This is a genomic window from Sporosarcina sp. E16_3 (assembly GCF_017347125.1).
GTDB lineage: Bacteria > Bacillota > Bacilli > Bacillales_A > Planococcaceae > Sporosarcina.
Genome location: NZ_JADPRX010000028.1, coordinates 1 through 54,583 on the forward strand (window position 1 = coordinate 1; position 54,583 = coordinate 54,583).

General features: G+C 41.7%; 47 protein-coding genes. 35 read left to right on the forward strand and 12 right to left on the reverse strand.

What is annotated here, in order from left to right; all coding sequences use genetic code 11:
• Positions 1–145: 145 nt before the first annotated feature.
• From I2483_RS14725 to I2483_RS14735, 3 genes are read right to left on the reverse strand one after another with little or no spacing between them, the layout of a single operon-like run.
• Positions 146–1,312, reverse strand: coding sequence for an acetoin utilization protein AcuC (locus I2483_RS14725; protein ID WP_207277880.1), 1,167 nt, complete (start codon positions 1,310–1,312; stop codon positions 146–148).
• Entirely contained in the window at positions 1,309–1,956 is a 648-nt protein-coding gene (locus I2483_RS14730; protein WP_207277881.1) for an acetoin utilization AcuB family protein, read from the reverse strand. Before I2483_RS14730 ends, I2483_RS14725 begins: the two co-directional genes overlap by 4 nt.
• A 16-nt stretch (positions 1,957–1,972) precedes the next feature.
• Positions 1,973–2,605, reverse strand: a complete 633-nt coding sequence (locus I2483_RS14735; protein WP_207277882.1) for a GNAT family N-acetyltransferase — start codon at positions 2,603–2,605, stop codon at positions 1,973–1,975.
• Between the two features lie 184 nt (positions 2,606–2,789).
• Here I2483_RS14735 and acsA point away from each other — a divergent pair, with 184 nt between their 5' ends.
• Positions 2,790–4,502, forward strand: a complete 1,713-nt coding sequence (acsA, locus tag I2483_RS14740) for an acetate--CoA ligase (RefSeq protein WP_207277915.1) — start codon at positions 2,790–2,792, stop codon at positions 4,500–4,502.
• Positions 4,503–4,613: 111 nt separating this feature from the next.
• Here acsA and I2483_RS14745 read toward each other — a convergent pair whose 3' ends face one another.
• On the reverse strand, positions 4,614–7,499 hold the full coding sequence (locus I2483_RS14745) for a transglycosylase domain-containing protein (RefSeq protein WP_481886351.1): 2,886 nt from the start codon (positions 7,497–7,499) through the stop codon (positions 4,614–4,616).
• Positions 7,500–7,912: 413 nt separating this feature from the next.
• Between I2483_RS14745 and tyrS the strand changes: the two genes are divergently transcribed.
• Together tyrS and I2483_RS14755 are read left to right on the forward strand one after the other, a co-directional pair.
• Positions 7,913–9,178 (forward strand): tyrosine--tRNA ligase, encoded by a 1,266-nt coding sequence (gene tyrS / locus I2483_RS14750; protein ID WP_207277883.1) that lies wholly within the window; start codon positions 7,913–7,915, stop codon positions 9,176–9,178.
• A gap of 56 nt (positions 9,179–9,234) precedes the next feature.
• Entirely contained in the window at positions 9,235–9,546 is a 312-nt protein-coding gene (locus tag I2483_RS14755) for a nuclear transport factor 2 family protein (RefSeq protein ID WP_207277884.1), read from the forward strand.
• A 179-nt stretch (positions 9,547–9,725) separates the two neighbouring features.
• Here I2483_RS14755 and I2483_RS14760 read toward each other — a convergent pair whose 3' ends face one another.
• Together I2483_RS14760 and rpsD are read right to left on the reverse strand one after the other, a co-directional pair.
• A complete protein-coding gene (locus I2483_RS14760) occupies positions 9,726–10,538 on the reverse strand; it encodes a cobalamin-binding protein (RefSeq protein WP_207277885.1) in 813 nt (270 codons plus the stop codon).
• Between the two features lie 82 nt (positions 10,539–10,620).
• A complete protein-coding gene (rpsD, locus tag I2483_RS14765; RefSeq protein ID WP_207277886.1) occupies positions 10,621–11,223 on the reverse strand; it encodes a 30S ribosomal protein S4 in 603 nt (200 codons plus the stop codon).
• 348 nt (positions 11,224–11,571) lie between these two features.
• Here rpsD and I2483_RS19695 point away from each other — a divergent pair, with 348 nt between their 5' ends.
• Positions 11,572–13,440 carry a diguanylate cyclase domain-containing protein gene (locus I2483_RS19695; protein ID WP_207277887.1) on the forward strand — a complete coding sequence of 623 codons (1,869 nt, stop codon included), beginning with the start codon at positions 11,572–11,574 and terminating at the stop codon, positions 13,438–13,440.
• A gap of 69 nt (positions 13,441–13,509) precedes the next feature.
• Positions 13,510–14,721: a methionine gamma-lyase gene (gene megL, locus I2483_RS14775; protein WP_207277888.1), complete on the forward strand. Its 1,212-nt coding sequence runs from the start codon at positions 13,510–13,512 to the stop codon at positions 14,719–14,721.
• 56 nt (positions 14,722–14,777) lie between these two features.
• Here megL and I2483_RS14780 read toward each other — a convergent pair whose 3' ends face one another.
• Positions 14,778–15,257 (reverse strand): GAF domain-containing protein, encoded by a 480-nt coding sequence (locus I2483_RS14780; protein WP_275956148.1) that lies wholly within the window; start codon positions 15,255–15,257, stop codon positions 14,778–14,780.
• A gap of 195 nt (positions 15,258–15,452) precedes the next feature.
• Here I2483_RS14780 and ezrA point away from each other — a divergent pair, with 195 nt between their 5' ends.
• From ezrA to rarD, 8 genes are all read left to right on the forward strand, one after another.
• Complete coding sequence (gene ezrA / locus I2483_RS14785) at positions 15,453–17,144, forward strand: septation ring formation regulator EzrA (RefSeq protein ID WP_207277889.1); 1,692 nt, start codon at positions 15,453–15,455, stop codon at positions 17,142–17,144.
• 156 nt (positions 17,145–17,300) lie between these two features.
• Entirely contained in the window at positions 17,301–18,434 is a 1,134-nt protein-coding gene (locus I2483_RS14790) for a cysteine desulfurase family protein (RefSeq protein WP_207277890.1), read from the forward strand.
• Entirely contained in the window at positions 18,434–19,636 is a 1,203-nt protein-coding gene (gene thiI / locus I2483_RS14795; RefSeq protein ID WP_207277891.1) for a tRNA uracil 4-sulfurtransferase ThiI, read from the forward strand. Before I2483_RS14790 ends, thiI begins: the two co-directional genes overlap by 1 nt.
• A 297-nt stretch (positions 19,637–19,933) precedes the next feature.
• Complete coding sequence (locus I2483_RS14800; RefSeq protein ID WP_067207561.1) at positions 19,934–20,140, forward strand: alpha/beta-type small acid-soluble spore protein; 207 nt, start codon at positions 19,934–19,936, stop codon at positions 20,138–20,140.
• Positions 20,141–20,309: 169 nt separating this feature from the next.
• A complete protein-coding gene (locus tag I2483_RS14805) occupies positions 20,310–20,519 on the forward strand; it encodes an alpha/beta-type small acid-soluble spore protein (RefSeq protein ID WP_186670028.1) in 210 nt (69 codons plus the stop codon).
• 175 nt (positions 20,520–20,694) lie between these two features.
• Positions 20,695–20,898 (forward strand): alpha/beta-type small acid-soluble spore protein, encoded by a 204-nt coding sequence (locus I2483_RS14810; RefSeq protein ID WP_186670030.1) that lies wholly within the window; start codon positions 20,695–20,697, stop codon positions 20,896–20,898.
• A 179-nt stretch (positions 20,899–21,077) separates the two neighbouring features.
• Positions 21,078–22,649: an acyl-CoA synthetase MbcS gene (gene mbcS / locus I2483_RS14815; RefSeq protein WP_207277892.1), complete on the forward strand. Its 1,572-nt coding sequence runs from the start codon at positions 21,078–21,080 to the stop codon at positions 22,647–22,649.
• 175 nt (positions 22,650–22,824) lie between these two features.
• Entirely contained in the window at positions 22,825–23,736 is a 912-nt protein-coding gene (gene rarD, locus I2483_RS14820; RefSeq protein WP_207277893.1) for an EamA family transporter RarD, read from the forward strand.
• 381 nt (positions 23,737–24,117) lie between these two features.
• Here the strand turns inward: rarD and I2483_RS14825 are convergent, their stop codons facing one another.
• Positions 24,118–24,918, reverse strand: a complete 801-nt coding sequence (locus I2483_RS14825; RefSeq protein WP_207277894.1) for an NAD kinase — start codon at positions 24,916–24,918, stop codon at positions 24,118–24,120.
• 107 nt (positions 24,919–25,025) lie between these two features.
• On the opposite strand from I2483_RS14825, the gene sppA reads away from it, so the two are divergent.
• The 5 genes from sppA to I2483_RS14850 all read left to right on the forward strand — a co-directional run bounded on the left by sppA (position 25,026) and on the right by I2483_RS14850 (position 29,542).
• Complete coding sequence (gene sppA, locus I2483_RS14830; protein WP_207277895.1) at positions 25,026–26,039, forward strand: signal peptide peptidase SppA; 1,014 nt, start codon at positions 25,026–25,028, stop codon at positions 26,037–26,039.
• Between the two features lie 13 nt (positions 26,040–26,052).
• Positions 26,053–26,643 (forward strand): RDD family protein, encoded by a 591-nt coding sequence (locus I2483_RS14835; RefSeq protein ID WP_207277896.1) that lies wholly within the window; start codon positions 26,053–26,055, stop codon positions 26,641–26,643.
• Between the two features lie 30 nt (positions 26,644–26,673).
• Positions 26,674–27,180, forward strand: coding sequence for a thiol peroxidase (gene tpx / locus I2483_RS14840; protein WP_207277897.1), 507 nt, complete (start codon positions 26,674–26,676; stop codon positions 27,178–27,180).
• A 64-nt stretch (positions 27,181–27,244) separates the two neighbouring features.
• Entirely contained in the window at positions 27,245–28,156 is a 912-nt protein-coding gene (locus I2483_RS14845; RefSeq protein ID WP_207277898.1) for a class I SAM-dependent methyltransferase, read from the forward strand.
• A gap of 195 nt (positions 28,157–28,351) precedes the next feature.
• A complete protein-coding gene (locus I2483_RS14850; RefSeq protein WP_207277899.1) occupies positions 28,352–29,542 on the forward strand; it encodes an acetate kinase in 1,191 nt (396 codons plus the stop codon).
• Between the two features lie 221 nt (positions 29,543–29,763).
• Here the strand turns inward: I2483_RS14850 and I2483_RS14855 are convergent, their stop codons facing one another.
• Entirely contained in the window at positions 29,764–30,213 is a 450-nt protein-coding gene (locus I2483_RS14855; protein ID WP_186670050.1) for a universal stress protein, read from the reverse strand.
• 297 nt (positions 30,214–30,510) lie between these two features.
• On the opposite strand from I2483_RS14855, the gene ald reads away from it, so the two are divergent.
• Entirely contained in the window at positions 30,511–31,629 is a 1,119-nt protein-coding gene (gene ald, locus I2483_RS14860; RefSeq protein WP_186670052.1) for an alanine dehydrogenase, read from the forward strand.
• A gap of 104 nt (positions 31,630–31,733) precedes the next feature.
• Here the strand turns inward: ald and I2483_RS14865 are convergent, their stop codons facing one another.
• Positions 31,734–32,831, reverse strand: a complete 1,098-nt coding sequence (locus I2483_RS14865) for a M24 family metallopeptidase (RefSeq protein ID WP_207277900.1) — start codon at positions 32,829–32,831, stop codon at positions 31,734–31,736.
• 107 nt (positions 32,832–32,938) lie between these two features.
• On the opposite strand from I2483_RS14865, the gene I2483_RS14870 reads away from it, so the two are divergent.
• Together I2483_RS14870 and I2483_RS14875 are read left to right on the forward strand one after the other, a co-directional pair.
• Complete coding sequence (locus I2483_RS14870; protein ID WP_207277901.1) at positions 32,939–33,619, forward strand: metal-dependent hydrolase; 681 nt, start codon at positions 32,939–32,941, stop codon at positions 33,617–33,619.
• Positions 33,620–33,742: 123 nt separating this feature from the next.
• A complete protein-coding gene (locus tag I2483_RS14875) occupies positions 33,743–35,050 on the forward strand; it encodes a DRTGG domain-containing protein (RefSeq protein ID WP_207277902.1) in 1,308 nt (435 codons plus the stop codon).
• 74 nt (positions 35,051–35,124) lie between these two features.
• On the opposite strand, the gene I2483_RS14880 is transcribed toward I2483_RS14875, so the two are convergent.
• Positions 35,125–35,445, reverse strand: coding sequence for a YtpI family protein (locus I2483_RS14880; protein ID WP_207277903.1), 321 nt, complete (start codon positions 35,443–35,445; stop codon positions 35,125–35,127).
• A 92-nt stretch (positions 35,446–35,537) separates the two neighbouring features.
• On the opposite strand from I2483_RS14880, the gene I2483_RS14885 reads away from it, so the two are divergent.
• The 8 genes from I2483_RS14885 (at position 35,538) to I2483_RS14920 (ending at position 46,554) form a co-directional block, all read left to right on the forward strand.
• Positions 35,538–36,473: a DHH family phosphoesterase gene (locus I2483_RS14885; RefSeq protein WP_207277904.1), complete on the forward strand. Its 936-nt coding sequence runs from the start codon at positions 35,538–35,540 to the stop codon at positions 36,471–36,473.
• A gap of 21 nt (positions 36,474–36,494) precedes the next feature.
• Entirely contained in the window at positions 36,495–39,578 is a 3,084-nt protein-coding gene (gene dnaE, locus I2483_RS14890) for a DNA polymerase III subunit alpha (protein WP_207277905.1), read from the forward strand.
• An 867-nt stretch (positions 39,579–40,445) separates the two neighbouring features.
• Complete coding sequence (locus I2483_RS14895) at positions 40,446–41,105, forward strand: FadR/GntR family transcriptional regulator (protein WP_207277906.1); 660 nt, start codon at positions 40,446–40,448, stop codon at positions 41,103–41,105.
• Positions 41,102–41,962: an acetyl-CoA carboxylase, carboxyltransferase subunit beta gene (accD, locus tag I2483_RS14900; RefSeq protein ID WP_207277907.1), complete on the forward strand. Its 861-nt coding sequence runs from the start codon at positions 41,102–41,104 to the stop codon at positions 41,960–41,962. Before I2483_RS14895 ends, accD begins: the two co-directional genes overlap by 4 nt.
• A gap of 1 nt (position 41,963) precedes the next feature.
• Positions 41,964–42,917: an acetyl-CoA carboxylase carboxyltransferase subunit alpha gene (locus tag I2483_RS14905; RefSeq protein ID WP_207277908.1), complete on the forward strand. Its 954-nt coding sequence runs from the start codon at positions 41,964–41,966 to the stop codon at positions 42,915–42,917.
• A gap of 69 nt (positions 42,918–42,986) precedes the next feature.
• Positions 42,987–43,946, forward strand: coding sequence for a 6-phosphofructokinase (gene pfkA / locus I2483_RS14910; protein WP_207277909.1), 960 nt, complete (start codon positions 42,987–42,989; stop codon positions 43,944–43,946).
• Positions 43,947–44,109: 163 nt separating this feature from the next.
• The gene (gene pyk / locus I2483_RS14915; RefSeq protein WP_207277910.1) at positions 44,110–45,870 is read left to right on the forward strand and encodes a pyruvate kinase; all 1,761 of its coding nucleotides are present in this window, start codon (positions 44,110–44,112) and stop codon (positions 45,868–45,870) included.
• Positions 45,871–46,170: 300 nt separating this feature from the next.
• Complete coding sequence (locus tag I2483_RS14920) at positions 46,171–46,554, forward strand: FxsA family protein (protein WP_207277911.1); 384 nt, start codon at positions 46,171–46,173, stop codon at positions 46,552–46,554.
• On the opposite strand, the gene I2483_RS14925 is transcribed toward I2483_RS14920, so the two are convergent.
• Positions 46,544–47,518: an AI-2E family transporter gene (locus I2483_RS14925; RefSeq protein WP_186670086.1), complete on the reverse strand. Its 975-nt coding sequence runs from the start codon at positions 47,516–47,518 to the stop codon at positions 46,544–46,546. The two genes, I2483_RS14920 and I2483_RS14925, sit on opposite strands and share 11 nt — an antisense overlap.
• Positions 47,519–47,701: 183 nt before the next feature.
• Between I2483_RS14925 and citZ the strand changes: the two genes are divergently transcribed.
• From citZ to pnpS, 6 genes are all read left to right on the forward strand, one after another.
• Positions 47,702–48,817 carry a citrate synthase gene (gene citZ / locus I2483_RS14930; RefSeq protein ID WP_186670088.1) on the forward strand — a complete coding sequence of 372 codons (1,116 nt, stop codon included), beginning with the start codon at positions 47,702–47,704 and terminating at the stop codon, positions 48,815–48,817.
• A 79-nt stretch (positions 48,818–48,896) separates the two neighbouring features.
• Positions 48,897–50,165, forward strand: a complete 1,269-nt coding sequence (gene icd / locus I2483_RS14935) for an NADP-dependent isocitrate dehydrogenase (RefSeq protein ID WP_186670090.1) — start codon at positions 48,897–48,899, stop codon at positions 50,163–50,165.
• A 163-nt stretch (positions 50,166–50,328) separates the two neighbouring features.
• Positions 50,329–51,267 (forward strand): malate dehydrogenase, encoded by a 939-nt coding sequence (gene mdh / locus I2483_RS14940; RefSeq protein ID WP_207277912.1) that lies wholly within the window; start codon positions 50,329–50,331, stop codon positions 51,265–51,267.
• 92 nt (positions 51,268–51,359) lie between these two features.
• On the forward strand, positions 51,360–51,836 hold the full coding sequence (locus tag I2483_RS14945) for a MaoC/PaaZ C-terminal domain-containing protein (protein WP_207277913.1): 477 nt from the start codon (positions 51,360–51,362) through the stop codon (positions 51,834–51,836).
• Between the two features lie 17 nt (positions 51,837–51,853).
• The gene (locus tag I2483_RS14950; RefSeq protein WP_207277914.1) at positions 51,854–52,564 is read left to right on the forward strand and encodes a response regulator transcription factor; all 711 of its coding nucleotides are present in this window, start codon (positions 51,854–51,856) and stop codon (positions 52,562–52,564) included.
• On the forward strand, positions 52,564–53,979 hold the full coding sequence (pnpS, locus tag I2483_RS14955) for a two-component system histidine kinase PnpS (protein ID WP_207277918.1): 1,416 nt from the start codon (positions 52,564–52,566) through the stop codon (positions 53,977–53,979). The genes I2483_RS14950 and pnpS overlap by 1 nt, the downstream gene beginning before the upstream one ends.
• Positions 53,980–54,583 lie beyond the last annotated feature (604 nt).

The window sequence follows — 54,583 nt, forward strand, 5'->3', positions numbered from 1 at the left end:
ACTTCTAGCCACACTAGGCCACCTCAGTAAATCTGTCATAAATAGTTAGCCGTAAGCGGGCCGAAAATAGTCCAGTGAAAATGAAGGATATCAAGCCCTTCTCACCGGTATTTTATGCAAACAAATGGTTAATCAGAAGACGTGGTTATTTGTCAATTTTCTCGTTTCGGATCATATGTAAGGCCCGACTAAGCATTTGCGCATTTTTCTCGGTAATTTCATCTTTTCGTGGAATAGGTTCATAGAGTGGTGCAGGATCTTCCCAAGTAGGTATGAGTGTAACGGGAGACTGCTCCTGCCACGTCGATAGCCAGTCCGCGGGTAGAGGACCGGTAGGTGGAGGGACATTTTTCATCGCAAGCCAAATGTGAGCCCAAGCCCTTGGGACAACGCGCCAGATATCATATCCGCCACCACCGACGGCTATCCAGCGTCCTTCGCAATATTCTTCTGCAATTTCGCGTGCAACACGAGGAATTTCTTTATAAATATCCATTGTTCCATAAAGATGGGTCAAGGGATCGAAATAATGTGCATCTGCCCCATTTTGTGTTAAGATGACGTCCGGTTTGAAAAATTCAGTCACTTCTTTCATTGCTGTTTTATAAATTGAAAGGAATGACTCATCCTCTGTGAAAGCATCTATAGGGAAATTAAAGGAAGTCCCATAGCCTGCACCATTGCCGCGTTCGGTTATACCTCCGGTTCCAGGAAACAGGTAGCGACCAGTTTCATGGATGGATAGTGTACAGACTGTTGGATCATCATAGAAGCTCCATTGAACACCATCTCCGTGATGGGCGTCTGTATCGATATAAAGAACGCGTGCTCCGTATTTTTCCTGTAAGTATTTTATGGCAACTGAGCTGTCATTATAGACGCAAAAACCGGAAGCACGTCCATGGAATCCGTGATGCAGACCCCCACCCAGGTTTAATGCATACCTAGATCGTCCTTGCATCACTTCATCTACCGCAGTCAATGTACCGCCGACTAGCATGGCACTGGCTTCATGCATATTTGGGAAAATTGGCGTATCCTCTGTGCCAATACCGTAAATACTGCCAACATCCTCAGTTAGTTCACCTTTACCAGCCTTTTTTACGATATCAATAAAATTTTTGTCATGGGCAAGAAGTAATTCTTCGTCTGTTGCCATACGAGGTGCGATGATATCGCTGTCTTGAATGGCTCCAGATTTCTTTAAAAGGTCGAGAGTTAAGAGAATTCTTTTTTGGTTGAATGGATGCGAATCTGAAAAAGAGTAGCCAAGTTGCTCTTCTGAAAAGATGAAAACGGCATCTTTTTTCATACGTCAATTCCTGGAACATTTGGCCATAGGACCTCAAATCCGCTACCCTTCAGTCCCTCAATAATTTTGAGAGGATTCATTGAATTAATCCGGATGACTAGAATCTTATTTGCTTCGTTCTCTTTATCGGGATAGACGAGCACGCTCAAAACATTTAATTTCTGCTCGTGAAATACTTTGGATACTTCGAAAAGGATTCCGGGTGTATTCGGAACCCGCACTTCTATTTGTGAACCAGGTTGATGTGCGCCAGTCAATTCAATATACTTGTAAAGTAAATCTGTTTCGGTGATAATACCAACTAGTTTTTTGTTGGATACAATTGGCAGTGAACCTATTTTATTATCATAAAATAGTACCGCCGCTTCTTCAACAAAGTCCATTGGATGTCCAAGAATCGGGTTTTTCGTCATCACATCGGAAAGTAAAGTATCATACGGACTGTTGTCTTTTATTTCGGAAACGGAAGAGGGAACAACTTCTTTCAAGTCTCGATCCGTCACGATGCCGACTACCGTGCCATCCACAGACAGAATTGGCAAGTGGCGAACTTTTTTATCCCGCATGGCATCTAGTGCATCTTTTACCGTGTTTTCTGGTGAGAGAGTTAGGACATCTTTTATCATTATTTCTTCAATTAGCATTTGATTTATCCTCCCTTCAATACATGAATCGGTTCATGAACCGTAGATTGTCAAATTGCTGGATAGTTTCTTGATTAATCCTTTTGCCAATCCGTGCCATTAGGCAATTGGCTGGATGAGAACTTATTTCAGGATCGTCAGTTGCGTAGTATTCCAAACCACCAGCATTCATCATCTTCTCCATAACTTTTCTGTACTCCCAAACGTTAAGCTTTGTACCCTTCAAATCCCAGTGCCAGTAATATTCAGTCGTAAGAATAATATAATCTTCCATTGCATCGTCCATCATGGAAACGCGTAAAAGTGATTTACCAACTCCGCCGCCCCTGAACTTTGGAATAACTTCAATTGCACCGAGTTCGATTAATTTTTCTATATTTCCTTGCGACCATCGCTCCAGGGGATCGGGATACAAATAAGTTACGTAGCCCACAATTTCATTCGAATCGCGAACGATTAAAATACGACCTTCTGGGAGCCCTGCAATTTCAATGAGTGCCTTGTGTTGTTGTGCAGGAGGTCTGAATGCAACAAGATCCTCGTGAAAGTCAAGGCTAGCAAGGTAATCTGCAGTAATGGGCCCCTCGATAACAATGTCTCCATTCTTATGTTTTATCTCCATCGCGTTATATGTTTTTATATGTTCCAATATGATCACCTCCGTATTTGATATAAACCTACTATCTAGTATACAACAATATCGATAATTAAAAGCTAGTTGATTTCTACAAATTTAAAACTGTTGGAAAAATAAAATTAATTAGACAACTAGGTTTGGATTGGGGTAGAATGATAGTGATATTGTAATAATGAAAGGGTGAAGTGAATTGGTAATGAAAACGTTACCCGCAGTTAATGGGGATTATCAGTTAGCAGATTATGATCGTATGGCTGCAGAATTCAAATGGGCAGATGCAGAGAAAGAATTCAGCTGGTTTGAAAGTGGACTCATGAATATTGCCCATGAAGCGGTAGATCGCCATGCGGATTCCTATCGAAAAAACAAGGTTGCACTTTATTATAAAGATGCGAATCGCAAAGAAACATATACGTATAACGAAATGAAAAAGATGTCTAATAAAGCTGCAAACGTATTGCGCAATCAGTCGCCGCTTGAAAAAGGGGACCGGATTTTCATCTTTATGCCACGCTCACCGGAATTGTATTTTGCACTCCTCGGTGCGTTGAAGCTGGGTGCTATCGTCGGACCGTTGTTCGAAGCATTTATGGAAGGTGCTGTATATGACAGACTGTCTGATAGTGAAGCGACTTCAATCATCACGACACCTGAACTTCTTGATCGGGTACCTGTTGATAAATTACCACACCTGAAGACGATCTTTATTGTAGGAGAAAATGTGGTAGAAGAAGGTCTTATCGTCGACTTTAACAAGCATATGAAAGATGCTTCTCAGTACTTTCAAGTCGAATGGATGGACAGAGAAGACCCAACACTTCTGCATTACACTTCAGGTTCAACTGGAAAACCTAAAGGCGTCGTCCATGTACAGGAAGCAATGGTGCAGCAACTGCAGACAACGCGGTGGGTACTGGATCTAAAAGATGAGGACATCTTCTGGTGTACGGCGGATCCAGGTTGGGTGACAGGCACGGCTTATGGTATTTTCGGACCAATGCTTGCCGGGGCGACTAGCCTGATTCTTGGCGGCAGATTTTCGGCAGATGCCTGGTATGGGGCGATTGAGGAATATGGTGTCACGGTTTGGTATAGTGCGCCAACTGCATTCCGAATGCTTATGGGAGTTGGAGAAGGACCATTAAGCAATTTTGATCTTTCATCACTGCGCCATATTCTTTCCGTGGGTGAACCACTAAATCCGGAAGTAATCCGGTGGGGGTCTGATGCGTTTAAATTGCGTATCCATGACACATGGTGGATGACAGAAACAGGTGCGCAAACAATTTGTAATTTCGGATGTCTGCCAATTAAACCAGGATCTATGGGCAAACCAGTTCCAGGTATAGAAGCGGCCATTGTTGATGATCAAGGGAATGTATTGCCTCCAAATCATATGGGTAACTTGGCTATTAAAAAAGGCTGGCCTGCAATGATGCGACAAATTTGGAATAACCCAGAAAAATATGCATCTACCTTTATCAATGATGAGTGGTATGTTTCGGGTGACTCAGCATACATCGATGAGGACGGTTATTTCTTTTTCCAAGGTCGTGTCGATGATGTGATTATGACGAGTGGAGAACGGGTAGGACCATTCGAAGTGGAAAGTAAACTACTTGAGCATCCCGCGGTTGTTGAAGCTGGGGTTATCGGTAAACCCGATCCAGTTCGCGGCGAGATAATTAAAGCATTTGTGGCACTTCATGAAGGAATCGAGCCAACAGATGAATTAAAAGAAGATATTCGACAATTTGTTAAAAAAGGGCTGGCGGCACATGCTGCTCCGCGTGAAATTGAATTCAAAGATAAATTACCGAAAACACGAAGCGGAAAAATTATGCGTCGTGTGTTAAAGGCTTGGGAACTGAATTTACCGACAGGTGATCTGTCAACAATGGATGACTAAGAAAGGCGAATGGCGCCTGAAGCTAGACACTATTCTAAGTCAAAAAGATTATCCTTTCTCATCTTTCAAAAAAGAGCTTGTCCGCTATTGATAGCAGACAAGCTCTTTTTTCTATTCGTCTCCACTTGCAGGAGGGGTAGTGCCACTGTTATTCCCGTCCTCGCTTGCAGGAGGTGGAGTAACGGGCGGTACGTTTTCCGTAGAAGGCGTTTCAATAACTTCCTTTTCTGGTTCAGGCGCGGCAATGGTGACTGCATTGGAGCCATTTGAAAGTCTTCCGGTAATGTCGACAGCCTTGACCGTGTATGAGCCGGCCCCGACTGTAAAGGCGTTCGGAGAACCGTCTCTTATTGTTCCGATTTTAACATCGTTTGCATAAATGTAGTACCCAATAACATCATTTGAAGGTGAATTTCCCCAGGTAATTGTCGTTCCATTTAAAACAATAGTTATTGGTGCAGGAGCGACATCATCAGCATTAAATATAGCCCCGGACACGACATGAGATGCGAAAGCCGAGTTCGCTGGGAACAGTTTTGAAGCATCGCCTCTCCAAGGTCCGAGCATTCGGTCGATGAACACTTGGTTAACGCCTGTGCCGCCTGATGACACGAATTCGCCAGGTGTAGATGGAAGTGCAAGGTACTTCGATCCTTTAACAGACACATAAGAAGAAGAGGTAATGCTATCATCCGGTTGTGTAGGTAACATCACTTTTGCGTTGAATAAATCTGTTTTAACGAGCCCTGCAGACGAGCATGCAGCAGAGGGAGCAAGCCCGGAAATACCGCAGAATGATTTTTCAACGACACCGTCAGGACGACTGAATTTTGCAGAGGCTCCGACTATTTCTGGTGTGACTTCGTTCGCAGCATTCATAATACGGGCGAAAAGCATGCTTGTCCTTGTGGTAGGATGCAATGTTTGCTTTTCCAGTCCGTAATAGAGACTTCGTGTTCTGTCTTTGTATCCGAGCCAAACTCCAAGAGAAACATTTGGATTGTATCCAACAAGCCATGCGTCACCGTAACCTTGTGTTGTTCCCGTTTTGGCAGCAAGATCTGTAGTGAATTTCATGTTTTGTGTTACTTGCGAGCCTGTACCACCAGGTTTCAGAACATCCCGTAACATATCGGTAACGATATAACTCGTTTCGGGGCTAAAGACATCAACGGGTTCAATTTCATGCTGGTAGACGACATTGCCATCCATATCTTCAATTTTTTCGACGATATATGAGTCAATGAACTGCCCACCGTTTGCAAATGTTGCAAATGCATTCGTATTTTCCTCGACACTCATCCCGACCGTCATGCCTCCGTATGAAGTAGAGGGATTGACATAGTCCCCAGGAAGAAGTTTCGAGATACCCATCTTATCAAGGAATTCGGCAGGCCGTCGATCAAGGATGTCGCGATATAATCTAGCCGTTGCCAAGTTCAATGACTTGGAGAGTGCTTCCCTTGCAGGAATGATTCCATACTCCATTGATTTAGTATAGTTGCTCGGTGACCACATAGAACCATCCGATTGTTTAACATCAAACTTAACATCGACGACGGGACTACCAGCCCCGATTACACCATACTCAATAGCTGGTGCATAAACGAGAAGTGGTTTCATAGCAGATCCGTTCTGTCTGTATGCTTGCGTAGCATGGTTAAGCGCTTCGTGTTCATGTCCACGACCTCCGATGAATGATAAGATTTTACCGGTGCTATTTTCGATCATAATTGCACCGACCTGGACCGGATCCTCCACCAATTCGACCTCGCCGGAATGAGAATCTTTTACTTCACGCGTATAGGTGAATCCGTAGTTTTTGAAATCATTACCGACTTCATTCATCTTGTCGTATAGATCCTTGTTAACGGTAGAGTAAATTCTATAGCCATCATTTTTCATTGAACGCGTCGCAAGTATCGAATACTTTTCTTTTAATTTCTCTTCTTGCTTAAGACGTTCAGCATCGACTCCATCTTTTTCTGCGATAATTTTCGCAAGTATTTCTACCGTGCGATTCTGAATTTCTTGCGTCAAATAAGGATATCTTTCATTCGCGCGCATGACGGGATCACGGAAATCTTTTGTAATATCATAGACGATTGCTTCGTTGTATTGCTGTTCGGTTATATAGCCAGTTTCCTTCATCCTAAAAAGAACAGTTTTCATCCGATTGATTCCTGGCTGTAAGAATTCTTTTTCCTTCAATCCGCCACCACTTTTAAAAGGGGTATAAGCGAAAGGAGCCTGAGGAAGCCCTGCGATAAAGGCGGCCTGCGGTAAATTCAATTTCGCCGCTTTTAAAGCGAAAATACCACCAGCGGCAGTTTCAATACCTGCGATATTTTGCCCATTTGAATTACGGCCGTATGGAATAATGTTCAAGTAAGCTTCAAGAATTTCATCTTTTGTCATGAAATGCTCAATTCTCATTGCCAGTAGCATTTCTTTCGCTTTTCGTTCATATGATACTTCGTTGGTTAAAATTTGGTTTTTAATAAGCTGTTGTGTCAGAGTCGAACCGCCAGTTTGGTTATCAGAGTTCGTTACATCCTGTAATAGTCCGCGGAAAATTGCTTTAGGAACAATGCCCTCATGCTGTTCGAAATACTCATCCTCTGTGGCGAATACCGCATCAATAACGAATGGGGATACACTTTCCAGTTTTGTCTCCTTACGTTCTATATCAGAGTTAACTTTACCGATATAGACATTGCCAGCGAGATAAAGTTCGGACGTTTCTTCGTAGGTGAAAATTGCGTCCCGCATTTCTTGCTTGGACCGGAGTGGTTCTTTGGCTACCAATGAAGCGAAATAGCCTGCTCCGACTGAACCGGCAAACACTACAAGTGTCAAACCTACTACGAGGAATAGGAGAAACAGGTTCCAGGTGACGCCTGATGTGATACGCATCCCTTTAGCCCATTTCGTTTTAGTCATCGTTTCAAGTTTCTCTTCTATTAGATCAATACGATTCTTTTGATGTTTACTCACTAAAATCAACCTCCTGAAATCTTACCTATTATAGCACATTTCCATAAATGCCAATCGAAAATGTTTGACAACTTTTGAATATAGGTTAGAATTATTGATACATATACTTTCACATGTTGAATGGGTCGAAGTAGTGGTTGTGGAACCGTTTAGAGAGACAGCGGCTGGTGAAAGCTGTCCGGTAATCCAATCATGAATTACAGCTCTGGAGTGTGACGCGTGCGCAGTGTTATTGCGTTTTGAGTGGAGAATTTTTTCTCAAGCCGGGTGGTACCGCGTTAATACGATAATTAGCGTCCTTGCATGATTTTATTAATCGTGTAAGGGCTTTTTTGTGTCTAGTTAAAGGTTCTATGCGCTCCGAGACTCACTCGACGCGGTGCGTTATTACTTAAATTTCAGGAGGGGTTAGGATGAAAGAGAAATTGATGGAAGACTTAAAGTGGAGAGGGTTACTTTACCAACAGACGGATGAGGCGGGCCTTGAAGATTTGCTGAATAAGGAGAAAATTTCTCTGTACTGCGGTGTCGATCCTACTGCGGACAGCATGCATATTGGACATATCGTTCCACTGCTAACGCTTCGCCGTTTTCAAATGCATGGACATCGTCCGATTCTACTTGTTGGCGGAGCTACGGGGATGATTGGGGATCCATCAGGTCGCTCGGAGGAAAGACAGCTACAAACGACTGAACAGATTGATAAAAACGTTGCTGGGATTAAGAAACAGATGGAGCAGATTTTCGATTTTAGTTCTGAAAATGGTGCGCAAATGGTGAATAATAATGACTGGGTCGGTTCGATGAGTGTCATCGAGTTTTTACGTGATTACGGTAAATTGTTAGGCGTGAACTACATGCTTGCGAAAGACAATGTTGCATCACGTCTAGATAGCGGGATTTCCTTCACGGAGTTTTCGTATATGCTTATTCAAGGAATTGATTTCAACCATTTATTCAATAATTATGGTTGTAGAGTCCAAATTGGCGGATCGGATCAGTGGGGCAATATTACGACGGGACTTGAAGTGATTCGTAAAACGCACGAAGAAGAAGTGAAAGCATTCGGCATCACGATTCCACTGGTTACGAAAGCAGATGGTACGAAATTCGGTAAAAGTGCGGGTGGCGCAGTATGGCTTGATGCAGAAAAAACATCTCCATATGAATTCTATCAGTTCTGGATCAATACAGCTGATGCGGATGCCGTCAAATATATGAAAATCTTCACGTTCATAGAGCGTGAAGAAATCGAAGCGTTTGAAATTACGGTACAAGAGGAACCACATTTACGGAAAGCGCAACTTAGACTGGCAGAAGAAATGACACGCCTGATTCACGGCCAGGAAGCGCTTGACCAAGCAATTCGCATTTCTAAAGCATTATTCAGCGGTGATTTGAAAACACTTACTGCGAATGAAATGAAAGACGCATTCAAAGACGTCCCTTCGTTTGAAATGGCGAAAGAAGTTAAAAATATCGTTGACTTTATCGTTGATTCTGGCGTGTCACCATCAAGACGACAAGCTCGCGAAGATGTGACGAATGGTGCGATTTCATTGAACGGTGAACGGGTGACGGATACAGCATACGAGGTCAGCGCAGCAGATCGTCTGGATGATGCGTTTACGATTGTTCGTCGTGGTAAGAAAAATTACAAAATGGTGAAATTCGTTTAATTATGGACGCTAATGAAAAAAGGATCCATAGTCTGGTCATTCGGCAGTAGAAAGAGATGCTTGAGGGAAGTGTAAGGAATTCCACATCCGAAATTAAACGCCTTATCGCAGAAGAGTTTTATGAGTTCGGCAGTTCGGGTAGTGCATTCGGCTTCGCAGATCTATTTCCAAGGCTACAAGAAGAATCAGCAACGATTCCTTATGAAATGACTGAAGAACGGGTGAAGTTTTTCGGTGATAAAGCCGTTCTACTGACATATAAACTGTTGCGAGGTGAACGACATACGTTGCGCAGTTCGATATGGGAAGAAAAAGCGGTCGGCTGGCAAATGACATTCCATCAAGGGACGATTGTTCCGGAAGATTGAAGAAGAAAGATTTGAGGTAATCTGGCGGACATTCATGGCAAGTCGTGAAACTGTGAGGACAACGGTCAGAACTGTCATGGTAGCAACCGAAAACGTCATGAAAAAGTCCTGAAATGTCAATATTTTACAATGCGAAAGGCTGTTTTCCCAACCAAAAAGGGGAAAACAGCCTTTTCATTTTATGAGTTTCTAATCCACTTAGGTAGTTGCAAATCTGCATATATTTCCGGATGAATGATTTTTGCTAATTTTAAAGCACCTTCAAGAAGTCGCGGAGAAGGGCGGCAATATAGCTCTTCTTCCATTACTGAAAAGCGGTCACTTTTCACGGCGTCCAGCTCTTTCCAACCAGGCCGTTTCAGAACGACTTCTTTTTTCACTTTGTTGATCCGTACACCGACCCACGCTAGTAGAATATAATCAGGTTCTCTATTTAGTACATCCTCCCAGTCAGTTTGGACACTGGCAAGTTCGACGTCACGAAATTCATTCAAACCACCGGAAATAGTGCTTATTTCGGTCAGCCAATTAATCTTTCCAGGTGTAAATACAGGTTTTGGCCACCACTCCCAGTATAAAGAAGGGGTAACTTTGACGGTTTCAGCACGTTTTTTCATGTCTTTAATAAATAATAGATACTCCGCTTTAATTTGAAGTGCGTGTTCTTCAATCCCACATGCTTTTCCTACGGTTAACAGGTCTTCTGCAATATCATCCAGGCTTTGCGGATTTAACACTAAGTGTGGAATCATTCGCTTTTCGAGCTCTGCGATATTTTTTTCCATTCCAGGAACACTGAGCGATGCAAGCACTAAGTCAGGTGCGAAAGATTCCAATTTATCCATATCAATCGATAAGTCAGGTCCTAATTTCGGTAAAGAATGGATACCGCTAGGCCAATCAGAAAAATCATCAACTGCAACGAGTTGATCAATGAGTCCTAGATAGGCGAGCAGTTCCGTATTACTCGGGCAAATCGATACAAGTTTCATATAATCACCTCATAAGTCGTAGTATGTACAGTATATCACGAAAAAAAAGAGCCCTGTAAAGGACTCTTTTCCAAAGATGCTATTAACGAGAGTAGAATTCAACGATAAGTGCTTCGTTAATTTCTGCTGCAAGTTCGCTGCGCTCAGGCATACGGACGAATTGACCGACTTTAGTATCTTTGTTGAATGTAACGTATTCAGGAACATAGCTGCTCACTTCAAGCGCTTCATTTACAGTATCAAGGTTTTGAGATTTCTCACGGAAAGAAATTTCTTGACCAGGTTTAACACTGAAAGAAGGGATGTCAACGCGTTTACCATCAACCAAGATATGGCCGTGGTTTACAAGTTGGCGTGATGCACGACGTGTGCGTGCAAGACCCATGCGGTATACAATGTTATCTAGACGAGTCTCAAGAAGAATCATGAAGTTAACACCGTGTTTACCAGGCATCTTACCAGCTTTGTTGAAAATCGTTTTGAATTGACGTTCGTTAACGCCAAACATGAAACGAAGTTTTTGTTTTTCTTGTAATTGCTTTCCGTATTCAGAAAGTTTTATGCGTTGGTTAGGACCGTGTTGTCCCGGGCCGTAAGGGCGTTTTTCAATTTCTTTTCCTGTGCCTGTAAGTGAAATCCCAAGACGACGGGAAAGTTTCCAAGATGGACCTGTATAACGAGCCATGAAAGACTCCTCCTCTATTGTTGGTTTTATTTTGTTGTAAAATAAGAACCAGATGTGTTCAATCCAAATGCCATTCTATCATCTTGCATCCTCGCCTCCGCAGCCAGGAAGTTACTCGATGCACCTTGTAAAAGGAATAGACTGGACAACCTGAAACACACAACTGCTGCAACTATTTTACACAAGTTCCATCATAACAACTATAGAAGTAAGAGTCAAGCTTCATACTTGTAAACTAAAATAAGCCAAATGAGCTATGTAAAGTAATGGTATCTATAGTACCATTGTATTATAATGGTAGTAAGACTTATTTGAATTCTATATACAGATTAGGATTGGGGTGATTGTGTGACGGATCATCAATTGACGATGCTTAAAATTAAAAGCGATTTGATGGATTTATGGACCAAAGATACTGCTTTGCAGTCTTATGAACAATGGTTTAAGGCGTTGAAACTAAAACTAAATAACCATTTTCATATTGCAGAAGCGGACTATTTCATATATGCCAACAATAGTTTCGTGCCTCTTAAAGGACATAAATCTGTTTCTAAGAGGAAAGAAGCTTTAGTGTTCGATGCACTGAAAATGGGAAAAGCGTTCAGCCGTGATTCTTTAATTTCGCGAGTTAAAGAGAACGGTTTTAACTATGCCGACGACTTTCTTCTATTCCAAAACTTGAAATCTGAACCTCTAGGATTGCTGGTTCTTAAATCTACTGATGAATGGAGGGCCTTTGCTGCAACGCCATTTCTACATGAGCTCGAAAAGGTAGTGAGCGACATCATTGAGATAGTAAGGGAAATGGTGTTTCTTGTAAAAGAGAAAAAAAGCTCTAGGCGTTTGTTCGGAGTCACCGAATTATTCAATTCAACGATGCAAAGTAATGTGATTTTAGATGGCGTAGTCTCTGCGATATCTAAAAACTTTCCATCATCTGAAGTGGGGCTTCTTTTATCTCATGATCAAAATGGGATGACGCATAACTATAAGTTACTTGATTACATGAACGAAAGACAGTCTGCAATGAATGCGTTCGTATCGGGAGAATTAACAAGGGAAGTTATGCCCGAACTGTCTTGCACGTTGATCAATGCACCAATCAGAGGAAGACAAGGTATCTATGGTGTGTTGCAAATTAAAGCACCAGTTGACCTCGTTTTTTCATCCACACAGAAAAAGTTTGTCAGTATGGTAGTGAATACTGCAGGAAGTGCGCTGGAAAAAGCGATTCTACATGATCAATCCCACCGTGTTATCGAAGATTTACAACTTGTCAATGAAACGTCAAAAAAATTGAATAGCAATATGCATTTTGGAGAAATGACAGCATTTTTGAAACAGCAATTGCTGAAAGCGTTTCGACCAACAGAAATTGCATTCGTTTTTAACAATGAACAAGATGGTTATGACATCTCACAATTAAGTTCGGATTTTTTTCGGACTGAATCCGGCAAGAATTATATTGAATTCGCCTCTAACCACTTAAGGAGTGGTAAAGAAGCTTTATTTGATGCGAATTTCAGCGGCACTATGAACGAACCAATTGGTTACGAGTCAATCATTGCGATTCCAATTATGAATCAAGAGCTACTTACTGGCTTCGTCGTATTACTGCATATGGATCAGTACTATTTTTCATTTGACAGTTTCAAACTGATACAATCTCTAATTGGACATTCTTCGCTTGCACTTGCGAACTCAGTATTGCGTGACCAGTTACAGGAACTTGTTGATAAAGATCACTTAACCAAGCTCTTTACGAGAAGTTACGTAGATAAGATTATTGAAAAGTCGATTGTTGATGATGAAATGGGTGTTTTTGTTCTCGTAGATGTCGATGACTTCAAGAAGGTAAACGACACATATGGACATGTTACTGGTGATGATGTGCTGAAGCAGATTGCTTCCACCATACTTTCAGAAGTATCCGGTAGAGGTGTTGCCGGAAGGTGGGGTGGAGAAGAAATCGCTATCTTTTTGCCATTGACAGGGTTTCAAGAGGGAGCACTATTTGCGGAACGACTGGTCAAACTTATCCCTGATACCACTGAACCCTCGATAACAGTATCGATAGGGATGCATAACTGGACTTCGAAACGACAGTCAACTTATAAAGAGCTGTTTCAACGTACTGACAAAGCACTATATATGGCGAAAAATAACGGTAAAAATCAAGTGGTAATCCATGAGAAAACCAGTTGTATCTTTTCCTAACTATGATTAAAGAGTAAACTAATAGAGAGGGAGTTAGAATATTTGAAAAACATAAAGGGGGCAATGGAAATGGACAAAAACAACCTGCACAAAGATACGATTGTCATCCATGAGGGATATGAGGACAGGGAACATCAGGGGAGTTTAGCGGTCCCACTCTACCAAACATCGACCTTTTCGTTTGAAACAGCATTACAAGGGGAGAATCGTTTTTCGGGTGTTGAGGAAGGGAATATTTATTCCAGACTTGGTAATCCAACTGTCCGCGTGTTAGAAGAGCGTATGACAGCCCTTGAGAACGGAAAAGGTGCACTTGCATTTGGTTCAGGGATGGCGGCAGTCAGTACGATTCTCGTCCACTTGACGAAATCAGGTGATCATATTCTTTGTTCACGTGGAATTTATGGCTGCACATTCGGACTTCTTGGTATGCTGAATGACAAATACAATATCACGCATGAATTTATTCAGATGAAGACAGAAGAGGAGATTGAACGGGCTATAAAACCGGAAACGGTCTGTATATATATTGAAACGCCTATCAATCCGACAATGGAACTTGTTGATCTTCACGCAGTCGTGAATGTAGCCAAACGTCACGGACTTCGTGTTGTAGTCGATAATACTTTCTCGTCGCCCTATTTGCAAAATCCGCTCGATATCGGAGCGGACTTCGTTTTGCATAGCGCAACAAAATATATTAACGGCCATGGAGATGTCATAGCTGGGCTTCTTGTCGGAGCCGACAAAGAAGAGATGGAGTCAATCCGTATGTCCGTTCAGAAAGATTTCGGAGGCATCATATCACCATTCGATGCTTGGCTTTTAATCCGCGGATTGAAAACGCTATCGGTTCGCATGGAGCGCCATACCTCAAATGCCGAAAAAGTGATTGCTTATCTAAAAGGTGAGAAACTTGTGGAAGAGATCTACTATCCGTTTGATAAAGACAATCCACAATATGAAATAGCGAAACGCCAAATGAGAGCAGGAGGCGGCCTGATTTCATTTACAATTAAAGGTGGTAAAGAAGGGGCTCAGCTATTCATGGATAGCCTTTCCCTCATTAAAATTGCAGTTAGCCTGGGGGACGCAGAAACGCTTATCCAGCATCCCGCGACGATGACACATTCAGTTATTCCAGAGGCAGAGCGTCTGCAGATGGGTATCACTGATTCTTTGTTAAGGCTTTCAGTCGGTCTTGAACATGCTGAGGATCTTATAGCTGACTTCAAGGAGGCATTCGTAATCATGGAGACGGCAATTACCGAGCGGGCTTAACCAATGAAAAAACTGCCCTGGCCACCGATTGTCCGGTGGTCAGGGCAGCTTGTTGTTCAAAGATGTTTGACAAGAACCTCGACGAGATACTCTAGTCCAGCTCGATCTTCTTCAGTGAAGCGGTTCAGCTCAGGACTGTCGATGTCAAGGACGCCTAGCAAGACACCGTCTTTTAATAAAGGTACGACGATTTCAGACTGTGAAGCCGCATCGCATGCAATATGTCCAGGAAAAGCATTGACGTTTGGCACGACAATTGATTTTTTTGTTTCAGCCGCTGTTCCGCAGACACCTTTTCCAAGAGGGATTCGGATGCACGCGGGTAGACCTTGGAAAGGGCCGAGTACCAGTTCTGCGTCATCCATTAAGTAAAAACCGACCCAATTGATGCGGTCGAAAAATTGATTGAGTAAAGCAGAAGCGTTGCTCAAGTTTGCGTACATATTTTTCTCGCCTGTCAACAATGCGTCCAATTGACTTGAAAGTTGTTCATATTTCACTTTTAAATCAGTGGCATAGTCAATTCCTTGAAACAAATAGAACACCCCTTGTAAGTATATTTTATTTTAATAAGTATACATTTTAAGACGTTTATAAACAATCTTTGTCGATTATTAGGATGGAAAGCAGATTTTTCCCTATAAATCATTCAAATTCGCAACTAAAAGTGTTTAAACGTGGTATTATATAGAATAATATCATGGTACAGTGACTTGGACAGGGGGACCACGATGAAAATCATCATCATCGCCATACTAATAATTATTATATTAACGACAATCGCCTTCTTATTCAGGCGCAAACATATCCAGGAAATTAGTCGATTGGAGCAGGAGAAACTACAAATCCAACATAAACCCATCTTAGAAGAGATGACGAAAGTGAAACAATTGAACATGACAGGCGAAACCGAAGAGAAATTCGAACGGTGGCGCAGTGAATGGACAGAATTGATGGACGTACATATGCCAGAAATCGACACATTATTATTTGATGTAGAGGATGTAGTAGATCGTTTCCGTTTTAGAAAAGCAACAGGGTTAGAGAAAGAAATTCAAGAAAAAGTTCGATTTTGCGATAAAAAAATGAATAACATTTTGCATGAGTTAAACGAACTCGTTGGCAGTGAAGAGAAAAACCGCATCGAGATGGAAAAATTAAAAGAACAGCATCGTGCCGCTCGCAAGGCAGTACTTGCTCATCAACATTCGTTCGGCATGACAGCGAATCCACTTGAAAAGGAACTTGAATCATTTAACCCGAAATTTGTAGAATACGACGAGTTGACAGCGAACGGCAATTATTTGCTGGCAAGGGAAATTGTTATGGCATTATCAGCAAAGGGTGATCATGTTTTTACGTTGATACACGAGATTCCATCGTTGCTTTCTGAAATACAAAGCAAAATTCCAGCATCAGTTCGTGAAATTCGAAATGGAACGAGAGAGATGGAAGAACAGTCCTATTATTTGCAACACCTAGAACTAACTGAACAACTTAGAATAATTGAGATTGAACTTGAAGAGCTGTTGTTAAAAATGGCTGATCTTCAAATTGAATCTGTTCAACAGTGTACAAGCGACATAAATGATCGCATCGATTCGTTTTACGATGCGCTTGAAAATGAAGTAAATGCAAAGCATTATGTAGATGGGCACTATAATCAAATTGCTGATAAGCTTCACGTAATAACAATTTTGACGAGAGAAACTTCAGACGAGGCGGCTTTTGTTCAGCAAAGTTATCGACTGGATGAAAAAGAGGCACAAATTCCACAACTGGCTCTCAAAAAATTAGGTTCTCTCGACAAACGATTTGGTGTGCTTATTTATAGACTTGAGGAACAAGTATCTGCTTATTCGGGATTACAAGAAGAGTTGCAATCCATTTCTGAAGAACTAGAGCAAATAGCTGATGAACAGGAAAGTTTCAAAAATCGTATGAAAAACTTACGGATTGATGAAAATAATGTTCGGACTAAACTGGAAGAGTTATCACGTAAATTACAAAACTCGGAACGTATGCTACATAAAGGGAATATTCCTGGTGTGCCAGATGATATGGAAGCGCGCCTTGAAGAAGCTGATGAACAAATTTATATCGTGACACAAAGTTTACAGGAAGTACCGCTTAATATGAGTCTCGTCGATTCTTATTTAGAGAACGCAGCGAAAGCTGTAGATGATGTAACCATGAAAGTTGAAGAGATGATTGAGAATGTATTGCTGATTGAGTGGATCATCCAATATGGAAACAGATACCGTGCATCCAATCCCGAAGTTCACGCCCGCCTGTTAGATGCTGAAGAGTCATTCAGACAATTCCGTTATGCAAAAGCATTAGAAGAAGCAGCAACGGCGGTTGAAGAAATGGAACCGGGTGCTATGAAACGAATTGAAGAACTTGTGAAAGAACACGTCTGAGTTAAAAAGTAGACTACAAATAGCCACCGGCATATAATGCAGGTGGCTTTGTCACGCATTTAACTTGAATTAGCAGTGGTGCGAACTCTCTGCTGATTTAAGTTATGCCACCGGCGTATGTCACTAATTTTTTTGTAAAATGAAAGGAAGATTCACATGATATATTTTGATAATAGCGCTACAACGGCTCCTGACGAGAGTGTGCTTACATCTTTCATAGAAGTGAACAAGCGCTTTTTTGCGAATCCCGCTTCAATACATCTTGCTGGGAAGGAAGCCGAGACGCTTCTTGAACGATCAAGAGAACAGATCCTATCGATTCTTGGTGCACCTGACGGAGAGCTTTTATTCACATCCGGTGGTACGGAGGCCAATAATTTGGCGGTTATCGGTTTTGCGCGTGCTTTGCATGCCAGAGGCAACCATCTAATCACAACAAAAATTGAACATCCTTCAGTTCTTCATTCGATGCGACATTTAGAGACGCAAGGGTTTGAAGTTGATTATTTGTCAGTGGATGAACAAGGAACGATCTCTGTTGAAGAGTTGAAAAGTAAACTTCGTAAAGAGACAATACTTGTCAGTATCATGCATGTTAATAATGAAATTGGTACAATACAGCCAATTGCTGAATGTGCACGCATCATTAAAGCAAACTCAAGGGCGCTATTTCATTCGGACACCGTTCAAAGTTTTGGTAAACTACCCGTTTCGTTAACAGGTGACGGTCCGGACGCAATAACGATTTCAGCCCATAAAATCAATGGCTTGAAAGGTTCGGGTATACTAGCATTAAGAAAAGGAATTACACCAGAACCAATTAGTTATGGCGGTGGCCAGGAAAAAGGAATGCGCAGCGGTACCGTTTCTGTAGCAGACGCAGTAGCGTTGGCAAAAGCAATCAGGATAAGTGCGACAGATGTTGAGCAGAAGGACTTTAGGCAATGGAGAAATCGCCTTATTAAGTTTAGCGAGCAATTTGAAAATGTTCGTGTACTTGCCCCTGATAAGGCAGCGCCGCATATTTTAGCTGTCGCTTTTTATAAAGTGAAAGGGGAAGTCGCCGTTAACTTCTTTCAAGAAAACGGCATAACGATTTCAACGTCTAGTGCTTGTTCATCGAAAAATGGCACTGCGGGACATGTTATAGAAGCAATAGGGGTTAATGGGAAATTTAACAACGGAGTAATTCGTATCAGTTTTGGAAAAAATAATATTGAACAGCATGTAGTGGAATTCGAGCAAGTATTTGCACGGTTCATGGAACTGCTTGGAAGGGGAAATAAGTAATGGAATGGAACGAACTATTGATACGCTACGGTGAGATATCATTAAAAGGGCGAAACAGGAATGTATTCGTCAAGAAATTAAGAAACAATATTAAAGATGCTTTGAGTGATTTAAAAACTGTGATCATCAAACCAGAACGTGACCGTATGTTTCTATTTGCAGAAGACAAAAATGAGATGGATGAAGCGATAGCTCGTTTGCCGCATATTTTCGGCATCCAATCATTCAGTCCTGTTGCAAAATGTGAAGCAACGCTTGAAGCGATTAAAGAAAAAGCTTTAGAAATTATTGGTACAGATGAGACTGCTGGTAAAACGTTCAAAGTTGAAGTGAGACGTACAGATAAAAGATTCCCGCTTGTAACAAATGAGTTGCAGTTGGAAGTTGGGTCGCATGTGTTACGTAGCTTCCCAGACCTAATTGTGCAAATGAAAAAACCTGATATTGTATTACACATTGATATTAGAATAGAAGGAGCTTTCTTAACTGCTAAAGTGTATGAAGGTGCAGGCGGCATGCCTGTAGGTTCGAATGGTCATTCAATTCTTATGTTGTCAGGCGGTATTGACAGTCCCGTTGCAGGTTATCTTATGATGAAGCGCGGTGTCTCGATTGATGCAATACACTTTGCTAGTCCACCATTTACAAGTGATTTGGCTAAAAAGAAAGTGATGGACCTCGCAGAGAAGTTAAGTTCATTTGGGGCAGCAGTTAGGCTTCATATAATACCATTCACTGAAATCCAGCAAGCGATTGTTAGTCAAGTACCGGATAATGTTTCAATGACGACAACGCGAAGATTAATGCTTCAAATTGCTGATAAAGTGCGCGAAGAAGAAGGTGCGCTCGCGATTGTAACAGGGGAAAGCCTTGGACAAGTCGCAAGTCAAACGCTTGAAAGCTTAACGGCTATCAATGCTGTGACTTCATCACCTATTTTGCGTCCCCTCATTGCAACTGACAAACTGGATATTATAGATATTGCTCAAACGATTGGCACATACGAAATATCAATCAGACCTTATGAGGATTGCTGCACAATCTTCTCACCTTCAAATCCTAAAACAAAACCGAAGCTTGAAAAAGTCGCATATTATGAAAGCTTCACTGATTTCGAGCCAATGATTGAAGAAGCAATTGAAAATCGACTAATCGTTGAATTACCACTTCAACAAGAGAACAACTTCGCAGACCTACTTTAATGGTTCAATGAATTACTGTTTGCATCCCTTGTATGAAATTCCATTTGCGATGCATTCTATACGCACATAGAAGTGGCTACTTAAATTAAATGGGTTCGGGATTACTGGCACTTAATCAAATAGAAGAACTAAAAAGCTGCATCGGACATTGTCTGATGTAGCTTTTTAGCTTATATAGTGTAAGCAAAAGTATGGTTGCTTAAACTAACCTCAAGTGTTTGGCGGTATTTACCATTTCTTTTTCGCGCATGAATTTTATTAACTGGCGCATTCTATGTGCACAAGGAGGTGATAAATATGGCGAACAACAACAGCGGCAACTCGAATCAGCTAGTAGTTCCAGGCGTAAGACAAGCACTTGATCAAATGAAAAATGAAATTGCAGCAGAATTCGGCGTACAAATGGGGCCAGATGCATCATCGCGCGCCAACGGATCCGTCGGCGGAGAAATTACAAAGCGATTAGTGCGTCAGGCGCAACAACAAATGAATGGTAACAAATAAAAATTTTCATGCAATGAAAAGATGTTTCTTAACAACTTTTCGCCTATATAGTGTAAGCAAAAATGCAGGTATTTAAACTGTTTTAAGTAAATGGTGAACATTACCAGAACGAACAAATGCATAAAGTTTTGTAAACGGCACATTCTATGTGCACAAGGAGGTGACAAACATGCCAAACAACAATAGTGGTAATTCAAATCAGTTAGAAGTTCCAGGCGCAAGACAAGCACTGGACCAAATGAAAAATGAAATTGCAGCAGAATTCGGCGTTCAAATGGGACCTGATGCATCATCACGTGCTAACGGTTCGGTCGGTGGAGAAATTACAAAACGACTAGTGCGTCAAGCGCAACAACAAATGAACGGATACCAAAAATAACTTTTTAATGAAAAGCTGAGCTAGGTATTATCAAAATCAGTTTTTCGCCTCTACAGTGTAAGCGAAAGCACAGTTAATTAAACAGATTCAAAGTGATTAGCAAAAATTACCACCCATTATTATTGCATGAATTTCTGCATCTAGCACATTCTAATTGCACAAGGAGGTGAGAATCATGGCGAACAACAACAGCGGCAACTCGAATCAGTTAGTAGTTCCAGGCGTAAGACAAGCATTGGATCAAATGAAAAATGAAATTGCAGCAGAATTTGGCGTACAAATGGGACCAGATGCTTCAGCGCGTGCCAACGGATCCGTCGGCGGGGAAATTACAAAGCGCTTAGTGCAACAGGCTCAATCACAAATGAAGGGTTACTAAGAGTAATTGTTTAATGAAAAGCTGTTCCGGAATTATTCCGGGACAGCTTTTCGCATTTTTAACGAGTATTAGCTAGTAAAGTACGAAATATCCTTAAAATAATCCGAAATAGTAAAATAGTTTTGAATTGTCTACCGTTTGTTTGTATACTTGGATAATACATCTAAGGGGGAGTTTACATGAACCGTGAACAACTGATTGCACCAGAACAGTATAACCTAGTCAGTGAATTTGAAAAGTATGCAACAGGTACAGGAAAAAAAGCGCTTATTTATGTAAATGAAGATGGGGACAAGAAGGAAATTACATATGATGAATTAATCACTTCAGCGAATAAGGCAGCAAATGTCTTTAAATCAAATGGACTTGATAAGGGTGATGTTGTTCTTGTTATGGTTCCAAGGTTAATCGAAGCATATGTGACTTATATCGGCGCACTTAAAGCGGGACTTGTCGTAATCCCAAGTTCAGAAATGCTACGGGCTTCCGATATCGAATATCGATTGGCACATAGTGATGCTAAAGCAATCGTTGCGTTCGATGCATTTACTGATCAATTTAGCGAAGTGAGAAACATGAGGGATGTCAAATTATTCGTTGTCGGAGAGGCAAAGAAAGATCAACTTTCACTAACAAATCTAATGGAAACAGCATCAGCGGAGTTCACATCACCACAAACGAAAAGTTCTGACATGGCATTTCTATCCTACACATCAGGTACAACGGGGAAACCAAAAGGTGTCGTACATACACACGCTTGGGGGTATGCGCATTTACGGACGACAGGAGCGAGCTGGTTGGGTATCAATGAAGGTGACGTTGTTTGGGCTACGGCTGCGCCAGGGTGGCAAAAGTGGATTTGGACACCTTTCTTATCTGTAATTGGTAGCGGAGCAACGGGACTGGTGTATGATGGGAAGTTTGACGTGAAGACTTATTTAGATTTAATAGGCCAGTATCGAGTAAATGTATTATGTTGTACACCAACGGAATACCGATTCATGGCGAAAGCGGAAAATCTGGGGGATTATGATCTTTCATCTATTCATAGTGCAGTCTCAGCTGGAGAACCGCTTAATCGTGAAGTCATTGATATCTTTGACAAGACTTTTTCGCTTTCTGTAAGAGACGGCTACGGACAGACGGAAAATACTTTACTTGTAGGCACGATGCTTGGCATGGAAGCCCGCCCAGGTTCAATGGGTAAACCAACGCCTGGCAATAAGGTCGACATCATTGATGATGAAGGGAACCCGACTGTACCAGGAGAAGTTGGTGACATTGCTGTACACGTATCGACACCTGCATTGTTTAAGGAATATTTAAAAGATCCAGAACGGACAACAATGCAGTTCCGAGGCGATTATTACGTAACAGGTGATCGTGCAAAAATGGATGAGGACGGTTATTTCTGGTTTGAAGGTCGCGGGGATGACATTATTATCAGTTCCGGTTACACAATCGGACCATTTGAAGTAGAAGATGCATTGACGAAGCATCCCGCAGTCCGTGAATGTGCAGTCGTTGCGAGCCCGGATGAAGTCCGGGGGAATATTGTCAAAGCATTCGTTGTGCTACGTGATCCTGAACGGAAAAATGAAAATGGTCTCGTTAAAGAATTACAGGATCATGTGAAAAGTTTGACAGCGCCTTATAAATATCCACGTAATATTGAATTCTTGGATGCTTTGCCGAAAACGGCGTCAGGAAAAATCATGCGAATTGAATTAAGGAAGCAAGAACAACGGTAAATCATACCAGAAAACAAGCCGCTTTTTAAGAACGGGTTAATCCGGACTTTTAAGTGGTTTTTGGTATTTGCGGCTAGGTTGTTGTATTGCAACATAATCTCATCTTTACGCAGCGTATTAATGGGTCTATACTTAAGTTATTATTTCGGTAATCAAAGTATATGGGGGCGTCGTGATGCAAACAGAAAAAAGCGGTGTCCTTTGGGCAGTCGGTTCGTATCTTATTTGGGGAGTTATGCCGATTTATTGGAAAAGTCTTGAGCATGTCGCGAGTGCAGAAATATTAGTGAGTCGCATCGTATGGGCATTTGTTCTGACGCTAGTAGTGGTTCTACTTATGAAGAATGGGCGTCATCTTAAGGATGACATAAAAACACTGTGGGCATCGCAAAAAGACTTTTGGGCTTTGTTCGCGGCTTCAGCACTTGTTTCGACGAACTGGTTTGTCTACATTTGGGCTGTGAATCATAATTATATCGTTCAATCAAGCCTTGGTTATTATATCAATCCGCTAATATCGGTCCTACTTGGCATATTTTTCTTAAAAGAAAAGCTATCAAGAGCACAACAGGTTGCTTTTTTATTGGCGGCAACTGGAGTCACAATCTTGACGGTTTCATACGGTAGTTTTCCTTGGTTGTCATTTACACTGGCCATAACGTTTGCTGTCTACGGTCTTATCAAGAAGCAAATTAAGCTAGATGCACTGCGTGGGTTGACGATTGAAACGTTCTTCATTGTGCCGTTCGCTATCATCTATTATGTGTGGCTATTCATGGATGGCAATGCAGTATTCTTACATTTTGATATCAAGACGGATATTTTACTTGTCCTAACAGGTGCAGCAACAGCTCTGCCTCTTATTATGTACGCAAAAGGCGTACAAAGAATACCGTTGTATATGGCAGGCTTTCTTCAATACATAGCCCCAACGATGATGCTGTTTCTCGGAGTTGTCGTTTATAAAGAAACGTTTGGGGGAATTGAATTATTGTCATTCGCGTTCATTTGGTCAGCATTGCTACTCTTCACGGTCTCTAAAGTAATGGAAGTGATGAAAATGAAGAAGAACCAACTAAAAATATAACGACTTCCTTTTGGGAGGGAAAATAGAAAGCAGCGGTTAGCACCGATGCTTTCTATTTTTGAATCTATTTAGAAGGTTAACCAAGCAATCTGCCAATGAATATAATGATAATTAACATCACTGAAAAAACTGTTGTGGAAGTTATAGTAAATATACTTCTAGCCATTGCTTTCCATTCCCTTACATCCTTTAACCCAAAAACTCCTAGAAAAAAAGCTATCACCGATATGCCTAAGACAATTTCTATTGGGTATAGCCCTATGATTTTGGCGGGGAAATTAAAAAAGGTAGCAGACGATGTTGCGATGAAAAATAAAGGGATACAAAGTAATGAAAGTATAAAGGACCATAAATTAATACTGATTCTCATTCTACCCCTTTTTATAAATAAATTCGCTGTACTTTCTCCCAGAAGGAGTTGTTTTTAAGTTTTACCGTTCTCACAGTTTTATCGCTTAATCTGATTTCCACGCTTTCAACCTGGCGAATCCCAAGCGCTTCATTGTCAGCGGCAACTAAAGGGAAAACGTTCCCGTCCTGATGAACCTTTAGTTGGAATTTACGTTCGCCACTCATGATGAAGGACGAGCCAAGTGTTCTATATTTATTATTGTTTACGGAAGCAAGTTCAGTCACTTGGAAACACCGAAGTAATGGATCAACGACAGCTCCATTGACTGATTTATTGTAAGCAGTACTGCCAGTCGGTGTCGAAATTATAAGACCATCTCCGAGGAAAGTTTCGAACAATTTATCGTCAATAATGACATCCAGTACGAATGTCCGAATAATATTCGAACGAATACTGAATTCATTTAGGCAATAGAATGGTTGGTGATTATCAATCTTTACTTCGATAAGTGGATACTTTCTCACTTCAAGGCCAGCTTTACGAATGGTCTGCGTCATTTCGAAAAGATTATTATAATGGAAATCACAGTAAAGTCCGGGTTTACCTGTTAAAGAAATGCCCGCATATAAACAGTCCTGTCGGAAACCGGTCTTTCGAACAGCCTGTAAAAACGAACCATCGCTACCAATGCTGATGATAATATTCGCATCTTTATCGTTGTCGGTCATTGTAAAACCCTCATGGATTAACGCATCTGCCACTTTGGATTTTTTATCAAGTGAATCTTCATCATGTTTGCTGTAAATAAAAATATTCATTCGATCTGTCATTACACAAAGCCCCCTCTGAATAAGTTATACTGATTTTACCATGGAGTGAAACATTTTGGTGTATCAGAACGTATAAGTTAGTGGAATGAAAAAAGGAGGAAATTGAAATGACAATGAAACGATGGATTGCAATCATCGTCGCTACAGTACTTATTTTTGTTTCTGTAGGCATCAATTCGCTATCGTACATATTTACGAGAGACTTCAACGGCTTCTTCGACGAAATGATGGCGACGTCATCTTCAGGGTATAAGGAGACGGTTATTGAGGAAGGAAACGGTAAGGAGAAAATCGCCGTTCTTTCGCTAAATGGCGTTATTCAGGATTTGGGGAATACATCATCCCTTTTCCAATCTGGGGGCTATAATCATCAATATTTCATGAATCAGCTATCAGAGATTCTTGAGGACACTACTGTGAAAGGCGTAGTTCTTGAGGTGAATTCACCTGGTGGTGGAGTTGTTGAATCAGCGGATATTTATGATGCCCTTCGCATGATTCAAGTAGAAAGAGAAATTCCGCTGTATGTTTCGATGGGTGGAATGGCTGCTTCAGGCGGTTATTATGTGTCAGCACCAGCTGAGAAGATATTTGTTAATCATGAAACGATTACAGGTTCAATTGGTGTCATAATGGAAAGTGTTAACTACGCGAAACTTGCCGAGAAATACGGAATTGATTTCAACACGATCAAGACAGGTCCTTACAAAGATATAATGAGTGGATCGCGTGAGATGAAAGACGAAGAACGCGTTATGCTTCAAGAAATGATAAATGATTCCTACGAGCGTTTTGTTGATATTATCGAAGAGGGTCGCGGCATGACAGAAGCTGAAGTGAAAAAAGTGGCTGATGGCCGTATCATGAACGGACGCCAGGCAATTGAAGCTGGACTCGCAGATGAATATGGCAAGGCAAGCGATGTTATTGCTGCGATGAAAGAAGATTATAATCTACAAGATGCCACTGTCTTTGAGTATACATCCCTTGATAGCTGGACTTCAATGCTCGGCGTGAAGGCAGGAAATATGTTTGGCAGTACTATTGAGTCTGAACTGATAGGCAAGTTATTAAACGATTACAATGCACCACGGATGATGTATTTGTATGGTGAAAAATAAGGAGGGCAAGCGTATGTCGGAACATATTGAACAACAACCGAATCTGACGGGGAATTCCACAGCTGCGACGCCTGTTCCAGATTACGAGACTATTCAAGCGGAGCATTATCGGGCGAAGTATGCGGGTTTCTGGACGCGACTATGGGCATATGCAATCGATCTTCTTGTTTTATCAGCAATAAGTGGGATTATCATTAAGCCAATATTTCGAGTTGCAGGTTGGGAGATTACTAATCCGCCATTCTTCTTGTTCAGCAGCTATAAAGTCACAATTCTTATCTTGCTATTGCTTTATTTCACGCTAATGACGAAATATTTACAGCAGACAGTAGGGAAGATGATTATGGGTATAAGAGTCGCGGCTAAAGACGGGGGCAAGCTTACGTGGGGGTCTGTCATATTCCGTGAAGTTATCGGGAGATTCATATCGAAAATGTTGGTCCTCCCTTATCTGCTAGTCCTATTCATGCCTAGAAAGGAAGCATTGCATGACTTATTCGCTGATACAGTTGTCGAACATGAGCATTCTTATGAAAAAGAGATGCGTGTAGATTACCGTAAACGGATTAAGGGACAACAGTTGCAAGAGGGTACTATCATTTAGTAAGATAGATTTAGAAGAGGAGGCGTCTTAATGGCTAACGTTACATTCAAGAACAATCCCGTTACATTGCTTGGAAAAGAAGTTGCAGTAGGTGATACTGCGCAAGATTTTACAGTGCTTGCGAATGATTTGAGTCCGGTGACACTTGCCGATTCGAAAGGGAAAATCAGGTTAATCAGTGTTATTCCTTCAATTGATACAGGTGTTTGTTCAACGCAGACGCGTAAATTTAACGAGGAAGCTTCTACCCTTGGAGATGACGTTCAAGTGTTGACGATTTCTGCCGATCTTCCTTTTGCACAAGCGAGATGGTGTGCTGCTGAAGGTATTGCGAATCTACAGACATTATCCGATCATCGCGATTTATCATTTGGAGAAGCGTATGGCGTTGTTATCAAAGAACTTCGTTTGCTTGCTCGCTCCATATTTGTTATAGATAAAGATGATAAAGTGACTTATGTTGAATATGTCGGTGAAGGCACAGACCATCCTGACTATGAAAAAGCAATTTTAGCCGTAAAAGAATTAACGAAATAACTAAAAAATACTAATGAAAACCCACTCGGAGACGGGTGGGTTTTGTGAGTTGAGGGATAACTAAATGACAACAAATACAGAAAAGATATTTACATTTATCGACACATATGCGGAATCGAAAGAGGCACTTTACTTGGAAGCAATCATTGACATTTGTCAAAAGTGGCTTTCTGGAGAATCGCAACCTATGGTATCAGAAACAGTAACTAAAGAGGATATTCGCAGAGGTATCCAGCTTGCAGTCCTGAAGGGGATGAAGCAAAATGTACAGCCTAACCACCAGATGACTCCAGACTCAATCGGAATGCTCATTGGACATATTGCTGGCAAATTGGCGACAGGTGAACAAGGCATTACACTTCTAGACCCTGCAGCTGGTACAGGAAATCTCCTCTATACGGTCATGAACTCAATTGAAAACGATGTCACTGCAACAGCAATTGAAATTGATGATTTATTAGTCAGATTGTCTGCTGTCACTGCGGAATTGCTTGAACATCCTGTCACATTTTATGTTCAGGATGCATTGCGGCCGTTATTTGTAGATCCGGTAGACATCACTATAAGCGATTTGCCTGTCGGATTTTATCCTGATGATGAAAATGCGCTCAATTATGAATTGATGCCTGCAGAAGGACATGCTTATGCACATCATCTGTTCATTGAACAATCAATGAAGCATACGAAACCGGGTGGCCACGGCGTATTCATCATACCCGCCAATTTGTTTGAGTCCGATCAATCGCCTACATTGCATCCCTATTTGAAAAAACAAACGAATATCCGTGCAATTATTCAGTTGCCTGATTCGCTATTTAAAAATGTGGCACATGCAAAAAGTATACTAATCTTACAAAAACCTTTACCTGAAGCAAAAGTGTCACATGATGTCCTCCTTGCTAAAGTTCCGAATATGACTGATAAACATGCCATGGCACTGTTTCTTCAGAAAATTGATATTTGGGCTACTGAATAAAAAGTTCCGTTGAATTCGCTGCGGCGCTAGGGGATGCCTCCCGCCCTAAGCCTGACCACTACACTATCAGTCTTAGGGCTTCGGCTACACCTTTTAAGGCGTCTTCACTTAGTTAATATAGATATTTATTTGTTCAATATATAGGTAAAAGCTAAAGTAACTAGTTAAGAAATAATTTTAAAAGGGGAGCTTTATATGCGGAACATTTTAGCGATAAACGCTGGAAGTTCGTCCTTGAAGTTTCAACTTCTCCAGATGCCAGAAGAGCACGTAACGGCAAAAGGTCAAATTGATCGAATTGGTCTGTCGGAATCGGTTTTCATTATGAAATTCGAACAAGGCAGAGTGGAAAAGAATCAAGATATCCAGAATCATACCGAGGCTGTATCTTTGGTTCTTAAAATGCTGATCAGTGAAGGGGTCGTACGTTCATTCGATGAAATTGATGGAATCGGTCACCGTGTTGTTCATGGCGGCGAGGTTTTCAGTGATGCCGTACTCATTAGTGATGATATAATCGCAACCCTTGAGGGACTATCAAACCTTGCGCCGCTTCATAATCCGGCAAATATAGTTGGCATTAATGAATTTAGAAAAGCATTGCCCAATGTGCCCGCTATTGCGGTTTTTGACACGGCATTCCATCAGACGATGCCTGAAAGTTCTTTTCTCTATCCGTTACCTTACGAGTATTATGAGAAATATGGAATTCGGAAATACGGTTTCCATGGCACAAGCCATAAGTATGTAACAGAACGTGCTGCGGAATTATTAAATCGTCCACTTGAAGGTACGCGTCTTATTTCCTGTCATTTGGGAAATGGTGCGAGTATTGCGGCTGTTGAAGGTGGGAAATCTCTAGATACATCGATGGGTTTTACGCCACTTGCTGGAGTGACGATGGGAACGCGTTCAGGAAATATTGATCCGGCACTCATCCCGTATATTATGGAGCAGACGGGAAAGACGGTCGAAGAAGTCCTGGATGTTTTGAATAAACAATCAGGAATGCTAGCTATTTCAGGGTTTTCAAGCGATTTACGTGATATTGAAATCGAAGCTTTAAAAGGGAATACGCGTGCACAATTGGCTCTAGACGTTTTTGCAGATCGAATACATAAATACATTGGTTCGTATGCGGCGAGGATGGGTGGAGTGGATGCGATTATCTTTACAGCTGGAATCGGTGAAAATAGTGATGTCATTCGTAAAAAAGTGTTGGAAGGTCTTGAATTTATGGGGGTTTACATTGACCCAGATTTGAATACTATTAAAGGCAAGGAATTGCATATCAGTTTCCCGTACTCTTCAGTTAAGGTGTTAGTGATTCCAACCAATGAAGAAGTTATGATTGCGCGTGATACGATGCGTGTTGCGAAGTTGTAAATCATCCAATAGGTGTTTGATAATAAAAGAGTTGCCCAGGAAATAATGGGCAACTCTTTTATTGTTACCAGGAGACTATAAATATCGTACTGTGGATAAGTTGTAACATAGGGATTTCACGTCTAGACTCCAACGGATGGCCCCTTGAGTTGCTTCTGTCCTGCAGGTAATGGCTAGGAGCGCCTTTTCCTACAGGCCTTTCAATGCTTGTGCTTTTTTTTTTATAATGCTTCTGGTGTACGTATGACGAGTACGTCACATTTTGCAGAACGGACGATGTTTTCGGATACACTACCGATTAGGAAACGTTCGACCGCGTTCAATCCCGTTGCCCCACAAATGATAAGGTCTGCTTGTAGTTTTTTTGAAATGTCTTTAGAGATCATTGTTTTTGGTGACCCGTATTCTACCATGACATTAACATGCTGCAAGCCAGCTTTTTCGGCTTCCAATTTATAGTTGTTCAACAACTCTTCTGCGAACTTCTGTGCTCTCTCCGCAATCGATCGATCATAAGCTTCGACCGCAGCATATGAGCGTGTATCGATGATATTAATCAAATTTAATGTAGCTTCGTTTCTATCTGCAATTGCCACCGCTTTTTTGAAAGCCCACTCTGATTCTTTTGATCCGTCGACAGCAACAAGAATTTGTTTGTATACTAATGTCATTTAACTCACTCCATCCTTAGATTGGTATACTTACTTACTTCTATAGAAAGGGAGGAAAACCTTTTAAAATGAAAAAGAAAACGATGAATAATTCAAGTTCCGACAAAATTGTTACAGTTTGGAGTTTGAGTTTGCTGAAATCGTTAAATAATAAGACTTGCAATGGGCAGAATATTTCACGAATTGATAAAGTACAGCATTAATCCTTACTATCTGATAATATTAAAAATAGATTGGTCCGGATGAAAGCTTATGAAATGGCCAACTAACTAAACGTTAACTTTAGGAGGAATTGCAATGATTATTGGTGTCCCAAAAGAAGTGAAAAACAACGAAAACCGTGTCGCTATGACACCTGCAGGCGTTTTCAACTTAAAGTCGGCAGGTCATGAGGTTATCATTGAAAAAGGTGCGGGTCTAGGTTCAAGTTTTACGGACGAGGATTACACTGAAGCTGGCGCTAAAATCGTTGAAACTGCAGTAGAAGCATGGAATGTGAATATGGTTATGAAAGTAAAAGAACCAGTTGCTTCTGAATACGGCTATTTCAGTGAAGGGCTAATCTTGTTCACTTATTTGCACCTTGCACCTGAAGTAGAATTAACAAAAGCACTTCTTGACAAAAAAGTTGTAGGGATTGCTTACGAAACTGTACAACTTCCAAATAACTCATTGCCTCTTCTTGCTCCTATGAGTGAAGTTGCGGGACGTATGGCTACACAAATTGGTGCACAATATTTACAACAAACAAATGGTGGTAAAGGTATTCTATTGAGCGGCGTACCGGGCGTTTCACGCGGTCACGTTACTGTTATCGGCGGTGGGCAAGCTGGAACAAATGCTGCACGCATAGCAGTTGGAATGGGTGCGAAAGTAACTGTTCTTGACTTGTCAGTCGATCGTCTGCGTCAATTAGACGAAATTTTCGGCAATGATATTCAAACACTTGTTTCAAATCCATTCAATATTGCTGAATCTGTTAAAGAAGCGGATCTTGTTATCGGGGCTGTTTTGATCCCTGGAGCGAGAGCACCTAAACTTGTTTCAGAAGATATGGTTAAATCGATGAAACCAGGATCTGTTCTTGTAGACATCGCAATCGATCAAGGTGGTATTTTTGCAACATCGGATCGTGTAACGACTCACGATGAGCCAACTTATGTGAAACATGGTGTAGTTCACTACGCGGTAGCGAATATGCCAGGTGCAGTTCCGCAAACTTCAACAACTGCATTAACGAATGTAACAGTTCCTTATGCACTTCAAATTGCGAACAAAGGCTACAAAAAAGCTTGTCTGGACAACGTTCCTCTTCAAAAAGGTATTAACACAATGGAAGGGCATGTTACATATAAAGCTGTAGCAGATGCTCAAGGTATTGAGTATGTGTCTGCGGAAACGCTATTGAATCAATAATTTAACTTAAATCGGCAGAAGTTCCTGCCGATTCAAATTAAGTCGAGGCGTAATTGATCTAAAAAGGCTGCCCACACTTGTGAAAGTGTGGGCAGCCTTTTTGATTACGGTTGAATAATCTGCAATTCTTTAGGGAATTTCGTTAATACTTCGACGCCATTAGCTGTAACGACAACATCATCTTCAATCCGTACACCCGTGACTGCAGGATTATAAATACCTGGCTCGATTGTGAAGACCATACCTTCCACAAGAGCAAATTCATTTGTACCAGTCATGGATGGGAACTCGTGAACCGAAATTCCAAGTCCGTGACCGATACGGTGCGTGAAGTATTCACCGTAACCCGCTTGATCAATCACATCACGCGCAGCTTTATCAATTTCCATAGCTTTGACGCCGGGACGGACCAAATCAACAGCAGCCTGTTCCGCTTTTCTTACCGTTTCATAAATTTCGCGCATTGCATCCGTAGGTTCACCGAACGCGACTGTGCGTGTAATATCTGAACAGTAGCCATTATAAACAACGCCTAGGTCAAAGAGGATAAAATCGCCTTTTTGGATTTTACGATCTCCTGGTGTACCGTGTGGAGATGCTGTTTTCGGACCAGAAAGAACCATCGTATCGAACGCCATTTTCTGAACGCCTTTTTTCTTCATTTCAAACTCAATTGCCATAAGAATCTCAAGTTCAGTTTTTCCTTCAGCGATTTCCCTGCAACCAACTTCAATCGCGTAATCAGCCAGTTCAGCGGCTTTACGTAAATTAGTAAGTTCATCTTCGCTTTTGATGTTACGCATGCCGTTTAGCTGTTCGTCAAGGCGAACGAATGTAGCGCCTGCAAACAGTTGGTCCATCCGTTCTAAACGCTCCACTGTCAAATGAGATTTCTCAATTGCGATTGAAGTAGGAAGCCCTCCACGTTTACGGACAGCCTCCATTACGATATCCCAAGCATCATCCGTATCTTCGTGTCCAACTGCATCAAATGACCAACCAGCTGCTTTTACGTCAGGTACTTCCATCAAGGGACAAATCACAAATGGTTCTGCATCTTTAAATACCATTACGCCAAGAAGACGTTCATGCGGGTCGCTGTGGAATCCCGAAACGTAAAATACGTTATCTGGTGTAGTTATAAATGCTGCGTCAAGATTTTCTTTCTGTAAAAACTGTTGAATTTCTTTAACTTTACCCAATTTAATAACCTCCTATGTAACTGCAACCATTATAACAAAAAAGAGGGTTTTTGGGTTGTATATCGAAATTTGTCTTTATGAAGATAAAAAATGGAGGAGATTTTCAAATGCAAATTTCATACCACGGTCACTCGATTGTGAAAATAAAAACAGGTGACTACACAATTCTCATTGACCCGTTCATAACGGGAAATAAGCTGACGGATCTTGAAGTTGGAAATGAAAAACCGGATATTATTTTACTGACGCATGGGCATAATGATCATGTCGGGGATACGGTGGCAATTGCAAAGGCAAGCGATGCACTAGTCGTAGCCCCAAATGAGCTTGCCGTTTATTTGGGGTGGCAGGGAATCCGAACACATGGTATGAATATTGGAGGTGCCTGCGAATTTGAATTCGGTACAGTGAAATATACGCAAGCGTTTCATAGTTCCTCATACACGACCGAGACCAATGAAATCATTTATACGGGTATGCCCGCGGGTATTTTAGTAATGGCGGAAGACAAAACAATTTATCATGCTGGCGACACAGCTATTTTCGGTGATATGGAGATGATTGGTAAACGTCACTCAATCGATGTCGCATTTGTTCCAATCGGTGATAATTTTACGATGGGCCCCGTAGATGCTGCATACGCAGTCGGGTTGCTCAATCCGAAACTTGCTGTCCCAATCCATTTCAATACATTCCCACCAATTGAGCAGGACCCCGAAACATTCAAAGCACTCGTGGAAGGATATGAAGTGAAAATAATGGAGACGGGGGAAACTTTCGAATTATAAAAGTGCTATACGAAAGTTCTTTTGAAAGATCTCATCTATTGCATTCAGGCGCTCGGTTAGCCCTTCTCTTAAGTTTTTTGTGGTAGAATGTCCTTAAGGTCATGATAGAGAAAAGGTGAAGACATGGCGACAAAACATGAATTGATACTCCGTTATATCGATGGGCTAGCAGTCGGTGAGAAAATTTCGGTCCGCCAAGTAGCAAAGGCGCTGTCTGTCAGCGAAGGGACTGCTTACCGTGCCATCAAAGAGGCGGAAAATCAGAAACTCGTCAATACGATTGAACGGGTAGGCACAATCCGAATTGAAAAGAAAAAGAAAGAGAATATTGAACGTCTCACATTTGCAGAAGTGCTTAACATTGTCGACGGGCTAGTGATTGGTGGCCGTGGGGGATTACATAAGACGTTGACGAAATTCGTTATAGGTGCAATGCAATTAGATGACATGATGCGCTATATTGACGCGGGAAGTCTTTTGATTGTCGGAAATAGATTGAAAGCGCATGAAACGGCGCTTCTTGCAGGTGCTGCAGTGCTAGTCACTGGAGGATTTGACGCATCCGATGAAGTGAAAAAGTTAGCGGATGAATTGGAACTACCAGTTATTTCGACGAGTTATGACACATTTACCGTTGCAACGATGTTGAATAGGGCAATCTATGATCAGTTGATTGAAAAAGAAATTTTGCTTGTGGAAGATATTTTGACACCCCTTGCTGACACAATTACACTTTCAGCAAAGGATCAGGTCACTCATTTTCATGAGGTAAATGATAGGACATCTCATACTGGTTATCCAGTTGTTGAGAAAAGGGGGAAGCTTGTTGGTGTAATTACTTCACGTGATGCAATTGGTAAAAAGGATGATGAATTGATTGAAAAAGTAATGACACGTCATCCAATAACAGTTACGGGAAAAACATCTGTTGCTTCGGCTGGGCATAGTATGATTTGGGAAGGTATTGATTTGTTACCGGTTGTATCGGATGCGGGACTGCTTGCTGGAATTATTAGTCGTCAAGATGTCTTGAAGGCGCTTCAAATGACCCAGCGTCAACCTCAACAGGGTGAAACAATTGATGATATTGTTAAAAATCAGATGAAAACCATTCCTGAACAACCGCATACTGTTGAATTTACAGTCATCCCGCAAATGACGAATCAGTTTGGTTCTTTGTCATACGGAGCATTGACCACCCTTTTGACTGAAGCGGGTAATAGAGCCATCAAAATGCGGAAACGCGGGGAAAGTGTCCCGGAAAATATGTCGCTGTATTTTATTAAGAATGTTGAACTCGGAAGCGTAGTTGTCGTTATTCCAAAGATATTACATATGAGTAGAAGGTTTGTAAAAGTCGATTTCGATATACTAACTGAAGGAGACCTAGTTGCAAAGGCCATGATTATGTATCAACTGTTTGAACGATAATTAAAGAACGCAGTCAAAAACGCAACAACCTGACGCATGTAGCCTAGACGGAAAAACTGATGCACATTTGCGCATCAGTTGTCGTTCAACTTTGTTTCTTCATCTACAAAGCTTCTGTAATGTTTGTAGGCCTTGAAATTAAAAATGCCTACATAAGCTCCGAATAGGATAAATAAGGCAGCAATAATATATGTTGTGATACCGTCAAAAAGCATCAGCTGATTGATTCCGAAAAACAACAGCAAACCGCCGAGAGAGGAACCAGACATACTGGCATACATTTTCTTGCGAATAGGAAATAGTGATCTTGTGCGGAACTGCCGAGTCTTAAAGTAAAAATAGAAGACCGCAGAAGCAATGATGAAAAATACGAAAATGAAATTTATCGTTAACATGAAAGCCCTCCATTACATACAAACTTCTTACATTGTAGCGGCTTTTGGAGCAGAATGCGAACTGAATATATCGAAGCTTGGGGGAATCGGATATGAAAAGACAAATCATCGACACAATTGAAAAGTACGATAAAATCATTATTCATCGTCATGTGAGACCAGATCCTGATGCGTACGGATCACAATCAGGATTGAAAGAATTGATAAAAGCAAACTATCCTAATAAGCAAGTGTTTGCAGTGGGCCAACACGAAGAATCACTTACCTATCTAGCGCAACAAGATCACGTCGAGCGATCGTTTTATGAAGGCGCTCTTGTGATTGTTACTGATACAGGAAACACGGGGCGAATTGACAGTGAGTATTATACAGAAGGTGCTGTACTTATGAAGATTGATCATCATCCCGATGCTGATCCTTACGGTGATATCAAATGGGTTAACACCTCCGCAAGCTCGACATCTGAAATGATTTACTCGTTGTATGAAGAAGGCAAACAGTCTTATGGATGGAAAATGACTACTGATGCGGCTAGACTGCTATTTGCGGGAATTGTCGGAGATACAGGACGTTTTCTGTTTCCAAGTACAACAACTACTACTTTTGAAGCGGTAAGTGAGCTTATCAAATTTGATTTTGATCGACCGGAATTATTTGCGGGAATGTACGAGGTCAAGCGGGAATTGCTACATCTAAAAGGATATATGTACCAAAACTTCACCATGGACGAAAATGGAGCGGCATTTGTTAAAATAGACAAAGCGACACTTGAACAATTTGGGGTAACTGCATCTGATACATCTCAGCTTGTTGGGGCGTTAGGTGACGTACAAGGGATTGTCGCATGGATCATATTCATAGAGGAAGAGGATCAAATTCGCGTTCGACTGCGCTCGAAAGGTCCCGTCATCAATACTTTGGCTGCTGAGTACGGCGGCGGTGGACACCCTCTTGCTTCTGGTGCTTCTGTCCACTCGTGGGAAGAAGTAGACGAAGTCATTGCGAAGTTAAAAAAATTGTGTGTATAAAAAACAGGCGGAGGGATTGCATTGACACTTGTCTATCCGCAAGTAGTAACTGGCGCTGATCTTTTGCGTGGCATTAATAAACTTGATTACTTAGCCCCGCTTCTGAAAAGGAGAGGGGCTAAAGCCGTTGCAATTGTTAACTCGAAATTGTACGGCATTCGGTCATTCTATAAAGTGATGGAAAAATACGAAATTCGACCAGTTATCGGGTTATCCATCTTTTTAGAAATTGGAGAAGGGGAAGTTGTCCTTCTTTATGTCTATGCAAAAGATGATGAAGGCTATCGAAACTTGCTGAAAATGAGTAGCGCTGTTTCTGTAAGAGATTCTGAAACGCTGCCGCTGCAGTGGTTGAAAGCATATAGTAAAGGTTGTATCGTCGTTTGCCCATTGACGGATGTATCATGGGGAGTAGCCTTATCAGGCAATGAGGAAGTGTTCCAGCATGTCATAAAGGATTGTGACAAGTCATCGATAATCATTGGTGTCGCTAGGGCAGGAGGTGTCAGACATCCCGACGAAGAATTAATTGAAAAAATTGCTGAGAGTACTAGTACGCCTATCGCTGCGGTCTATGAAAGCCGGTACACCGACAAGGAAGATGCATTCGCTTATGAAGTTGCAGAGGCGATTCGGACAGGATTCAAGCTGAATGACCCGGCTAAGCCTGAAAATCAACAAAAGGCGGCATATCTACCTGAAGAAAATGAGCTTGCTGAATGGTTCTCAGACAGGCCTAAGTGGCTTACGAACACGTCAGATATGCTCTTGTCTTGTGATGCAGCATTGCCTCCAAGTCAATCGCTTATGCCTGTGTTTTCAGTTCCCGAGGGTGAAACCTCAACAACTTTGTTGGAGAAAAATGGCGTGAAGGGTTTGCAGAAACGACTAGGCAAAGTGGACGAGGTATATGAAGAACGTCTCCGTTATGAAATTAGTGTAATTAGTGAAATGGGCTTTGCTGATTACTTCCTAATTGTCGAAGATTTTATGCGTTACGCCAAAGAAAAGGCTATCTTGACAGGTCCAGGGCGGGGGTCTTCGGCCGGATCGCTTGTTGCTTATGCGCTTGGCATCACAGATGTTGATCCGATTAAATATGGGCTTATATTTGAACGATTTCTTAATCCGGGCCGTGTAACAATGCCGGACATTGATATCGATTTTGCAGATAATCGGCGTGCGGAAGTAATTGACTATGTTGCACAGAAATACGGGAAGACAAATGTCGCACAAATCATTACGTTTGGTACGCTTTCCGCCAGATCAGTCGCCCGAAATGTGGCACGTGTGTTTGATTTTTCAAATGAAGAAATGGCTTATTTATCAAAGGAAATACCAAATAGAAATAGAATTACGCTTGAAGCGGCGGTTGCAGAATCGAAGGCACTGCAAGATTGGATTGCAATTGACTCGATACGAAGTGATTGGTTGAAAGCAGCGATTCGTCTTGAAGGATTGCCCCGTAACGCATCAACGCATGCTGCTGGTGTGATTTTATCTCCTGTCCCGCTTGTTGAAGTGGTACCGCTTCAAAGTGGTGCGGATGGAATTTACCTTACCCAATGGCCGATGGGGGATGTTGAAGAACAAGGCTTATTAAAGATGGACTTCTTAGGTCTGCGTAATTTAACTTTATTAGACCGTATCAGGTCAATGATTGCCTACGATAGGGGAATTCGTTTGGATTTTGAAAAGATTCCCCTAAATGACGAAAAAACATTTGAGCTTTTTAGAGCGGGAGATATGACAGGTGTCTTTCAGTTTGAATCCGATGGAATGAGAGATGCTCTTCGTTTGATTCGACCGAATAAATTCGAAGATATTTTTGCCATTAATGCACTATATCGACCGGGACCAATGGACAATATCCCATTATATAGCCGGCGCAAAAATGATAATGAAAAAATAACGTATATTCATCCGCAACTTGAACCTGTTTTGAAAGAAACTTATGGGGTCATCGTCTACCAAGAACAAATTATGGAAATTGCAGTCCGCGTGGCGGGATTTACGATGGGTGAAGCGGATCTGTTAAGGCGTGCCGTCAGTAAGAAAAATCGGGAGAATCTTGAAAAGGAACGAATTCGTTTCACACAAAAAGCGTTCGAAAATGATTTTCCAGAAAATGCAGCTATTGCAATCTACGATCTTATTGTAAAGTTTGCAGACTATGGATTTCCGAAAAGTCATGCTGTGGCCTACTCTCTTATCTCGTACAGACTTGCTTATTTGAAAGCGAATGAACCCGCTTATTTTTACGCTGCACTCCTATCGTCAATGACTGGGAATAATGACAAGGCGATGGAGTTGATGCGCGAATCTGAGGCGATGGGTGTTAAGATTTTACCGCCATCTATTAAGCATAGTAAATATATGTATACGGTTGAAAAGGGTTCAATCCGGATTGGACTTGGTGCTATTAAAGGTGTGACGCCTACATTTTACGATGCTATAAAGCGTGCAAGGAAGTCTGGAGGCAATTGGAAAACATTATTTGATATGGCAGCATCAGTCGGTGGGGATGTGTTCACTGAGAAGGCTATTCGACCGCTTGTAAAAGCAGGGGCGTTAGATGAGTTCGGAGAATCAAGGGCTATTTTACTCGCTTCAATTGACGCAGCAATATCCCATGCATTATTCATCCGCCCTGATGATGGCGATGATTTATTGAGTGAAATACTTCGTTCGGTGGCCAGCCCGAAATATTCTCCGGGTGGTACACTGCCGCGCATGACACTTCTTGAATATGAAAGAGAGGTGCTTGGTTTCTATCTTTCAGAACACCCTGCGGCAGAAGTGAAAAAAGAAGCAGGCGGAGGATTCCATACCATTACTTCAATTGACACAATTCCAGACCGAGCGTATGTGAAAATAGCGGGTCTTATTACCGAGATTAAACGAATAAGAACGAAAAAAGGGGAGTCGATGGCATTTGTTACGCTTCAGGATGAGACGGGACAAATTTCTTGTACATTATTCCCAAAACAATATTTAATTTCAGAAAGTCAGCTTACAGAAATGGCGATAATTCAAGTCGAAGGAACTGTTGAACGTCGTAGAGGGAAGCCGCAAATACTTGTTCAACAAACGAAAAATAGTTGAGTGGCATGCCAATATAACTGGCATGCCTTTTTATAAATGCAAAACATGTGTTGATTAGCCAAAGTTAACCAGTAAATGACTGCTTGCTTTCGGATGTCTTTGGACTAAACGATTACTACACTATTATCGGGATTTCTTGCTGCGTAGGAATGCGACTTTGTCGTTAATCGTATGGTGTCCGTTCGTCCGTCGCTTTCCAAAGATACAGGTGCACTAAGTGCAAAAGCTTTTGGGAACGGGTGAATATCGACTTTCCCATCCATAAAGTAGTAGCCAAAGATTCAATTTTGGCTGCTTACTCCCTCTTTATAGCATTTTCTTTTCGAATTTAAGGCAAAGTCATATTCCCTATAACGCACACTGTTACTTGTATTATCTTTGCTGAAATAAGCAAAGAATGCTTTATTAAAAGCGGTGAAGTGCCCGAAATTTCATCTTCGGGCACTTGCAACCCCTGTAGAAAGGTAGTTATTCTATCATCTTCCAAAGTAGTTGCGTCTATCACTTGAACATTGTAGGTACGCGGCGGAGAGATAGTCATAACAGGATGACCGAAAAAGATGTGGTTGGAAATGACGATGTTATTTCCAACCACATATAATCCACGGTAAAGGTGTTGTGATCATCTCGTCCAAAGCGGGCTGGAAATGTACAAGTCCAAATGCAGACTTGTATGCTTGTCTACAGCTTCTTTATTTAGGAAGGTGGATAATCAATAGACGTGCCGTTGCGCAAATGTAGGTGTCGTGTGTTGCAGTTCGGTTCAATTTCCACCTTTCACTTTACGTTCAGCATCGTTTTCTGTATGCTTAAGACAGGAGTGGTCAGACCACTTTTCATCATGTATATTTCCAAAGGGGTCCACGCATGCAAAATCCAAAACCATCGTCGAAAATGTTTCTAGATATTGTCGGTGAACTTAGATCGATAATTACAGAAGAAGGCATTGAAACCGGTGGAAAGCTGCCTTCCGAACGTGAATTGGCAGAGCGTCTGCAGGCAGGGAGATCCACGATTCGTGAAGCGTTACGAAGTTTGGAACTGCTCGGACTTATCGAAACGCGGCGGGGTGAAGGGACGTTCCTTGTCGATTTCAGGAAGCATCAACTTGTTGAAGTACTTGCAGCTTTCATCATGCAACAGCCAGATTCCGTCACCGATGTACAGGAAACAAGAAGAATTCATGAAACTGCGGCAATCCTTACAATATGTAAGGACAGTGCATTACGGGCGTTACCAGTATGGGATAGCTTGTTAAAAAAAATTGATCAGGATGGGGAAATTTTACGAGAGGACCTTGTCCGTGAAATGATTGTTGCGGCTGGAAATCGATTATCGCTTAAAATTTGGTTTTTATTAAAACAATATAGTAAAGTACCATTCAGTGAAATGACAAAGATTGATGAAAATGAAAGTGTGAAAATGTTGCTTCTAAACTTGGGCAATGGCAATGTAATTGCCACGTTGGAAGCCTATTCTGAATGGATTAAACTAGTTGAAAGTGAAAGAGGGGACAATAATAAATGATTCGCGATCTATTTATGAAAAATAGAAAAAAGCATACGACGACAATACCTTCCGTTGACGCTAAAAATGACGTACCTGAAGGAATCATGACGAAATGTTCAGAATGTAAAAATATTATTTTAACAAAAGATTTAATCAAACTAATGAAAGTCTGCCCGAAATGTGATCATCATTTTAAGATGACAGCAGCTGAACGTGTAGCTTGCTTGTTTGATGAAGAGACGTTCAAATCAATTGACGATCATTTGAAAACGGAAAATCCGCTTAATTTCCCTGCTTATACTGAAAAAGTTGAGTCAGATGCGAGAAAAACGGGATTAAATGAGGCAGTTCTTACTGGTACAGGTAAAATCGATGGAGTGGAAATTGCTGTAGCCATTATGGATGCCCATTTCCGAATGGGTTCGATGGGATCAGTTGTGGGTGAAAAGATTACCCGTGCAATCGAAAAAGCGACTGCACTAGGTATTCCAATGATTATCTTTTCTGCGAGCGGCGGGGCACGTATGCAGGAAGGCGTGTTATCGCTCATGCAAATGGCGAAAACGAGTGTCGCACTAACACGTCATGCCAGTGAAGGATTGTTATATATATCCGTCATGACGTACCCAACGACAGGCGGCGTGTCCGCAAGTTTCGCTTCTGTCGGCGATATTAATATCGCAGAGCCGAAAGCACTTATCGGATTTGCGGGTAGACGCGTTATCGAACAAACTGTTAGGGAAAAATTACCGGAAGACTTCCAAACTGCAGAATTCCTGCTGGATCACGGCCAATTGGATGCAGTCGTTCACCGTGCTGATATGAAAGAAACCTTATCTAAGATTGTTCGACTTCACGTGAAGGGAGCTAATTGACATGAGTAAGACGTTGAAATTCGAGGAGCCAATTGTCAAGCTACGCGAGAAAATCGTGGAACTTGAAGAGTTCACGGCAAACAACTCAGTTGACCTTTCAGATGAAATCGGAACGTTGAAAGTGCGTTTGAAGAACTTGGAAGAAGAGATTTACGAGAATATGGAACCATGGGACCGTGTTCAAGTGGCGAGGCATCCGGAACGCCCGACTACAATTGATTATATCAATATGTTGTTTGAAGATTTTATGCAACTACACGGCGACCGGGCATATGGTGATGACGCAGCAATTGTTGGCGGTATCGCTTCATTTGAATCCGTTCCAATAACAGTTATCGGCCATCAGCGTGGGAAAGACACAAAAGAGAATGTCAAACGGAATTTCGGAATGCCGCATCCTGAGGGGTATAGGAAAGCATTGCGCCTTATGAAACAAGCTGAAAAATTCGGCAGACCAATCATTTGTTTCATCGATACAAAAGGTGCTTTTCCTGGCAAGGCCGCTGAAGAGCGAGGACAAAGCGAAGCGATTGCACGAAATCTTGTTGAAATGGCTGGCTTGACTGTTCCAGTTATCTCTATCGTCATCGGAGAAGGCGGAAGTGGCGGGGCGCTGGCACTTGGGGTGGCGAATCACATTCATATGCTTGAACATTCAACCTACTCCGTTATTTCACCTGAAGGAGCCGCGACCATTCTTTGGAAAGATTCAAGTCTTGCCAAACAAGCTGCCGAAGCTATGAAAATTACTGCTCCACACTTGAAAGAAATGGGTATTATCGATGCTATTATTCCTGAAGTTCGGGGTGGTGCGCATCGTGACTCGAAAGCGCAGGCGATTAGTATCGGGAATGCAATTCGAACTTCGTTAGATGAATTAGGAACTCTGGATGGCAAAGGTCTTGTTGACCATCGTTATGATAAATTTCGTTGTATTGGCGTTTTTTCTGAATAAAAGAAAGGTGCGGGTGACCGCATTTTTTCGTGTTCACAAAAAGACTAAATCTACATAGGAGTGATTTCAATGAAGAAAATTGCCGTGTTGACAAGTGGGGGAGACGCACCAGGGATGAATGCTGCAGTTCGGGCAGTTGTTCGGAAAGCAATTTACGAAGGACTTGAAGTTGCAGGTGTTTTTAATGGTTACCAAGGATTAATCGAAGGGAAAATCGAACTCCTACAATTAGGCTCCGTGGGGGATATCATTCAACGGGGTGGGACGATATTACGGTCAGCCCGCAGTGCTGAATTCCGAACGCTGGAAGGTCGTGAAAAAGCCTTAAAGCAATTGAAGTTAAACGGCATTGAAGCGCTAGTCGTCATTGGCGGTGATGGTTCATTCAGAGGTGCACTTGAATTAACAGCTCTCGGCCTACCATGTGTCGGCGTTCCAGCAACAATAGATAATGACATCAATGGCACTGAACTCACAATCGGTTTTGATACGGCATTGAATACAGTCATTGACGCCATCGATAAGATACGCGATACAGCTACATCTCATGAACGGACATTCATCGTTGAGGTTATGGGTCGCGATGCAGGAGACCTTGCTTTATGGGCGGGACTGGCCGGCGGTGCTGAAACGATTCTTGTTCCAGAAGAAAAATATGAACTACCGAATATTATCGAACGGCTAAAAAGTGGGACGGGACGAGGTAAAAAGCATAGCATCATTATTGTAGCTGAAGGGGTTATGTCAGCTGCCGAGCTTGCCGAAATATTGAAGCGTGAAGCTGGTATTGAAACACGTATATCAGTCCTGGGACATATTCAGCGAGGGGGTTCTCCTTCTGCGCGTGATCGTGTCATTGCGAGTCAGTACGGAGCAAAAGCTGTAGAAGTATTGATAGAAGGACGCAGCGGCATTGCAATTGGCATGCGAAATCATATGGTGGTAGAATATGAGTTGGCAGACGTTTTCGAACAATCAGGCGGTTTGGATATGGACATGTATAAGCTATCCAAGGAATTGTCAATTTAACTTTATTCGGCAGAAGTTTCCCACCTTTATACGTGGAAAGACAAAGCAAACAAATGTCTGGAATTCATAGTGCATTCAAACGTCGACTGAATTAAGCAATCATTATTCAAAATCTGGGCACAATTGATTGGGTTTTTAAAAAAAATAAAAGAGGCGATTGTTGATGAGAAAAACGAAAATAGTATGTACGATTGGCCCTGCAAGTGAATCACCGGAATTATTGGAACAGCTTATTGATGCTGGTATGAATGTAGCGAGGCTGAATTTTTCCCATGGTAATCATGCAGAACATAAAGCCCGTATCGATTCCATTAGAAAAGTCGCACGTGAAAAAGGTAAAGTTGTTGGGATCCTGCTAGATACGAAAGGTCCTGAAATACGGACGCATTCCATGGAGAATGGAAAGTTGGAACTTGTCACAGGACAAAAAATTGATATTTCTATGACGCAAGTTGAAGGAAATAATGAAGTGTTTTCAATAAGTTACGATAAACTTATTGAAGATGTATACGAGGGTTCTGTCATTCTCTTAGATGATGGTCTAATTCAATTGGAAGTTACTGGAAAAGATGAAGTGCGAGGATTAATCCATACACTGATTGTTAATTCAGGGCCATTAAGCAATAATAAGGGCGTTAACGTACCGGGGATTTCGGTTCAACTTCCTGGAATGACGGAAAAGGATGCAGAAGATATCCTGTTCGGTATTAGAGAAGGTGTCGACTTCATAGCTGCCTCATTCGTAAGACGGGCTTCCGATGTTATGGAAATACGAGCCCTTCTTGAGAACAACAACGGCTCGAACTTGCAAATCATTCCGAAGATAGAGAATCAAGAAGGCGTCGACAACATCGATGAAATCTTGAATGTTTCGGACGGTCTTATGGTTGCTCGTGGTGATCTTGGAGTAGAAATTCCACCGGAAGAAGTACCACTTGTCCAGAAGAAATTGATTGAGAAGTGTAACCAGGCGGGTAAGCCAGTTATTACCGCAACACAAATGCTTGATTCGATGCAGCGAAACCCGCGTCCTACACGTGCGGAAGCGAGCGATGTTGCAAATGCTATTTTTGACGGTAGTGATGCAATCATGCTGTCAGGAGAGACGGCAGCAGGAATTTATCCTATCGAATCAGTTCAGACGATGGATCGTATTGCGCGGACTACAGAAGCAGCAATTGATTATCGTTCTGTCGTTTCAACACGCCGCCGCGAAAAACACGGCAATATGACTGAAGCGATTGGACAAGCTGCGGCATACACGGCTATCAACTTGAAAGTGAAGGCCGTCCTTGCTCCAACAGAAAGTGGCCATACAGCTAAAATGATTGCCAAATACCGCCCAGGTTGTCCGGTTATTGCGGTAACATCTTCTGAAGCTTGTTCAAGAAGACTATCACTCATTTGGGGCGTCTACCCGATTGTTGGAAAAAAAGTTTCTTCGATTGATGAAATCCTGCAAGAGTCCGTAGAAGAGAGTGTTAAACATCAGTATGTAGGACATGGTGATGTGGTTATCATTACGGCTGGTGTTCCAGTTGGTAAGGCGGGCACGACGAACTTGATGAAAATTCATGTTATCGGCGATTTGCTTGCACGAGGACAAGGGATAGGCAAAGATGTAGCTTTTGGCCGAACTGTTGTAGCTAAAAATGCTGCTGAAGCATTGGCATATGATACAGAAGGAGCAATACTTGTAACGAATGCATCTGATCGTGATATGATGCCTGCCATCGAGAAATGTGCAGGACTCATTACGGAAGAAGGCGGATTGACAAGTCATGGAGCAATTGTTGGACTCAGTTTAGGTATACCGATTATTGTCGGTGTTGAAGACGCTACCAAGCTGATTCAGCATGGTAAGGAAATTACGATGGATGCTGAATCTGGCGTTATCTATAATGGGCGCGCGAGCGTTCTATAAAGTTAATCTTCAATCAGAGTGGGGGTTCTTCATCCCCGCTGATTGTTTAAAAGAACTTAGGCTAAGTGCGCCACGTCCTGTGGCAAAGCCTAAGTAACCAACAGGGAGGAATGAACTGCAATTCCTCCTCGTTGGCCCTAACCATTCGGGCTTTTACGGGCAGTTGATCCCCCACTTATTCTTCCCGTATCCTTGAAGACTTGAAGTGGGGGTCTTACTGCCCGTTAATGCGGGATAAATAAGATAAGGCTGCTTCCGATACGCTCGGTAAGCAGCCTTTTTTAGGAGATGGATTTTAGCATGAAATGGATTGTACTCACATTTATTGTTGTTCCAACAGCTGAACTTGCTCTACTACTATATTCAGGGAAGACGCTGGGGCTTCTGCCTACGATAGCTATCATTCTTATTACGGGGATAGGGGGGGCGTACCTCGCTAAGCGCCAAGGGATGAAGGCTTGGACTGAATTGAAAATGCGCATGACAGTTATGGAGACACCTGGAGATGCGCTTATTGATGGTGTTTGTATTCTATTTGGGGGGATTTTGCTCATCATGCCCGGTTTTATTACTGACCTATTCGGCTTATTACTACTCTTCAAAGGACCTAGGAATAGTATCAGACCATTCATTCGGAATTGGATCTATAATAAAATGAAAAAAGGACAAATTGTTATCCGGTAAATAAAGGGTGTTGTCTTACTTTCAGTGCGGCAAAAAGTAAGAATGGCGTTAGTAGAATACCGGGTAATCCAAATAGATAGAAGGAAGAAGCTGTTATGAAGAAAGCATGAATTGGCTTTAGGTGAAAAGTGGATGCCCACATATAGGATTCGGCCATTTGTCTAGTTATCATGGTGAATAGATAAAGTAAAATGAGTGAGATTCCTATATAAAGATTGTTTGTGTATAGAAAGAAGGCAGCCATTGGCAGAAGGAACAGACCGATTCCGAGGAATGGCAGGCTATCTGCTAGTGAGATAAGAAAAGCGTTGCCAATGGGTGACTCGAATCGTAGAAGCAAGAACCCTATTGTGATAATACAAAATGTCAGGAAGAATAAGCGCGCTTCTACTGACACAAACGTTCCAATAAGTTTACCGGATGTTGTAAACATTCTTTTAGCAGGCTGGCGTATGACACTCGGGAAATAGACTAGAAACCAATAGCGGTTTTTTCCGGATTCCCGTAAGGCAAAAAAGTAAGCTACGAGGAAAATGAACAAACTGAAGAGCTGTTGAAAAACGGTACTAATGATTGTTAAGGTGTATTCTAGAAGCGCATGGCCATATTCCACAACTTTATCTTCTAGGAAAGTGAATAGTTTGCTTAGGATGTCGGTATTTTGTGTGAATGGGGCTATATGGCGTTCGACAGTTGGAACGGTGTCAATAAGTCCGTGAATTGCAATGAAAGTGAACGCGCTCATTAAAAAAAGCATAAGTGTCATGACGAATAATGTTGCAATTGTAAGTGGAAGCTTGGTCATTGTGCGGACGGATGATAAGATAGGAGCAGTGAAGTAGGCAATGATGACAGCGATTGCCGCCGGGGGAACAGTAAACAGGATAATGCCCGCGAAAACAGCAGGCAACCATTTCATGAAAATTGATTGAAATGCTTGTTGCTTGTTCCGATTTTCTGGCATTTTCCGACCCCCTTTTTATAAATCAAAAAACAAAAACAAGCGTATCCATTCACAAAGATGACAAAATTGATTATAATGGTCGTTGTAAGCGTTTTAAGTAGCGAATTAATATTAGCAGACTAGCTGTTCTTCTTTCTTTTTTTTATAGGTTGGACAGCTGTACTGAAAGAGGGAGCGATTTATATGACGTCAACCAAAGGGTTGGAAGGAGTCGTAGCGACACAGTCAGCAATCAGTTCTATTATTGATGACACACTTACATATGTCGGCTATGATATTGATGATCTTGCAGATAACGCCAGCTTTGAAGAAGTTATTTATCTTCTTTGGCACCAGCGTCTGCCGAAAGAGGATGAGCTTGCAGAGCTGAAAAAACAGCTTGCAGAGAATATGTCTGTTCCTCAAGAAGTACTTAATCATTTCAAAACGTATCCAATTGCAGACGTACACCCAATGGCGGCACTGCGTACTGCAGTATCTCTACTTGGACTATACGATGAAAAAGCAGAAGATATGTCTGATGAAGCAAATTACGAAAAAGCGATTAAGCTTCAAGCAAAAATCGCTACGCTCGTTACTTCATTCTCACGTATCCGTAAAGGCCTTGAGCCAGTTGCTCCAAAAGCTGAACTAGGCTATGCTGAAAACTTCCTATATATGCTTTCAGGTAAACAGCCTGAAGCAATTGCAATTGAAGCATTCGACAAAGCACTTGTCCTTCATGCAGACCATGAGCTAAATGCATCTACATTCACAGCGCGCGTTTGTGTGGCAACGCTTTCTGATATGTATTCAGGTGTTACAGCAGCGATTGGCGCACTAAAAGGACCACTTCACGGTGGTGCAAACGAACAAGTAATGAAAATGCTGATGGAAATCGGTTCTGAAGACAAAGTAGAAGCGTATATCCGTGCAAAATTAGATAACAAAGAAAAAATCATGGGCTTCGGCCACCGTGTCTACCGCCAAGGCGACCCACGTGCGAAACATCTTCGTGCAATGTCTAAGCGTTTGACTGAACTTCGCGGCGAAGAGAAATGGTACAATATGTCCAATAAAATCGAAGAAATTGTTACTGGCGAAAAGAATTTGCCGCCAAACGTCGATTTCTATTCGGCTTCTGTCTATCATTCACTCGACATCGATCATGATTTATTCACGCCGATTTTTGCAGTATCTCGTATTTCGGGATGGATTGCACATATCCGTGAGCAATATGCGAACAATCGATTGATCCGTCCTCGTGCAGATTATACAGGGCCGGGCATGCAGAAATACGTTCCGATTAAAGAACGATAAGAACGATAAGAACGATAAAACATGGGGCAGCATAGATATATGCCGGCCCTCTGATTTTGAATTTGGGAGGAAATTAATTATGACTAACGGTGGAAAAATTACAGTAACTAATGGTGTTTTAAACGTTCCTGATCACGCAACAATTCCTTTTATTATCGGTGACGGTACTGGTCCGGATATTTGGCATTCAGCATCACGCGTACTTGAAGCAGCTGTCGATAAAGCTTACGATGGTAAGAAAAAGCTTGTGTGGAAAGAAGTTCTTGCAGGAGAAAAAGCATTCAACGAAACTGGCGAATGGCTTCCACAAGCAACACTTGACACAATTGATGAGTATTTGATCGCTATTAAAGGACCACTTACTACGCCAATCGGTGGCGGTTTCCGTTCATTGAACGTTGCACTTCGCCAAGAATTGGATCTTTACACTTGCCTACGTCCAGTACGTTACTTTGAAGGTGTTCCTTCACCGGTTAAACGTCCTGAAGATTGTGATATGGTTATTTTCCGCGAAAATACGGAAGATATCTATGCAGGTATTGAATACAAAGAAGGTACACCTGAAGCGAAAAAAGTAATCGAATTCCTACAAAACGAAATGGGTGTTAAAAATATCCGCTTCCCAGAAACTTCTGGAATCGGTATCAAACCTATTTCTGAAGAAGGTACAAAACGTCTAGTACGTGCTGCTCTTACTTATATTATTAAAGAAGGCCGCAAGTCATTGACGCTTGTCCATAAAGGAAATATCATGAAGTTCACAGAAGGCGCATTCAAAAACTGGGGCTATGAAGTTGCTGAACAAGAATTCGGCGATAAAGTCTTCACATGGAACCAGTATGATCAAATCAAAGACGCTGATGGAACTGACGCTGCGAACAAAGCACAAGCTGAAGCTGAAGCAGCAGGCAAAATCATCGTTAAAGATTCGATTGCTGATATCTTCTTGCAACAAATCTTGACACGTCCAAAAGAGTTCGATGTTGTTGCAACAATGAACTTGAACGGCGACTATATATCTGATGCACTTGCTGCGCAAGTTGGCGGAATTGGTATCGCTCCTGGAGCAAACATCAACTACATTACTGGTCATGCAATCTTTGAAGCAACTCACGGTACTGCACCGAAATATGCAGGACTTGACAAAGTTAATCCTTCTTCACTCCTTCTTTCAGGCGTCTTGATGCTTGAGCATCTTGGATGGAACGAAGCGGCAGCTATGATCACTGCTTCAATCGAAAAAACAATTGTTTCTAAAGTTGTAACGTACGACTTTGCTCGTCTTATGGACGGTGCAACAGAAGTGAAAGCATCTGAATTCGCAAATGAATTGATTAAAAACCTTTAATTTGAATTAGCAGAAGTCCGTGCTGATTCAAATTACGCCGAGGCGTAATTGATTTACTAATACTCCAACGGCGGAAAACTCTAGTTTTCCGCCGTTGGAGATTTTTATTAGATTGAATGAGGGGGATGCCCTTCATACATATGAATAAAAGGAGAGTTAACCCATGACAATGCAACGTAAAAAAGTCTCAGTTATCGGTTCTGGTTTCACTGGTGCAACTACGGCATTTCTTTTAGCCCAAAAAGAGCTTTGCGATGTAGTGATTGTTGATATTCCACAAATGGAAAACCCGACAAAAGGGAAAGCACTTGATATGATGGAAGCTGGACCTGTTCAAGGTTTTGACGCGAATATTATAGGGACTTCAGATTACGCGGATACAAAAGACTCGGATATCGTCATTATCACAGCTGGAATTGCACGTAAACCAGGTATGAGCCGTGATGACCTTGTTCAAACGAACCAAAAAGTCATGAAAATCGTAACAGCTGAAATCGTAAAACATTCTCCTAACACAACAATCATCGTATTGACGAACCCTGTTGATGCTATGACTTACACAGTATACAAAGAATCTGGATTACCGAAAGAACGCGTAATCGGACAATCTGGTGTACTTGATACTGCTCGTTTCCGCACCTTTGTAGCGCAAGAATTGAACTTGTCTGTTAAAGACGTCACTGGTTTCGTACTTGGCGGTCATGGCGATGATATGGTTCCACTTGTACGCTACTCATATGCTGGTGGTATTCCACTTGAATCGTTGATCTCTCCTGAGCGTCTTGAAGAAATCGTAGACCGTACACGCAAAGGTGGAGCAGAAATCGTTAACCTTCTTGGGAATGGTTCTGCTTACTATGCACCAGCTGCATCACTAGTTGAAATGGCTGAAGCGATTCTAAAAGATCAGAAACGTGTTCTTCCTTCGATTGCATACCTTGAAGGCGAGTACGGTCTTGATGGTATTTACATCGGTGTTCCAACGGTGCTTGGTGCAGGCGGTATCGAAAAAATCATCGAACTTGAATTGACTGAAGAAGAAAAAGTTGCATTAGCTAATTCTGCTGAATCAGTTAAAGCTGTTATGAAAGTTCTTGTCTAATATCTTTTAAAAAAATCGAGTAGCATATGCTACTCGATTTTTTTTCTAATTATTGATAAACTTGTATTACCACATTAAAAGGGGGAAGTTAGTTGATACTAGGGAAAAAAAGACGTCTAGGTAGAAAAATAGAAGAGATTACTGTTGGAGAAAAATTGAAATTGACAGAGAAAATCGAAGATAAAGATCTACTGCTCTATCTTGGACTAACAAATGATAGTAACCCACTCTATATCCAGCATGATTATGCTTCGCAGACGGCTTATGGAATGCCTATCGTACCAACTATTATGCTAACAGGGATTGTGACATCCGCCGTTTCGAAGTATTTACCTGGACCTGGTTCACATATCGTGAAACAACAGTTGTCATTCCAAAAAGCTGTGTATCACTATACAACTATCAATTTTTTGCTCGAAATTATTCATGTTGATAAAGAAAAAAATTCAATAGATATTTCAATAGAAGCACGTGACGAAAAGGAGGACATCGTCATTTCTGGAGTCGTGACAGTCACTCCGCCAAAAGTGGAAGAACGACTTACATCACAAGCAATGGATAACTTTTGATAGGGGATTGATGCAAGTTGAGTTCAAGTATAAAGAAAATATTGATTGTCGATGACGAACAGCCGATTCGAACACTACTAGAATACAACTTGAAGCAGGCACAATACGCAACAATTACTGCTGCTGACGGGGAAGAAGCGGTAGTGAAAGCAGAAATAGAAAAACCTGATTTAATCTTACTTGACTTAATGCTTCCAAAAATGGATGGAATTGATGTATGCAAAACGTTAAGGCAGCGTGGACTCGATATCCCAATTATCATGCTTACGGCAAAAGGGGACGAGCTAGACAAAGTGCTCGGCCTTGAGATTGGCGCGGACGATTATATGACGAAGCCGTTCAGTCCACGTGAAGTTGTTGCACGCGTTAAGGCTGTATTAAGACGCAGCGGGGAACGGACAGACAAAGTCGAAGAAACGGGAATATTAACTACTGGATTATTAACGGTGCACGCTGAACAATACGAAGCTTATCTTGACAAAGTAGAACTTGAGTTCACTCCAAAGGAATTCGAACTGCTTGTTTATTTCATGCAGAACAAGAACCGGGTGCTATCACGGGACCAGCTTTTGAGCGCGGTTTGGAATTATGACTTCGCTGGTGATACACGCATCGTCGATGTTCATGTCAGCCATTTACGTGAGAAAATTGAAGAAAACACGAAGAAACCTGTTTTCATCAAGACGGTAAGGGGAATTGGCTATAAATTTGAGGAGCCAAAAGTTTGATGAAAGATCTATATTCTAGATTAACCATCGCATGTGCAATTCTTCTTTCAGTTCTATTAACTGGCCTCGGTATTGTCCTGGGTCAGTTTTTCCCTTTATTCGCACGGGATATCTCACTTGATCTGCAACACCAATATTGGGTTTATTTAATCATCACGCTGATAATTGCATTTATTATCTCACTCTTAATAGCAATGCGGATGATGATGCAATACGCTCGTCCTGTCGACGAAGTGACAAAAGTTGCCGTTCAAATTGCGCAAGGTGATTACCTTGTAAGGACAAAGACGGATGAACCAGAATATAATAATGAACTTGCGATTTCCATTAACAAAATAGCGAGCAATCTGCAAGAGATGTCGACACTTCGCATGATGGAAAAAGAGCGCTTGAAAACACTTATAGAAAGTATGGGTAGCGGGCTTCTGATGTTTGGTCGTGAAGGATCAGTCAATCTTGTAAATGGGGTATTTGAAAAGACGTTTGGATTTTCAAAAGAGGAGCCAATTGGTAAGACGTTTAAAACAATCGGTTTACCTATTGAAATTGAAGATTTGATTGAAGATGTATTTATGACAGAACAAGTACGTGAAAAACAGGTTAGGATTGATTCAGGGGGTATTTATTCCTACATGGGCGTTTATGGTGCGCCTGTTATCGGCCATCACGGGAATTGGCTCGGTATTGTTGTTGTCATGCATGATATTACAAATCTTGTCCGACTCGAAGAAATAAGAAAAGACTTCGTTGCAAATGTATCCCACGAACTTCGTACTCCTATTACTTCAATTAAAGGGTTTACTGAAACATTATTAGATGGTGCGATGAATGAACCTGTCATAATGAAAGAGTTTCTTGAAATCATTCAAAAAGAAAGTAATCGTCTACATCTATTAATTGATGACTTGCTCGAATTATCGGCAATGGAAAGAGAAAACTTTTCACTTCAGTTTGGACATGTTGAGCTGCTAGAGCTGATGAATGATGCATTGGAAATCGTTTCCGGTAGTTTGGAGCGTAAGAAGATGGCTATCAATTTGGATATTGCGGATGAAATCGTTATCGAAGGCGATGCAAGTCGATTAATTCAAGTTATGGTGAATCTTTTATCGAATGCGATTAACTATTCAAAAGAACAGACAACAATTACTGTTTCAGTTAAAAAAGTAGCAAATAGTGCCATTATCCAAGTGCAGGATGAAGGAATCGGTATCGAACAAGTTGAACTGGCACGGCTGTTTGAACGCTTCTACCGTGTTGACCGTGCTAGAAGCCGCGACTCGGGTGGCACTGGGCTAGGACTAGCTATTGTCAAACACCTCGTGGAAGCCCATAGTGGTACAGTCGATGTGGAAAGCACAATCGGTGTTGGTACATTGATTCGCATCTGTCTACCTTTGCGAGAAGGTAACTAAGCAATTCAAAAGTCACATCTGTCGATTAACCAAAATTAACTAGGGGATAAATTAATTACACACTGGGCGCTACGTGTATTGTTGCTTCCGGATTGCTTTAGATTGAACGACTACTATACCATTATCGAGATGTCTGGATATGTCGGGATGCGCCTTTGTCGCATCCCGACATATTTTTTCGTTAATCGTATGAGTGTCCTTCATCCGTCGCGCTCCAAATGCATAAGTACACGAAGTGCAGATGCTTTTTGGGACGAAAGAATAGAGGGGCTTCTTACCTGGAGAAAAGCCGCCAAAGATGCAATTTTGGCGGCAGATGCTTTCTCTATGGTTTTTCCTTTCTTTATTAAAGAAGTGTCACATTCTAGTAGACATCACATAATTAGATGCATAAACTTTACTAAAAGTAAGCAAGAAGTACATTATACAACGTGCAAGAGTGCCCGAAATTGCATCTTCGGGCACTTACACACTTTATGGAATGTCATCTATTCTATTCTTAAAAAAAACTGCATTTTTCACTTGAATAGTGTAGGAACGCGACAGGCAACTATTCACAACAGGATTACTGAAAAAAGTGTGGCTAGAAGTGACGGAGTCACTT

Bases quoted from the DNA above. Each gene is read 5' to 3' on its own strand.
- I2483_RS14725 (WP_207277880.1), bottom strand. From the start codon at position 1,312: ATGAAAAAAGATGCCGTTTTCATCTTTTCAGAAGAGCAACTTGGCTAC.
- I2483_RS14730 (WP_207277881.1), bottom strand. From the start codon at position 1,956: ATGCTAATTGAAGAAATAATGATAAAAGATGTCCTAACTCTCTCACCA.
- acsA (WP_207277915.1), top strand. From the start codon at position 2,790: ATGAAAACGTTACCCGCAGTTAATGGGGATTATCAGTTAGCAGATTAT.
- tyrS (WP_207277883.1), top strand. From the start codon at position 7,913: ATGAAAGAGAAATTGATGGAAGACTTAAAGTGGAGAGGGTTACTTTAC.
- I2483_RS14755 (WP_207277884.1), top strand. From the start codon at position 9,235: ATGCTTGAGGGAAGTGTAAGGAATTCCACATCCGAAATTAAACGCCTT.
- I2483_RS14760 (WP_207277885.1), bottom strand. From the start codon at position 10,538: ATGAAACTTGTATCGATTTGCCCGAGTAATACGGAACTGCTCGCCTAT.
- rpsD (WP_207277886.1), bottom strand. From the start codon at position 11,223: ATGGCTCGTTATACAGGTCCATCTTGGAAACTTTCCCGTCGTCTTGGG.
- megL (WP_207277888.1), top strand. From the start codon at position 13,510: ATGGACAAAAACAACCTGCACAAAGATACGATTGTCATCCATGAGGGA.
- ezrA (WP_207277889.1), top strand. From the start codon at position 15,453: ATGAAAATCATCATCATCGCCATACTAATAATTATTATATTAACGACA.
- I2483_RS14790 (WP_207277890.1), top strand. From the start codon at position 17,301: ATGATATATTTTGATAATAGCGCTACAACGGCTCCTGACGAGAGTGTG.
- thiI (WP_207277891.1), top strand. From the start codon at position 18,434: ATGGAATGGAACGAACTATTGATACGCTACGGTGAGATATCATTAAAA.
- I2483_RS14800 (WP_067207561.1), top strand. From the start codon at position 19,934: ATGGCGAACAACAACAGCGGCAACTCGAATCAGCTAGTAGTTCCAGGC.
- I2483_RS14805 (WP_186670028.1), top strand. From the start codon at position 20,310: ATGCCAAACAACAATAGTGGTAATTCAAATCAGTTAGAAGTTCCAGGC.
- I2483_RS14810 (WP_186670030.1), top strand. From the start codon at position 20,695: ATGGCGAACAACAACAGCGGCAACTCGAATCAGTTAGTAGTTCCAGGC.
- mbcS (WP_207277892.1), top strand. From the start codon at position 21,078: ATGAACCGTGAACAACTGATTGCACCAGAACAGTATAACCTAGTCAGT.
- rarD (WP_207277893.1), top strand. From the start codon at position 22,825: ATGCAAACAGAAAAAAGCGGTGTCCTTTGGGCAGTCGGTTCGTATCTT.
- I2483_RS14825 (WP_207277894.1), bottom strand. From the start codon at position 24,918: ATGACAGATCGAATGAATATTTTTATTTACAGCAAACATGATGAAGAT.
- sppA (WP_207277895.1), top strand. From the start codon at position 25,026: ATGACAATGAAACGATGGATTGCAATCATCGTCGCTACAGTACTTATT.
- I2483_RS14835 (WP_207277896.1), top strand. From the start codon at position 26,053: ATGTCGGAACATATTGAACAACAACCGAATCTGACGGGGAATTCCACA.
- tpx (WP_207277897.1), top strand. From the start codon at position 26,674: ATGGCTAACGTTACATTCAAGAACAATCCCGTTACATTGCTTGGAAAA.
- I2483_RS14845 (WP_207277898.1), top strand. From the start codon at position 27,245: ATGACAACAAATACAGAAAAGATATTTACATTTATCGACACATATGCG.
- I2483_RS14850 (WP_207277899.1), top strand. From the start codon at position 28,352: ATGCGGAACATTTTAGCGATAAACGCTGGAAGTTCGTCCTTGAAGTTT.
- I2483_RS14855 (WP_186670050.1), bottom strand. From the start codon at position 30,213: ATGACATTAGTATACAAACAAATTCTTGTTGCTGTCGACGGATCAAAA.
- ald (WP_186670052.1), top strand. From the start codon at position 30,511: ATGATTATTGGTGTCCCAAAAGAAGTGAAAAACAACGAAAACCGTGTC.
- I2483_RS14870 (WP_207277901.1), top strand. From the start codon at position 32,939: ATGCAAATTTCATACCACGGTCACTCGATTGTGAAAATAAAAACAGGT.
- I2483_RS14875 (WP_207277902.1), top strand. From the start codon at position 33,743: ATGGCGACAAAACATGAATTGATACTCCGTTATATCGATGGGCTAGCA.
- I2483_RS14880 (WP_207277903.1), bottom strand. From the start codon at position 35,445: ATGTTAACGATAAATTTCATTTTCGTATTTTTCATCATTGCTTCTGCG.
- I2483_RS14885 (WP_207277904.1), top strand. From the start codon at position 35,538: ATGAAAAGACAAATCATCGACACAATTGAAAAGTACGATAAAATCATT.
- I2483_RS14895 (WP_207277906.1), top strand. From the start codon at position 40,446: ATGCAAAATCCAAAACCATCGTCGAAAATGTTTCTAGATATTGTCGGT.
- accD (WP_207277907.1), top strand. From the start codon at position 41,102: ATGATTCGCGATCTATTTATGAAAAATAGAAAAAAGCATACGACGACA.
- I2483_RS14905 (WP_207277908.1), top strand. From the start codon at position 41,964: ATGAGTAAGACGTTGAAATTCGAGGAGCCAATTGTCAAGCTACGCGAG.
- pfkA (WP_207277909.1), top strand. From the start codon at position 42,987: ATGAAGAAAATTGCCGTGTTGACAAGTGGGGGAGACGCACCAGGGATG.
- pyk (WP_207277910.1), top strand. From the start codon at position 44,110: ATGAGAAAAACGAAAATAGTATGTACGATTGGCCCTGCAAGTGAATCA.
- I2483_RS14920 (WP_207277911.1), top strand. From the start codon at position 46,171: ATGAAATGGATTGTACTCACATTTATTGTTGTTCCAACAGCTGAACTT.
- I2483_RS14925 (WP_186670086.1), bottom strand. From the start codon at position 47,518: ATGCCAGAAAATCGGAACAAGCAACAAGCATTTCAATCAATTTTCATG.
- citZ (WP_186670088.1), top strand. From the start codon at position 47,702: ATGACGTCAACCAAAGGGTTGGAAGGAGTCGTAGCGACACAGTCAGCA.
- icd (WP_186670090.1), top strand. From the start codon at position 48,897: ATGACTAACGGTGGAAAAATTACAGTAACTAATGGTGTTTTAAACGTT.
- mdh (WP_207277912.1), top strand. From the start codon at position 50,329: ATGACAATGCAACGTAAAAAAGTCTCAGTTATCGGTTCTGGTTTCACT.
- pnpS (WP_207277918.1), top strand. From the start codon at position 52,564: ATGAAAGATCTATATTCTAGATTAACCATCGCATGTGCAATTCTTCTT.